Annotated in this window: 56 protein-coding genes and 1 tRNA gene (1 of these 57 cut by a window edge); 37 read left to right on the top strand and 20 right to left on the bottom strand. The window is 60.2% G+C overall.

Annotated elements, in window-relative coordinates; genetic code table 11:
- Nucleotides 1–209, bottom strand: the beginning of a protein-coding gene (locus tag HKD27_RS14365) for a GNAT family N-acetyltransferase (RefSeq protein ID WP_194689916.1). The gene continues 316 nt to the left of window position 1, outside the view; the window shows 209 of its 525 coding nt (coding positions 1–209); it begins with the start codon at nt 207–209; its stop codon lies beyond the left edge, outside the window.
- A gap of 92 nt (nt 210–301) precedes the next feature.
- Here HKD27_RS14365 and HKD27_RS14360 point away from each other — a divergent pair, with 92 nt between their 5' ends.
- Nucleotides 302–2,104, top strand: a complete 1,803-nt coding sequence (locus HKD27_RS14360) for a sodium:proton antiporter (RefSeq protein ID WP_194689915.1) — start codon at nt 302–304, stop codon at nt 2,102–2,104.
- Nucleotides 2,105–2,111: 7 nt separating this feature from the next.
- Here the strand turns inward: HKD27_RS14360 and HKD27_RS14355 are convergent, their stop codons facing one another.
- A complete protein-coding gene (locus tag HKD27_RS14355) occupies nt 2,112–2,624 on the bottom strand; it encodes a L,D-transpeptidase (protein WP_194689914.1) in 513 nt (170 codons plus the stop codon).
- Nucleotides 2,625–2,786: 162 nt separating this feature from the next.
- On the opposite strand from HKD27_RS14355, the gene HKD27_RS14350 reads away from it, so the two are divergent.
- Nucleotides 2,787–3,521, top strand: a complete 735-nt coding sequence (locus HKD27_RS14350; protein ID WP_041112431.1) for a response regulator transcription factor — start codon at nt 2,787–2,789, stop codon at nt 3,519–3,521.
- Between the two features lie 23 nt (nt 3,522–3,544).
- On the opposite strand, the gene HKD27_RS14345 is transcribed toward HKD27_RS14350, so the two are convergent.
- Nucleotides 3,545–4,342 (bottom strand): exodeoxyribonuclease III, encoded by a 798-nt coding sequence (locus HKD27_RS14345; protein ID WP_194689913.1) that lies wholly within the window; start codon nt 4,340–4,342, stop codon nt 3,545–3,547.
- Nucleotides 4,343–4,423: 81 nt separating this feature from the next.
- Here HKD27_RS14345 and HKD27_RS14340 point away from each other — a divergent pair, with 81 nt between their 5' ends.
- From HKD27_RS14340 to HKD27_RS14325, 4 genes are all read left to right on the top strand, one after another.
- Complete coding sequence (locus HKD27_RS14340; RefSeq protein WP_194689912.1) at nt 4,424–5,431, top strand: dipeptidase; 1,008 nt, start codon at nt 4,424–4,426, stop codon at nt 5,429–5,431.
- Between the two features lie 314 nt (nt 5,432–5,745).
- Nucleotides 5,746–7,683 (top strand): excinuclease ABC subunit UvrC, encoded by a 1,938-nt coding sequence (uvrC, locus tag HKD27_RS14335; protein WP_194689911.1) that lies wholly within the window; start codon nt 5,746–5,748, stop codon nt 7,681–7,683.
- A 90-nt stretch (nt 7,684–7,773) separates the two neighbouring features.
- Nucleotides 7,774–8,376, top strand: a complete 603-nt coding sequence (pgsA, locus tag HKD27_RS14330) for a CDP-diacylglycerol--glycerol-3-phosphate 3-phosphatidyltransferase (RefSeq protein ID WP_194689910.1) — start codon at nt 7,774–7,776, stop codon at nt 8,374–8,376.
- A 102-nt stretch (nt 8,377–8,478) separates the two neighbouring features.
- Complete coding sequence (locus HKD27_RS14325) at nt 8,479–9,084, top strand: hypothetical protein (RefSeq protein ID WP_041112436.1); 606 nt, start codon at nt 8,479–8,481, stop codon at nt 9,082–9,084.
- 48 nt (nt 9,085–9,132) lie between these two features.
- On the opposite strand, the gene lexA is transcribed toward HKD27_RS14325, so the two are convergent.
- Nucleotides 9,133–9,849, bottom strand: a complete 717-nt coding sequence (gene lexA, locus HKD27_RS14320; protein ID WP_024716897.1) for a transcriptional repressor LexA — start codon at nt 9,847–9,849, stop codon at nt 9,133–9,135.
- Between the two features lie 305 nt (nt 9,850–10,154).
- Here lexA and rpmG point away from each other — a divergent pair, with 305 nt between their 5' ends.
- Complete coding sequence (gene rpmG, locus HKD27_RS14315) at nt 10,155–10,322, top strand: 50S ribosomal protein L33 (RefSeq protein WP_011253780.1); 168 nt, start codon at nt 10,155–10,157, stop codon at nt 10,320–10,322.
- Between the two features lie 84 nt (nt 10,323–10,406).
- Here the strand turns inward: rpmG and HKD27_RS14310 are convergent, their stop codons facing one another.
- Nucleotides 10,407–10,736 carry a septum formation initiator family protein gene (locus HKD27_RS14310; RefSeq protein ID WP_041112437.1) on the bottom strand — a complete coding sequence of 110 codons (330 nt, stop codon included), beginning with the start codon at nt 10,734–10,736 and terminating at the stop codon, nt 10,407–10,409.
- Between the two features lie 141 nt (nt 10,737–10,877).
- Nucleotides 10,878–12,158: a phosphopyruvate hydratase gene (eno, locus tag HKD27_RS14305; protein WP_011253782.1), complete on the bottom strand. Its 1,281-nt coding sequence runs from the start codon at nt 12,156–12,158 to the stop codon at nt 10,878–10,880.
- A 102-nt stretch (nt 12,159–12,260) separates the two neighbouring features.
- Here eno and HKD27_RS14300 point away from each other — a divergent pair, with 102 nt between their 5' ends.
- Nucleotides 12,261–12,737 carry a DUF3429 domain-containing protein gene (locus HKD27_RS14300; protein ID WP_228518548.1) on the top strand — a complete coding sequence of 159 codons (477 nt, stop codon included), beginning with the start codon at nt 12,261–12,263 and terminating at the stop codon, nt 12,735–12,737.
- On the opposite strand, the gene kdsA is transcribed toward HKD27_RS14300, so the two are convergent.
- The 4 genes from kdsA to tpiA form a co-directional block, all read right to left on the bottom strand.
- On the bottom strand, nt 12,734–13,558 hold the full coding sequence (kdsA, locus tag HKD27_RS14295) for a 3-deoxy-8-phosphooctulonate synthase (protein ID WP_194689908.1): 825 nt from the start codon (nt 13,556–13,558) through the stop codon (nt 12,734–12,736). The genes HKD27_RS14300 and kdsA overlap by 4 nt on opposite strands.
- Nucleotides 13,555–15,186, bottom strand: a complete 1,632-nt coding sequence (locus HKD27_RS14290) for a CTP synthase (protein ID WP_194689907.1) — start codon at nt 15,184–15,186, stop codon at nt 13,555–13,557. The genes kdsA and HKD27_RS14290 overlap by 4 nt, the downstream gene beginning before the upstream one ends.
- A 103-nt stretch (nt 15,187–15,289) precedes the next feature.
- On the bottom strand, nt 15,290–15,631 hold the full coding sequence (secG, locus tag HKD27_RS14285) for a preprotein translocase subunit SecG (RefSeq protein ID WP_011253786.1): 342 nt from the start codon (nt 15,629–15,631) through the stop codon (nt 15,290–15,292).
- Entirely contained in the window at nt 15,628–16,428 is an 801-nt protein-coding gene (tpiA, locus tag HKD27_RS14280; RefSeq protein WP_081107392.1) for a triose-phosphate isomerase, read from the bottom strand. Before tpiA ends, secG begins: the two co-directional genes overlap by 4 nt.
- 200 nt (nt 16,429–16,628) lie before the next feature.
- Here tpiA and HKD27_RS14275 point away from each other — a divergent pair, with 200 nt between their 5' ends.
- The 12 genes from HKD27_RS14275 to HKD27_RS14220 all read left to right on the top strand — a co-directional run bounded on the left by HKD27_RS14275 (nt 16,629) and on the right by HKD27_RS14220 (nt 29,663).
- On the top strand, nt 16,629–18,566 hold the full coding sequence (locus tag HKD27_RS14275; RefSeq protein WP_194689906.1) for a peptidyl-prolyl cis-trans isomerase: 1,938 nt from the start codon (nt 16,629–16,631) through the stop codon (nt 18,564–18,566).
- Nucleotides 18,566–19,978: an anthranilate synthase component I gene (gene trpE, locus HKD27_RS14270; protein ID WP_194689905.1), complete on the top strand. Its 1,413-nt coding sequence runs from the start codon at nt 18,566–18,568 to the stop codon at nt 19,976–19,978. The genes HKD27_RS14275 and trpE overlap by 1 nt, the downstream gene beginning before the upstream one ends.
- A 58-nt stretch (nt 19,979–20,036) precedes the next feature.
- Entirely contained in the window at nt 20,037–20,633 is a 597-nt protein-coding gene (locus tag HKD27_RS14265; RefSeq protein WP_194689904.1) for an aminodeoxychorismate/anthranilate synthase component II, read from the top strand.
- On the top strand, nt 20,630–21,721 hold the full coding sequence (gene trpD, locus HKD27_RS14260) for an anthranilate phosphoribosyltransferase (protein ID WP_194689903.1): 1,092 nt from the start codon (nt 20,630–20,632) through the stop codon (nt 21,719–21,721). Before HKD27_RS14265 ends, trpD begins: the two co-directional genes overlap by 4 nt.
- Nucleotides 21,718–22,644, top strand: coding sequence for an indole-3-glycerol phosphate synthase TrpC (trpC, locus tag HKD27_RS14255; RefSeq protein ID WP_011253791.1), 927 nt, complete (start codon nt 21,718–21,720; stop codon nt 22,642–22,644). The genes trpD and trpC overlap by 4 nt, the downstream gene beginning before the upstream one ends.
- 153 nt (nt 22,645–22,797) lie before the next feature.
- Nucleotides 22,798–23,802, top strand: a complete 1,005-nt coding sequence (pdhA, locus tag HKD27_RS14250; protein ID WP_011253792.1) for a pyruvate dehydrogenase (acetyl-transferring) E1 component subunit alpha — start codon at nt 22,798–22,800, stop codon at nt 23,800–23,802.
- A 3-nt stretch (nt 23,803–23,805) separates the two neighbouring features.
- Nucleotides 23,806–25,173, top strand: coding sequence for a pyruvate dehydrogenase complex E1 component subunit beta (locus tag HKD27_RS14245; RefSeq protein ID WP_194689902.1), 1,368 nt, complete (start codon nt 23,806–23,808; stop codon nt 25,171–25,173).
- A 5-nt stretch (nt 25,174–25,178) separates the two neighbouring features.
- On the top strand, nt 25,179–26,408 hold the full coding sequence (locus HKD27_RS14240) for a pyruvate dehydrogenase complex dihydrolipoamide acetyltransferase (protein WP_194689901.1): 1,230 nt from the start codon (nt 25,179–25,181) through the stop codon (nt 26,406–26,408).
- Nucleotides 26,409–26,411: 3 nt separating this feature from the next.
- Nucleotides 26,412–27,818, top strand: coding sequence for a dihydrolipoyl dehydrogenase (gene lpdA, locus HKD27_RS14235; RefSeq protein WP_194265215.1), 1,407 nt, complete (start codon nt 26,412–26,414; stop codon nt 27,816–27,818).
- A gap of 5 nt (nt 27,819–27,823) precedes the next feature.
- Complete coding sequence (gene lipA, locus HKD27_RS14230; protein ID WP_041112447.1) at nt 27,824–28,792, top strand: lipoyl synthase; 969 nt, start codon at nt 27,824–27,826, stop codon at nt 28,790–28,792.
- Nucleotides 28,792–29,271 carry a type II toxin-antitoxin system RatA family toxin gene (locus tag HKD27_RS14225; RefSeq protein WP_062458993.1) on the top strand — a complete coding sequence of 160 codons (480 nt, stop codon included), beginning with the start codon at nt 28,792–28,794 and terminating at the stop codon, nt 29,269–29,271. The genes lipA and HKD27_RS14225 overlap by 1 nt, the downstream gene beginning before the upstream one ends.
- A gap of 86 nt (nt 29,272–29,357) precedes the next feature.
- A complete protein-coding gene (locus HKD27_RS14220; protein WP_194689900.1) occupies nt 29,358–29,663 on the top strand; it encodes a hypothetical protein in 306 nt (101 codons plus the stop codon).
- A gap of 67 nt (nt 29,664–29,730) precedes the next feature.
- On the opposite strand, the gene HKD27_RS14215 is transcribed toward HKD27_RS14220, so the two are convergent.
- Genes HKD27_RS14215 through HKD27_RS14205 form a run of 3 tightly spaced genes read right to left on the bottom strand, consistent with a single transcriptional unit; the run spans nt 29,731 to nt 32,669 of the window.
- Nucleotides 29,731–30,216, bottom strand: coding sequence for a CinA family protein (locus HKD27_RS14215; protein ID WP_194689899.1), 486 nt, complete (start codon nt 30,214–30,216; stop codon nt 29,731–29,733).
- The gene (locus HKD27_RS14210) at nt 30,206–32,083 is read right to left on the bottom strand and encodes a transglycosylase SLT domain-containing protein (RefSeq protein ID WP_194689898.1); all 1,878 of its coding nucleotides are present in this window, start codon (nt 32,081–32,083) and stop codon (nt 30,206–30,208) included. The genes HKD27_RS14215 and HKD27_RS14210 overlap by 11 nt, the downstream gene beginning before the upstream one ends.
- Nucleotides 32,067–32,669 carry a YjbE family putative metal transport protein gene (locus HKD27_RS14205; RefSeq protein WP_024716901.1) on the bottom strand — a complete coding sequence of 201 codons (603 nt, stop codon included), beginning with the start codon at nt 32,667–32,669 and terminating at the stop codon, nt 32,067–32,069. Before HKD27_RS14205 ends, HKD27_RS14210 begins: the two co-directional genes overlap by 17 nt.
- A 91-nt stretch (nt 32,670–32,760) precedes the next feature.
- On the opposite strand from HKD27_RS14205, the gene purB reads away from it, so the two are divergent.
- The 9 genes from purB (at nt 32,761) to HKD27_RS14160 (ending at nt 39,710) form a co-directional block, all read left to right on the top strand.
- Nucleotides 32,761–34,092: an adenylosuccinate lyase gene (gene purB, locus HKD27_RS14200; protein ID WP_194689897.1), complete on the top strand. Its 1,332-nt coding sequence runs from the start codon at nt 32,761–32,763 to the stop codon at nt 34,090–34,092.
- A 135-nt stretch (nt 34,093–34,227) separates the two neighbouring features.
- A complete protein-coding gene (purC, locus tag HKD27_RS14195) occupies nt 34,228–34,992 on the top strand; it encodes a phosphoribosylaminoimidazolesuccinocarboxamide synthase (RefSeq protein ID WP_011253803.1) in 765 nt (254 codons plus the stop codon).
- Nucleotides 34,989–35,231: a phosphoribosylformylglycinamidine synthase subunit PurS gene (purS, locus tag HKD27_RS14190; protein ID WP_194265222.1), complete on the top strand. Its 243-nt coding sequence runs from the start codon at nt 34,989–34,991 to the stop codon at nt 35,229–35,231. The genes purC and purS overlap by 4 nt, the downstream gene beginning before the upstream one ends.
- Nucleotides 35,228–35,632 carry a Rap1a/Tai family immunity protein gene (locus HKD27_RS14185; protein ID WP_194689896.1) on the top strand — a complete coding sequence of 135 codons (405 nt, stop codon included), beginning with the start codon at nt 35,228–35,230 and terminating at the stop codon, nt 35,630–35,632. Before purS ends, HKD27_RS14185 begins: the two co-directional genes overlap by 4 nt.
- Nucleotides 35,629–36,330 carry a phosphoribosylformylglycinamidine synthase subunit PurQ gene (gene purQ / locus HKD27_RS14180; RefSeq protein WP_062459009.1) on the top strand — a complete coding sequence of 234 codons (702 nt, stop codon included), beginning with the start codon at nt 35,629–35,631 and terminating at the stop codon, nt 36,328–36,330. Before HKD27_RS14185 ends, purQ begins: the two co-directional genes overlap by 4 nt.
- Nucleotides 36,327–38,531: a phosphoribosylformylglycinamidine synthase subunit PurL gene (gene purL, locus HKD27_RS14175; RefSeq protein WP_194689895.1), complete on the top strand. Its 2,205-nt coding sequence runs from the start codon at nt 36,327–36,329 to the stop codon at nt 38,529–38,531. The genes purQ and purL overlap by 4 nt, the downstream gene beginning before the upstream one ends.
- A 5-nt stretch (nt 38,532–38,536) precedes the next feature.
- Nucleotides 38,537–38,767 (top strand): BolA/IbaG family iron-sulfur metabolism protein, encoded by a 231-nt coding sequence (locus HKD27_RS14170; protein ID WP_011253808.1) that lies wholly within the window; start codon nt 38,537–38,539, stop codon nt 38,765–38,767.
- An 89-nt stretch (nt 38,768–38,856) separates the two neighbouring features.
- Nucleotides 38,857–39,192, top strand: a complete 336-nt coding sequence (gene grxD / locus HKD27_RS14165) for a Grx4 family monothiol glutaredoxin (protein ID WP_011253809.1) — start codon at nt 38,857–38,859, stop codon at nt 39,190–39,192.
- A gap of 176 nt (nt 39,193–39,368) precedes the next feature.
- Nucleotides 39,369–39,710: a hypothetical protein gene (locus HKD27_RS14160; protein ID WP_228518547.1), complete on the top strand. Its 342-nt coding sequence runs from the start codon at nt 39,369–39,371 to the stop codon at nt 39,708–39,710.
- 10 nt (nt 39,711–39,720) lie between these two features.
- Here the strand turns inward: HKD27_RS14160 and HKD27_RS14155 are convergent, their stop codons facing one another.
- From HKD27_RS14155 to HKD27_RS14145, 3 genes are read right to left on the bottom strand one after another with little or no spacing between them, the layout of a single operon-like run.
- On the bottom strand, nt 39,721–40,032 hold the full coding sequence (locus HKD27_RS14155; RefSeq protein ID WP_194689935.1) for a YraN family protein: 312 nt from the start codon (nt 40,030–40,032) through the stop codon (nt 39,721–39,723).
- 56 nt (nt 40,033–40,088) lie between these two features.
- Complete coding sequence (gene hemB / locus HKD27_RS14150) at nt 40,089–41,099, bottom strand: porphobilinogen synthase (protein ID WP_370544280.1); 1,011 nt, start codon at nt 41,097–41,099, stop codon at nt 40,089–40,091.
- Between the two features lie 4 nt (nt 41,100–41,103).
- A complete protein-coding gene (locus tag HKD27_RS14145; protein ID WP_194689894.1) occupies nt 41,104–42,546 on the bottom strand; it encodes an APC family permease in 1,443 nt (480 codons plus the stop codon).
- A 92-nt stretch (nt 42,547–42,638) separates the two neighbouring features.
- Here HKD27_RS14145 and glyA point away from each other — a divergent pair, with 92 nt between their 5' ends.
- Nucleotides 42,639–43,943, top strand: coding sequence for a serine hydroxymethyltransferase (glyA, locus tag HKD27_RS14140; protein WP_194689893.1), 1,305 nt, complete (start codon nt 42,639–42,641; stop codon nt 43,941–43,943).
- Here the strand turns inward: glyA and HKD27_RS14135 are convergent.
- Nucleotides 43,940–45,082 carry a succinylglutamate desuccinylase/aspartoacylase family protein gene (locus tag HKD27_RS14135; RefSeq protein WP_228518546.1) on the bottom strand — a complete coding sequence of 381 codons (1,143 nt, stop codon included), beginning with the start codon at nt 45,080–45,082 and terminating at the stop codon, nt 43,940–43,942. The two genes, glyA and HKD27_RS14135, sit on opposite strands and share 4 nt — an antisense overlap.
- 348 nt (nt 45,083–45,430) lie before the next feature.
- Here HKD27_RS14135 and HKD27_RS14130 point away from each other — a divergent pair, with 348 nt between their 5' ends.
- Together HKD27_RS14130 and HKD27_RS14125 are read left to right on the top strand one after the other, a co-directional pair.
- Entirely contained in the window at nt 45,431–46,483 is a 1,053-nt protein-coding gene (locus HKD27_RS14130; RefSeq protein ID WP_194689892.1) for a glycosyltransferase family 4 protein, read from the top strand.
- A complete protein-coding gene (locus HKD27_RS14125) occupies nt 46,480–47,556 on the top strand; it encodes a glycosyltransferase family 4 protein (protein WP_194689891.1) in 1,077 nt (358 codons plus the stop codon). Before HKD27_RS14130 ends, HKD27_RS14125 begins: the two co-directional genes overlap by 4 nt.
- Here the strand turns inward: HKD27_RS14125 and HKD27_RS14120 are convergent.
- Nucleotides 47,553–48,812, bottom strand: coding sequence for a DEAD/DEAH box helicase (locus HKD27_RS14120; RefSeq protein WP_194689890.1), 1,260 nt, complete (start codon nt 48,810–48,812; stop codon nt 47,553–47,555). The genes HKD27_RS14125 and HKD27_RS14120 overlap by 4 nt on opposite strands.
- On the opposite strand from HKD27_RS14120, the gene HKD27_RS14115 reads away from it, so the two are divergent.
- The 4 genes from HKD27_RS14115 (at nt 48,796) to HKD27_RS14100 (ending at nt 53,927) form a co-directional block, all read left to right on the top strand.
- Complete coding sequence (locus HKD27_RS14115; protein ID WP_194689889.1) at nt 48,796–49,728, top strand: mitochondrial fission ELM1 family protein; 933 nt, start codon at nt 48,796–48,798, stop codon at nt 49,726–49,728. The two genes, HKD27_RS14120 and HKD27_RS14115, sit on opposite strands and share 17 nt — an antisense overlap.
- 12 nt (nt 49,729–49,740) lie before the next feature.
- Nucleotides 49,741–51,627 carry a hypothetical protein gene (locus HKD27_RS14110; protein ID WP_194689888.1) on the top strand — a complete coding sequence of 629 codons (1,887 nt, stop codon included), beginning with the start codon at nt 49,741–49,743 and terminating at the stop codon, nt 51,625–51,627.
- Between the two features lie 96 nt (nt 51,628–51,723).
- A tRNA-Val gene (locus tag HKD27_RS14105) sits at nt 51,724–51,798 on the top strand.
- A gap of 455 nt (nt 51,799–52,253) precedes the next feature.
- Complete coding sequence (locus HKD27_RS14100) at nt 52,254–53,927, top strand: ATP-dependent endonuclease (RefSeq protein WP_194689887.1); 1,674 nt, start codon at nt 52,254–52,256, stop codon at nt 53,925–53,927.
- On the opposite strand, the gene HKD27_RS14095 is transcribed toward HKD27_RS14100, so the two are convergent.
- Entirely contained in the window at nt 53,922–55,028 is a 1,107-nt protein-coding gene (locus HKD27_RS14095) for a site-specific integrase (RefSeq protein WP_194689886.1), read from the bottom strand. The two genes, HKD27_RS14100 and HKD27_RS14095, sit on opposite strands and share 6 nt — an antisense overlap.
- 65 nt (nt 55,029–55,093) lie before the next feature.
- Here HKD27_RS14095 and HKD27_RS14090 point away from each other — a divergent pair, with 65 nt between their 5' ends.
- Nucleotides 55,094–55,471 carry a hypothetical protein gene (locus tag HKD27_RS14090; protein ID WP_194689885.1) on the top strand — a complete coding sequence of 126 codons (378 nt, stop codon included), beginning with the start codon at nt 55,094–55,096 and terminating at the stop codon, nt 55,469–55,471.
- 17 nt (nt 55,472–55,488) lie between these two features.
- Here HKD27_RS14090 and HKD27_RS14085 read toward each other — a convergent pair whose 3' ends face one another.
- Nucleotides 55,489–55,875, bottom strand: a complete 387-nt coding sequence (locus HKD27_RS14085; protein ID WP_194689884.1) for a hypothetical protein — start codon at nt 55,873–55,875, stop codon at nt 55,489–55,491.
- Between the last annotated feature and the right edge of the window lie 184 nt (nt 55,876–56,059).

The following is a 56,059-nucleotide window of genomic DNA, read 5'->3' as shown; positions in this document are numbered from 1 at the left end:
TCATGGTCACGGCTCTGCGCGACATAGACGCGATGCTCCACATCCATCCAGTACGCCAGTGCCTGCCGCCGTCCCCAGTGACGGGGCAGTGCGTAGGTTTCACCCTTGCGCAGGACAGGGGACAGAAGACGCCAGATTCCTTCACGGTCCAGCGACTGGGCGGGACGGATCAGGAGGTCCGTATCGGGCTGGGGCAGCGGGAGCGTCATAACGGAACATTATTCCATATTTTAGGTGCATTGGCTGATCCGGGATATGATACCGCTTCGTATCCATAACGCGGAGCCCGTCCCGAACATCCATGCAATATGACATTCTTATCGGCATTGCCTCGACTTTCGGAGCGGGGATGCTGGCCCAGTGGGTCGCCTGGCGATTCCGGCTTCCGGCTATTGTCCTTCTGTTTTCGCTTGGTCTGATCTTCGGGCCCGGGCTGGGTATTCTTCATCCATCGGAGACGATGGGTTGGATGTTCCGGCCTCTCGTGTCGCTGCTCGTGGCGCTCGTGGTGTTCGAAGGCGGCATGGCGCTGGATTTCCGCCAGTTGCGCGAGGCCGGGGAAGGCGTTGCACGCCTGACGATGCTTGCACTGCCGATCAACTGGGTTCTGGGCTCCCTGGCGGCACATTATGTGGCGCATCTGGAGTGGGGCACGTCCATGCTGTTCGGGGCAATCGTCGTTGTGACGGGACCGACCGTGGTTCTGCCGCTGCTGCGTAGTGCCAAGCTGCAGCCGCGCGTGGCGGCGTTCCTGCGCTGGGAAGCCATCGTCAACGATCCTCTGGGCGCGATTCTGGCGGCTGTCGTCCTTCAGCTCATGATGCTGCATGTGGACGTTCATGCAGATGTGTTCTTCACGCATACGCTGCCGGATCTGCTGGGAGCCATTGCGGTTTCGCTGTCAGCAGGAATCCTGCCGGCCTATCTGATCCGCTATCTCTTCACGCGCGATCTGATGCCGGAAATCCTCAAGACCCCGATGCTGATCTCGATGGCGCTGGTGATCTTTTCGCTGTGCAATCTGGAGATGGGTGGCGCGGGACTGATGGCGGTCACGATCTTCGGCATGGCGCTGGCAAATCTCCAGATCCCTGGTGTCACGGAACTGCGGCGCATGAAGGAATCACTCGTGGTTCTGGTCGTGTCGGTGCTGTTCATCATGCTGACGGCCGATCTGCACCGCGATGTTCTGGCGCGGCTTTCCATCCCGATCTTTGCGCTGACGGTCGTGGTCCTGTTCGTCGTGAGGCCACTGGGCATTTTTCTGTCCACACTCGGGACCAGCATGCCCTGGAAGGAAAAGCTGTTTGTCGGCTGGATCGCGCCGCGCGGTATCGTGGCGGCGGCTGTGGCCGGTGAGGCGGGGATCAGCCTCAAGGAAGCGGGGTATCAGTCCGCCGACCTCATCATGCCGGCGGTGTTCGCCGTGATTGCGGTCACGATGATCCTACACGGGTTTTCGCTGGGACCGATTGCGCGGCTATTGAAGCTCACGTTGTCTAATGACCCGGCGATTGCGATTCTGGGGGCCAGCGGTTGGTCCATCAATTTTGCATCGTGTCTGCGCAGGGCCGGGGTTCCGGTGCTGCTGGTGGACAACCGTTCCAGTGCGCTGATGCCCGCCACACGTCAGGATATTCCCGTTCTGCGGGCGGAACTCCTGTCCCAGCACGGGCAGGAATCCTTTGAGGAACGCCCCGCAGACTATCTGATCGCGACGACAGGTGACGGCATCTATAACGGGATGGTGTGTGGACATCTGGCGCCGACCATGGGGAGGCAACGCGTCTATCAGATCAGCCCTGGCGTGGCGCGGCTGGATTTCTATCACGGCCTGTCACGCGATGCGCGGGGCAAGGTTCTGGGTGAACCTGCATGGAATTATACCCTGTTCGACACGCTATTCGAGCAGGGATGGCGGTTCGTGGCAGTGGAAGCCACGGAAGAAAGCGCGCCAACCTTTGGGACGGACGAAAACAGGCTCGACATTCTTGTAGTGCGGCGTGACGGAAACATCCTGATCCGGTCGGCCGAGGACAATGACAAAGCTGTGCCCCAGCCGGGAGATTACATGGTCTCCATGGTCCCGCCAGCAGCAGAATAAGAGTGGCTCAGGAGGGCTTTTCCACGGTGATGTGGGATAGGCCGTCCCGCAGGAGCACGCGGAGTTCCTTTTCCTCTACGGCGATGCAGCCTTCCGTATAACCGCTGGCGGGCGGAAGGTGCAGGAAAATGGCCGAGCCGCGTCCCGACTCGGCTGGCGCATCGTTCCAGCCCATCACAATACAGAGATCGTAAACATGGTCCTCCCGCCAGAGAGTCTCGCAGGAGGCCGGGTGGGGAAGGGAGACGGCGCGGTTGTAATCGGGATGGACCGGATCGTCGCACCAGCCGTCATTGGGAGCGATGGGTTCGACAGGCAATTCTGCACCGCAGACCGGGCGCGTCGTCCGGTCTGCGCGGTAGAGGACACGCCGGATCGGCAGTTCCCCCACGGGAGTGCACAGATCGCCCTCGACCTTGTCAAGAGACAGACCGCGCCGACCGGTCAAAGCCGGAATGATTTTGCCCTGGAAGTGAAGAAAAGCGCGGTCTCCAGCGGTTTTCAAAATAGCTTTAGCCATAATGCTGTTTCCTTTTGCGGCTGTACTTGCCATAGTCTGCCCCGAGAGCATGCTGCTTTCTTCCCCCGTAGCGGGAATGGTAAGTCCGGATGCGCGAGTTACGAACGCCGATCTCTGCGGATGTGACTTTTCTTCCGTCGCGATAGAACGAGACAGGTTATTATGGCAGGTCCACGCCCCATTCTGGTTGTTGACGATGATGATACGCTGCGTCGTCTTCTGGCGGAGCAGCTTCAGCACGGTGGCGAACTGGAAGCCGTTGAGGCGACGTCCGTTGCCGCGGCGCGCGAACTTCTCGCCAAGCCTGGCGCCCGTTATGACGCCATGCTGCTGGATATCACTCTCCCCGATGGTGACGGGCGCGATTTTTGCGCCGAACTGCGACGTGAAGGCGTTCGCATGCCGATCATCATCCTGACCGGCTCCGATGACGAACACGATGTTGTGCGTGGCCTGGACGCAGGTGCCAACGATTACGTTGCCAAGCCTTTCCGGATTGGTGAACTTCTTGCCCGTCTGCGCGCCCAGTTGCGGATTTTCGAGAACAGTGAGGACGCCGTCTTCGAGATCGGTCCGTATGCGTTCCGTCCGTCCGCTAAGCTGCTGGTCGAAACCGCCCGCAACCGTCGGATCCGCCTGACGGAGAAGGAAGCGGCGATCCTGAAGTATCTTTACCGTGCAGGTCAGCGTCCGGTGGCCCGTCAGGTTCTCCTGAACGAGGTGTGGGGCTACAACGCCGCCGTCACCACCCACACGCTTGAGACGCATATTTACCGTCTACGCCAGAAGATAGAACCCGATCCGGCTCGCACGTCGCTGCTGATTACGGAAGGGGGCGGTTATCGTCTTGATCCGGAAGGACGCGGTGTTATCGGGTCCGATAGCCTGTCAGCCTGAAGGTTGACAGGGCGGGTGACGGGTCAGGCCGGACCGAAATCCAGCACGACCGGGACGTGATCGGAGGGGCTCGCCCAGTCCCGCACGTCCTGAAGAACCCGGACATTACGCAGGCCCGGCATCAGATCGGGCGTCATCCAGACATGATCCAGCCGCCGTCCACGGTTGGACTTCTTCCAGTCCCTGTTGCGGTATGACCACCACGTATAGAGCTTTTCCGGCTCCGGCGTGATCATCCGCATGGCATCCTGAAATCCCGTTGCCATCCACGCCTTGAGACGTTCGATCTCGGGAGGCGTATGGCTAACGATCTTCAGAAGCTGTTTGTGGCTCCAGACATCGTGTTCCAACGGCGCGATGTTGAGATCACCAACCAGAATGCTGCGGGCAGGCGGTGTGCTGGTAAACCAGCTGGTTGCCTCGTCCACAAACGCCAGCTTGTGGGCAAACTTTTCGTTTTCTTCAGGATCCGGGATGTCCCCGCCAGCCGGCACATAGAAATCGTGTAGCAGGATCGGGCCGGCCGGTGTGGCAATACTGGCAGCGACATGCCGGCAGTCGGAGCGGGTGCACCAGTCCGGTGTGCCGTCTACGCTCTGCAGTTCGTGTCGCGACAGGATCGCCACACCGTTATAGCCCTTCATGCCTTTATAGACCTGATGGGGCAGTCCCATTTCGGCCAGGGGCTGAGCAGGGAAGAGGGGATCCGGGACTTTCGTTTCCTGTAGACAGACGATGTCCGGATTTTCCTGTTCGACGATCTGCTTCAGCAGAGGCAGTCTGAGTCGAAGGGAATTGATGTTCCAGGTGATGAGACGCATGCAAACTGGATCGACCGGATCGGTCGTTTTGACAAGCGCCCTCTTGCACACAAGACGTTCCCGTCCGATCTAGGACGGACCATGACTGATCTGCACGACACGCTCCTGACGCTTGATTCCCATATCGATATTCCCTGGCCGGACCGGCAGGATGCCTGGGCGGAAGAAACGCCCCGGCAGGTGAATGTCCCCAAGACTCGCAAGGGCGGTCTGCGGGCGGTGTGCCTTGCAGCGTATATTCCGCAGGGCCCCCGTGACGATGCTGGACATGCCGAAGGCTGGGAGCGGGTTCAGGGCATGCTGGACGTGATTGCCGGACTTGAGGGACGACAGGGCGATCAGGGCGCACGTGTCTGCCGCACAGCCGCGGATGTGCGGGCCGCATACAAAGCGGGCGACCTTGCCGTCATTCCGGCGATCGAGAACGGGCATGGTCTGGGCGGTCGTCCGGAACGTATTGCGGAACTCGCCCGTCGGTATGGCGTGCGCTACATGACCCTGACCCATAACGGGCACAATGCGCTCGCGGATGCGGCCATTCCGCGCAAGGATCTTGCCGATAACGAGACGCTTCATGGCGGACTGTCGGATCTGGGACGTGAGACGATCGCGCAGATGAACCGCTCGGGTGTTCTGGTCGATGTGTCGCATGCTGCGAAGTCGACCATGATGCAGGCCACCGAAGTCTCGAGCACGCCGGTTTTCGCCAGCCACTCCTGCGCCCGCGCCCTGTGCGATCATCCGCGGAATCTGGATGACGAGCAGCTTGATCGCCTGAAAGAGACGGGCGGCCTGATTCAGGTTACAGCCATGGGATCGTTCCTGAAAAAAGGCGGCGGCGGTACGGTCGAAGATCTGGTGCGGCATGTCTCGTACATCGCGGATCGGATCGGGGTAGAGCATGTGGGCATCTCGTCCGATTTCGATGGCGGTGGCGGTATTCCGGGCTGGAAGGATGCAACCGAGACCGCGAACGTGACCCGCGCGCTCCAGGCGGCAGGATTCAGCGACGCTGATATTTCTGCCATCTGGGGCGGTAACATGCTGCGTCTTCTGGAGACGGCCGAGCGGGCTGCAGAGAAGGTCTGAGAGCGGGGTCTTCACACGCTTTCGGGACCGCCCGATAGAACAGAACATGATCATGGGCGGCGAAAAGGGAGCCAGTTCGTCCACCATGATCGGGAGAGGTGTTCTTCGAGAGCTTCCCAGTCCTTTCCGTCCCGCAGATCGAAGCTGACGGGAAAGATCGGAAAGCAAGATGCAAGTGTTTTCAATGACTTGCAAAACATGATTAAAAATTGGGCAATCTGATGACAGGTCTGGCAAACCGGGGCTTTCATGATTCTGTCACGGAGCAGCCCACAGACTTTTCCACAGGTTCAGTGGATGACTGAAGAAGCTGAATGACCGACCTTCCTCCGCACAGTTCCGACCGTCCTGCCGATCAGGGTGAACCCCTTGTTCCTGCGGAAAAAAAGCAGGGCGTAGAGGCCATCCGCGAGGCGCTGAAGACCATCCCCTACAGCCCCGGCGTGTATCGCATGCTGGGCGCGAAGGGGGAGGTCCTTTATGTCGGCAAGGCGTTGAGCCTGAAGAAGCGTGTGTCGTCCTATACCCGCATCAACCAGTTGCCGGAGCGGCTGCGGCGTATGGTGTCGATGACGGTGTCGATGGAAATCGTCATTACGCGGACGGAAGCGGACGCACTGCTTCTGGAAGCCAACTACATCAAGCGGATGAAGCCCCGCTTCAACATCCTGCTGCGCGACGACAAGAGCTATCCGTGGCTGATGCTGACCGAGAGCCATGAGTTTCCCCAGATCACCAAGCAGCGTGGCAAACCGGTCAAGGGTGCGACCTACTGGGGACCGTTCGCGAATGCCTGGGCGGTCAATCAGACGCTGAATCTGGTGCAGCGCAGCTTTCTGCTCCGGTCCTGCTCGGATGCGGTCCTCAACAGCAGGACGCGCCCCTGCCTGCTATACCAGATCAAGCGCTGCTCGGCCCCCTGTGTGGACCGGATCTCCAAGCCTGATTATGCCGAACTGGTCAGCGAGGCGCGCCAGTTCCTCTCCGGACACAGCACGGAACTGCAGCAGCGTCTGGTGGCCGAAATGGAGCAGGCCTCGCAGGAAATGAACTACGAGCGGGCCGCGTCGATCCGGGACAGGATCCGGGGTTTTGCCAGTATTCAGGGTTCGAGCACGATCAACCCGACCTCGATCAACGATGCGGATATCATGACCATCTGGCAGGAAGCCGGTCAGAGTTGCATCCAGGTCTTCTTCATTCGCGGCAGCCGGAATAATGGCAACCGGGCGTTCTACCCGGCCCACGCGGAAGAAGAGACCGCCGCAGACGTGCTGTCGGCGTTCATGATCCAGTTCTATGACAACAAGCCGCCGCCGCCTTCCATTCTCGTGAACTGCGAACTGCCGGAACTGAAGCTCGTCGAGGAAGCACTCAGCATCCGCCGGGGACAGAAGGTCGAGATCCTGAGACCTCAACGGGGCGAGAAGAAAGAAGTTGTCGAGCATGCCGCGCTGAATGCGCGTGAGGCGCTGGAGCGGAAGCTGGCGGAGAATACCGGGCAGCGCAAACTGCTCGAAGGTGTGGCGGAAGTCTTTGGCCTGCCTGAAATCCCCCAGCGGATCGAGACCTATGACAACTCGCACATCATGGGGCAGGCGCCTTATGGCGTGATGGTCGTGGGCGGCCCGGAAGGGTTCAACAAGCGCGCCTATCGCAAATACGCCATCAAGGGGCCTGTCACGCCAGGCGATGATTTCGGCATGATGAGGGAGGTCATGGAACGGCGTTTCGGACATCGCCCTGAAAACGGAGGGCGCCCGGAAGACTGGCCGGATCTGCTGCTGATTGATGGCGGCCTCGGACAGTTCAACGCGGTACGGGCCGTTCTGGCTGATCTGGGCGTGACAGGTATCCCGATCGTCGCCATCGCCAAGGGACCGGATCGTGATGCAGGGCGGGAGTGGTTCTTCACGGAAACGAAGCCGCCATTCCAGCTCCCACCGCGGGATCCGGTCCTGTATTACCTGCAGCGGCTGCGTGACGAAGCGCACAGATTCGCCATCACGACCCATCGGGCAGGGCGCTCCAAAGGACTGCGCAGTTCGGAGCTGGATCACGTTCCGGGAATCGGAGCGGCGCGGAAAAAAGCCCTGCTCAACCATTTCGGCTCGGCAAAATCCGTCAGGCAGGCGAGCCTTGAGGAACTTGAGAATGCGCCGGGGATCAGCTCGAGTACGGCAACCGCCATCTACGGGCATTTTCATCCGGAATGGGTCCAGAAGACATCGGCCGATAATCGCAGCCATTAGGCCACACGTCGGAATTTACACGAAAAATACATCTTTTACGGGCATATTGGCGCATACCGGAGAGATGGAAACTGTTCTAGACTGACTGCGATGCTGACAGATCTGCCAAACATCCTGACACTGCTGCGTATCGCGTCCATTCCTGTACTGGTCGTGCTGCTCTCCGTGCATTCGCCGACCGCGAACGTGATTGCGTGCGCGGTCTATACTGCCGCGTGCATCACGGACTATCTGGACGGGGCGCTGGCCCGCCGCTGGCACCAGCTTTCGGAGCTGGGCCGGATGATGGATCCGATTGCGGACAAACTGCTAGTGGGGTCGCTTCTGCTGGCTCTGGCGGGGCTGACACACCTCCCGGTTTTCTCGCTTTATGCGGGGATCATCATCATGGTCCGGGAAATCCTGGTCAGTGGCCTTCGGGAATACATGGCCTCGCAGCGGGAAACGCTGCCCTCCACCCGCCTGGCGAAATGGAAAACCGGAATCCAGATGGTGGCGATCGGGTTTCTGATCGGTGGGGACGGGGCGGCAGGAATGCTGGGTCTTTCCTTCCTGCCTGCCAGCCTGATCGGCGGAATTCTTCTCTGGTTCTCGGTCATTCCGACCGTCATCAGCGGCTGGGGTTATCTGACTGCCGGGCTCACCCGCATCATGGCGGGACAATCCCGCAAGTCATCCAAGATCAGCTTCTGACACCAGTCTCTGGTAGAATTATGGATGTCTTTGACTGTCTTCATCTGGCGCTCCGTTACAAGGACCGCTAAAGGTCATTTATTGACCTTGTGGGAGTAAGAAATGCGGAAGGCCGCTCTGCTGGCACTACCTCTCGCTCTGAGCGGCTGTTCAGGCATGGGCAAGTATATCCGTGACACCATGGTGTGGACGGCGCTCGACAACCCCAATGGTCCACACGGCGACAGTGAGAATATTCACCGTGCCCGTGGCGAGAAATACGCTGAAACCCCGATTTTCCCTGAAGGCGGCAATATCTGGCCTGGTGCCCCACAGCCCCTTCCGACCCTCAAGGACGTCGAAAACCCCGACAGCACGTTCAGTCATGCCCTCGGAGACCCGGCAACCTATTTCGGCGGCGCAGCTCTCGACGAGAATTTCATGGGCGGCATTGGCAGCAAGGGCGCTCTGGGCGCTTCCGGCCAGCAGCTCATGCAGGGGCAGAGCATGTCGGTCGGCGAAAGCGCCGACACCCATCAGGGTGTGAGCCGGGACCGCAGCCATGTCATTCCGACACTGCCATCCTCGGTCCCCGATAGCGCTACCCGTTTCCTGAACAAGAATCCAAGCAAGACCATCGTCATTCCGAATGGTGACGGCACGAGCACGCTGATTGCGCCGGATGGCAGCGTGAAAGTCGTACGCGGCACCCCCGCTGCGCCGCAATAACAGGGTTACTGCTGACGGCTCCTGAAGCCGTCAGCAGTAACCCTGGTTTCAGTACTGCCGGAAAAGCGCGACCAGACGGCCCTGAATATGGACGCGCTCCGCCGGGAAGATGCGGGTTTCGTAGTCCCTGTTGGCCGCTTCCAGCGCAATCATCGATCCGCGACGACGCAGCTTCTTGAGCGTCACTTCCTGCTCGTCGATCAGGGCCACGATGATCTGTCCGTTTTCCGCAGTTTCGCGTCGCCGGATGATGGCGATATCGCCATCCAGAATGCCCGCTTCGATCATCGAATCACCCGCAACCGTCAGGGCATAATGCTCGCCGGTACCCAGAAGCGAGACCGGCACGTCAATCCGGTCGCTGTCATCCTGCATGGCCTCGATCGGAAGACCGGCTGCAATACGTCCATAGAGCGGGATGCTGACAGTCTGGCGGTCATTGGCGACACTGGCTTCCGAGAACGCCCCCTCAAGGCCTGTCTGCCCCTGATTGAGAACGGCGGGGACGAACGCGGTACCCGTGCCCGTAGCGGCCGGTGCCTCGGTTCCCATGTGTGGCAGACGCAGCACTTCGAGTGCACGGGCACGATGATGGTGACGACGCAGAAAGCCGCGTTCTTCCAGAGCAGAAATCAGCCGATGGATGCCAGACTTTGAGCGAAGCTCAAGAGCATCCTTCATTTCATCGAAAGAAGGGGAATAGCCCGTCCGGCGAAGATGGTCGTCGATATATAGCAAAAGCTGGTGCTGCTTGCGGGTCAGCATACAGGCGCTCCCATGCGCCTCGGCGGAGGCAGGTCGGAAAACAAGGTGCAGAATGAAAGCCATCCCGCATTTGTTCCTTATAGGTTCCTGTCTGTTGCCTCACAAGCGAAAGAGAGGGGCTCACACGGTGGCCTGATAAGATTCCCTCGGGCTGAAAGTCCCTGAAAGCGCAGGAAAACCCCGAAATTGTACGTCAGGGCCTTGACCTGCGGACCACAAATCAGCATGGTGCGCCCAATCTAGAGATCAACATGCTGCATCGACACCTTCGAGCGGCATCAGTATGGCGAAAGCCCGAGGGTATCATGGGAAAGAGCAACGTTATTCAGATCCGGCTCGTTTCGTCCGCCGAAACCGGCTACTTCTACGTCACGAAGAAGAATGCCCGTTCCGCTACGGGAAAGATGGAAGTGCGCAAGTACGATCCGGTTGCACGCAAGCACGTCGTGTTCCGCGAAGCCAAGATCAAGTAAGACTGTTTCGACAGTCTTCATGAAAAAAGCGGCCTTCGGGCCGCTTTTTTTTGTGTCTGCAGAACCGGATTTCCTGACCGCTGCTCAGAACAGCTTGTCGTGAGGACCGTAGGGGACAACCAGATCACCGCTGCGGGTCAGGTTCATCGTGGCACGGGCACGCTCGTCCAGCATATCGGCGTCCAGCGCCTTTTCCTTGAGTGCAACGACACGCCGACGCCAGACATTCTGTTCGTCATCGGCATCCTGCCTGGCCTGAAGGGCATCCTTCTGAAGCTGCATCTGTTCCTGATAGGCATGAATACCATGAGCGCCATGAAGGGCGTTCCATCCGAAATAGGCCGTCAGGGACAGAAAGAAAGCGGGGGGAGCAACGGCGCGGACACCACGCTTGATGAGCCGGATCAGTGTCACGTCGTGAAAACTCCGTTCTGAGGGACTACTTCAGTTTATATCAGTCAATCGTGACCAGACAATGAATGATGCGGGGATCTTTCATGTCCGGACCTGAAAAAACGGCCCCATTCCCGAAGGACATGAGGCCGTTGTGCAATCTCAGGAGTTCTTGAGAATGCTGCGGCCAGCATAGCGCGCGGCACTGCCGAGCTGCTGCTCGATACGGATCAGCTGATTGTACTTCGCCGTGCGGTCAGAGCGGGAGAGGGAGCCCGTCTTGATCTGTCCACAGTTCGTGGCGACGGCGAGATCGGCAATCACGGAATCTTCCGTTTCACCGGAACGATGGCTCATGACGCAGGCATAGCCAGCCTTGTGAGCGGTTTCGACAGCTTCGAGCGTCTCGGTCAGCGTGCCGATCTGGTTAACCTTCACGAGCAGGGCATTACCCGTGCCAGCCTTGATGCCACGGCGCAGACGCTCGGGGTTGGTCACGAACAGGTCGTCGCCAACAAGCTGAAGCTTCTTGCCCAGACGGGTCGTAAGCTCTGCCCAGCCTTCCCAGTCGTCTTCCGCCAGACCGTCCTCGATGGAGACGATCGGGTAACGGTTGGCCAGATCCTCAAGGTAAGAAATCATGCCCGAGGCATCGAATTCCTTACCTTCACCCTTCAGGTTATAGCGGCCATCCGCATAGAATTCGGTGGCTGCGCAATCGAGTGCGAAGGTCACATCCTCACCCAGCTTGTAGCCCGCAGCCTCAACGGATTTTGCAATAAATCCAAGAGCTTCGTCAGCAGACTTCAGGTTCGGTGCGAAGCCGCCCTCATCGCCGACATTGGTGTTGTACCCGGCTTCGGACAGACCTTTCTTCAGGCGCGCAAAGATTTCCGAGCCCATACGAATGGCATCCGCGACCGTCGGAGCACCGACTGGCTGGATCATGAATTCCTGGATGTCGATCGGATTGTCAGCATGCTCGCCGCCATTGACGATGTTCATCATCGGCACGGGCAGGAGATGGGCATAGGCGCCACCGACATAGCGGTACAGCGGCAGTTCCAGTTCCTCGGCCGTGGCCTTGGCGACTGCAAGGGAAACGCCCAGGATGGCATTTGCACCCAGACGGGATTTGTTAGGGGTCCCGTCCAGATCGATCATCGCGTTGTCGATGGCGATCTGATCTTCCGATTCGGCGCCCTGGAGCACTTCGAGGATGTCGTTTTCAACGTGGCTGCAGGCCTTCAGGACGCCCTTGCCGCCGTAGCGGGACTTGTCACCATCGCGCAGCTCCACGGCTTCATGCGCGCCTGTGGAGGCGCCAGACGGGACAGCAGCGCGGCCGCGGGCACCGGAGGACAGTTCGACCTCGACCTCGACGGTGGGATTGCCGCGGCTGTCCAGGATTTCGCGGGAGGTGATATCAACGATGGCGCTCAATGGAAGCTCTCCTGGAGATGCGTGAACCGGGTTGGCTCGTGACCGTTCGGAATGGAACAGGTATTTCAAGTCTCAAAATCACGCCGTGAGGTCAACGACGACATGCGCCTTCCTTTTCCCGTTTTCGTGCTTGGCATTGCCGGACTGATCCCCTTCATGACGCTTGGCGGGTGGATCTTTCTGGCCGGACTGTTCGCGCCGCTGCCACATCTGAAGATCATTCTGCTGGCGTACGGGGCCTGCATCCTGTCATTTCTGGGGGCCGTGCACTGGGGACTGGCCATGGAGCGGCCGGACATCATCACGGTTGGCGGGACATCGGAGCGGGACCGTCAGCGTCTCGTGCTGGGCGTCTGCCCTGCGCTGTGGGCATGGCTGTCGCTATGCGTGGGTATGCTGGGGCATGTCCGCGCCGGTTTCGGGCTGGAAATCATCGGCTTTGTCGGGACGTTCCTCGTGGAACGGGAAGCCTGGAGGAAAGGCGCTCTTCCCCCAGGCTATCTGCCGCTTCGCACAGGGCTGACGGCTATTGCGGTGCTGAGCCTGTTTCTGGCGGCTCTGGCGCCGTCGGGCACTTAGACCAGAAAGGACTTCGCGAGCGCGTCGAAGGCTTTCAGACGCATCAGCAGGCCGCGCATTTCACTAAGCGGCACCATGGTCGGCCCATCGCTCGGTGCGTGATCCGGATCCTGATGTGTTTCAATGAAAACAGCAGCTACGCCGATGGACAGGGCAGCGCGGGCCAGAGGCTCAACGAACTCGCGCTGACCGCCTGTTGAGGCCCCAAGACCACCCGGTTGCTGCACGGAATGGGTGGCGTCGAACACGACAGGATAACCCGTCTGCGCCATGATCGGCAGTCCACGCATGTCGCTCACAAGCGTGTTGTAACCGAAGCTCGTACCGCGGTCGCAGAGCATGATACGTTCATTGCCCGTGGATGCGATCTTCGCCGCGACATTTGCCATGTCCCACGGCGCGAGGAACTGGCCCTTCTTGATGTTGATGGCGCGACCGGTTTTGCCCGCCGCCAGCAACAGGTCCGTCTGGCGGCAAAGGAAGGCCGGGATCTGAAGAACATCCACGGCCTGGGCAGCAGGCGCGCACTGCTCGGCAGTATGTACATCCGTCAGGACGGGGACGCCGAATCGCTCCCGGATGCTGGCGAGAATATCCAGACCCGCATCCATACCTACGCCACGCGCAGCGTTGACCGAACTGCGGTTCGCCTTGTCGAAGCTGCTTTTGTAGATCAGGCCGATTCCCAGCTCACGGCACAGGCTGGAAATGGAGTCGGCCATTTCCGTTGCATGCTCGCGGGATTCGATCTGGCAGGGACCAGCGATCAGCGTGAAAGGCTGATCCTGGCCGACCGTGAGGTCTCCGATCCGGAAGCTCACTTGCCGTGAGCCTCCTTGACGGCCGCGGCGATAAAGCCTGCGAACAGCGGATGCGGGTCGAAAGGCTTGGAGAGCAGTTCCGGATGGTACTGCACGGCCACGAACCAGGCGTGATCCGGATATTCAATCACTTCCGGCAGCACTCCATCAGGCGACAGGCCAGAGAACCGCAGACCGGTCTTTTCAAGGCGGTCCTTGTAGTGCGCGTTGACCTCCCAGCGGTGACGATGGCGCTCGCGGATTTCCGTGCGGCCGTAGATTTCCGCCACGCGGGAGCCAGGAAGCAGCTTGGCCGGGTAGGCACCCAGACGCATCGTCCCACCCAGATCGCCACCTTCGCGACGGCGGAGCATTTCGCTGCCCCGAGCCCATTCGGTCATCAGGCCGACCAGAGGCTCATCCGTCGGGCCGAACTCGGTCGAGGATGCCTTGGGCAGACCCGCCAGCGAACGGGCACATTCGATCACGGCCATCTGCATACCGAAGCAGATACCCAGGAACGGGATATTGTGCTCACGGGCATAGCGGACAGCCTGGATCTTGCCTTCCGCACCGCGCTCACCGAAGCCGCCTGGTACGAGGATGGCGTCCGCATCTTTCAGGCGCTCGGCAATATTGCCGTTCTTTTCGAACTCTTCCGATTCGATCCAGTCGAGCTTCACCTTCACATGGTTGGCGATGCCACCATGCAGAAGGGCTTCGGCCAGCGACTTGTAGCTATCGAGCAGAGCTGTGTACTTGCCAACGATAGCCACGCGGACTTCACCTTCGGGTTCGCGAATCGCATGGACGATCTTTTCCCAGCGCGAGAGGTCCGGCTTGCTGTCGTATGGCAGATCGAAATAGCGCAGGACTTCCTGATCCATTCCCTCATTGTGATAGGAAATGGGGCAGGCATAGATCGTGTCCACATCCAGCGCCGCGATAACGGCTTCCGGACGGACATTGCAGAAATTGGCAATCTTGCGACGCTCGTTGTCCGGGATGGGACGGTCCGAGCGGCACAGCAGCATCTGCGGCTGGATACCGACATTCTGCAATTCCTTGACGGAATGCTGCGTCGGCTTCGTCTTGAGCTCGCCAGCTGCCGGGATATAGGGCAGGAGGGTCAGGTGCACGCACATGGTCTGGGCATGGCCGAGATCATTGCGCAGCTGACGGATGGCTTCGAGGAAGGGCAGGCTCTCGATGTCGCCAACCGTGCCGCCGATTTCCACGAGGACGAAATCATAGTCGTCGGTACCCGTGACCACGACGTCCTTGATGGCATCCGTGATGTGCGGGATGACCTGCACGGTCCCGCCCAGATAGTCGCCGCGGCGTTCGCGGGCGATCACATCCGAATAGATCCGTCCCGTCGTGGTGTTGTCAGCACGTGACGCATGGACGCCCGTGAAGCGTTCATAGTGACCGAGATCGAGGTCGGTTTCGGCCCCGTCATCGGTAATGAACACCTCACCGTGCTGGTACGGGCTCATGGTGCCCGGATCCACGTTGAGATAGGGGTCCAGTTTGCGCATGCGGACCTTGTATCCGCGCGCCTGGAGGAGAGCAGCGAGGGCCGCTGAAGCGATGCCCTTGCCGAGAGAAGATACCACACCGCCGGTGATGAATACGAAACGCGTCATGGGCGGTCTTCATACACTGCCGACATGGGGCAGGGGAAGCGAAGAGACGCGTCTGTTGAAAAGATCCCCGTTAAAAAGTTTGAACGGGGATTTTCAGCCCCGGTCAGTGAGCGGGTGCGGGAGCCGGAGCGGCAGGTGCAGCCGGGGTTGTGGTGGTGGTCGTCTGGGTGGCGGCAGGCGGTTCGGCCAGAATGTCATGCGAGCCGACGCCGGAAGAGGCGCCACGGTTCATGACGGCCAGCACCAGGCACAGCAGCATGAAGATGCCGGCGAGGACGGACGTGGCACGCGTCAGCAGCGTTGCCGTTCCACGGCCGCTCATGAAGGAGCCCATGCCCTGGCCGCTGCCGATGCCGAGGCCGCCGCCTTCGCTGCGCTGGATCAGGATCACCCCGATCAGCGCCAGTGTGACCAGCAGGTTGAGAGCAAGCAGAAGAGTGGTCATGAACGATAGGGTCCGGACAATGGTTGGGACGTCAGGCGGAAAGATGCCGCTTCAGCGATGCGCAGGAAGCTCTCTGCTTCCAGACTGGCACTGCCAACCAGCACCCCGCCAAGCGACCCGATGGAAAAAATGGTCGGCGCCTGAGCCGGTGTAACGGAGCCGCCATACAGGATCGGCACGCGAATGTCATCCGTCTTGAGACGAGACTGCAACAGTCCGTGCAGGAGAGAGAGGGTTCTCTCGAGCTCGTCGATGGGCGGAATCGTGCCGCTTCCGATGGCCCAGACGGGCTCGTAAGCCAGGATACCGGTAAAGCCGTCGGTCAACGATCCCTCGACCTGCGTGGCCAGAACGGTGGTCGTCCGCCCTTCGAGACGCTCCTGCATCGTCTCGCCGATACAGACGATGGGAATGAGGCCCGCAGCTTCGGCAGCTTCGACCTTCTGGCGAATTAGGACATCGGTTTCGCCATGGGCCTGACGGCGTTCGGAATGGCCGAGAATGACGTATCGGACGCCAAGGTCAGCCAGCATTTCAGCCGAGATGTCCCCGGTGTGGGGCCCCGAAGATGTCGTGTGACAGTCCTGCGCACCAAGACGCAGCGGCGTGGCCGGCCCTTCGGCATTGATGATGCCATGCACGCTGGCGAGCTGGGTGAAGGGTGGGCACAGGACGAGCCGCACATCATCAGGGAGGGACTGCGCGCCCTCGGCGACGGCACGGGCCAGACGGCCGGACTGCTCCCGCAATCCGTGCATCTTCCAGTTTCCAACGACAAGCCTGGGTGATGGGGGCACTCTTCCTCCTTGATGATGACGCCCTGAAGAATGGCGGCGTTACCGGTGTGTGCTCAGTATCTGCGACCGGCTGAATGCCGCAAGGTCGCACTCGTTCCGGTCTGCTTCTGGTCAAGCCGTTCTCACGACATTATGGTGCGGCAAGTCTAGCGGGCCTTTTGTGTCCGCACCATCCCGTCATCCGGATCTGCCCTGACCCTATGATTACCACGCTCCGCCACCTCTTTGTTGACTCCTGGGCCGGCCGTGCCGCCGCGCTGCTGATCTTTCTGGCCTTCATCGGCTGGGGCGTGGGAGATGTGTATTCCAACATGGGCACGGCAAGCTCCAACGAAGTCGTGCGCGTCGGCGATCGGAGCATCACGCCGGATGATTTCAGCCGCGCGCTCTCGGCGCAGCTTCCCGAAGTTGCCAGACGGATCGGGCTTGCCGACCCGTCCAAGCTCCCCAAGGGTGAGGTCGAGCAGATCGCACGGCAGACGCTTCAAAACCTTGTGATCCAGAACGAGACCCAGCTTGCCGCCGCCCGCGCGGGCATGATGGTTCCCGATGATCTAGTGCGGCAGGAAGTCTTTGCCATTCCGGCATTTCACAATGCCGCCGGACAGTTCGACCGGAGCGTCTTCAATGACCGTCTGACAAGGATCGGACTGTCCGAGGGCAAGCTGCTCCAGGCCATCCGCGAAGACATTGCTTCACGCGGGCTTCTGCAGGGCATGGGGCAGTCCGTTGTCGCGCCGTCTTCCCTGACGAACCGGATGCTGTCTTTTGATGCGAGCCAGCGCGTGTTCGATCTGGTTCAGATCCCGTTTGCAAGCGGTGTCGTTGCCGCCGCGCCGACGGATGACCAGCTTCACCGTTTTTATGACAACCACCCCCAGATGTTCCGCACGACAGAATACCGTCATGCGAAAATGGTCGTCATGACGCCGGACAGCGTGGCAAAGACGATCGAGGTTCCCGACGACGTCCTGCACCGTCTCTATGATTTTCAGGCTCGCACCTTCGACATGCCCGAGACGCGGACGATTCAGGTCCTGACCTTCACGGATCAGGCAAAGGCCGATGCGGCTGCAACGGCCTGGAAGAGCGGAACGTCCTGGGACGATATCCAGAAGAAATTCCCCGAAGCTGCTGCGGTGTCCCTGCCGTCCGTACGTCAGAGCGACATTCCGAACCCCGAACTCGCCAAGGCAGCATTCGCAGCACCGTCCGACCGCATCTCCGGACCGGAAAAGACCGGCATGGGCTGGGTCGTCTTCAACATCACGGCCATCACCGCGCCGCACAAAACGACCTTCGAACAGGCTAAGGACGGTCTGAAGACGCAGGTCCAGACCCAGGAAGCCGGGGAAGCGCTTCAGGCCCGACAGAAGCAGTTCCAGGATGCCGTTGCCGGATCTTCGACGCTGGAGCAGATCCCGAGCGATCTCGGGGCCGTTCCCGCATCCGGCACGCTGGATTCAAACGGCCTGACACAGGACGGTCTGCCTGCCCCCATCCCGGGCGACGCAGCCCTGCGCCAGGCGATCATCCACCAGATCTTCACCCAGTCCAAGAATGTCCAGCCGACCGTCATCAATGGCCCGAACGGCACGGCGTTCTCCCTGCTGGTCGATGAAGTGCACCCGGGCACGCTCAAGCCGTTCGACAGCGTGCGCGATCAGGTCGTGCAGGCCTGGACGGCGGATCAGAAACGCCATGCTGCGGATATGCGGGCGACCGCGCTGTTCAATGCCGCCAAGGCGGGAACGCTGCGCAAGGCTGTCGAGGGGCAAGCCGAAGCTTCGGCCCTGCGTCAGGACGTTGCCGTGTCGCGGGTTCATCCGGATCAGAGCCTTCCGCAGAATGTCCTGCGCGGTGTCTTCGGACTCAAGCCGGGAACGAGCGGCATGTTCGAATCCCCGGATGCGTTCTGGCTGGTCAACGTGACGGCGGACAAGCCGGCCTCGGCAGAGGACATGAAGAGCCTGGGCAACCAGCTTTCGGACGAATATCTGCAGTCCATGCGTTCCGACATCCCGGTGGCACTGAATGCGGCCATGGAAAAGGCGGTTCCGCCGTCGCACATCAACATGGCGCTCTATAATCAGGTCGTGACTGCGGCCGCGCCGGCAGCAGGAAACGGGGCGCAGTAATGGGTATTGTTTACAGCATCGAGGCCGCCGATCTTCTGACGCCTGTCTCGGCCTTTCTCCGTCTCTCGAAACTGTCGGACGATCCGTACCGGCTGCTGTTCGAAAGCGTCGAAGGCGGTGCGGCCCGCGGGCGTTATTCCGTAATCGCGCTTCTGCCGGATCTGGTCTGGAAATGCCGGGACGGGAAGGTGACGCTGGACGGAAAACCCGTCGACGGCGTGCCGCTCGATACCCTGAAGACCATCGTGGATGAGAGCCAGATGGAGCTTCCCGCCGAAATGCCGCCGATGATTGGCGGCGTGTTCGGCGTGCTGGGTTACGACATGGTGCGCCAGATGGAGCGCCTGCCAAACGCCCCGGTCAACGATCTGGGACTGCCGGAAGGAATCATGATCCGTCCGCGCCTGTTCGCCGTCTTCGATTCCGTGCGGGACGAACTCACGCTGGCCGTGCCGGTACGCGGCAAGACGACGGATGCGGAGGCGCATGCGCTTCTCGATCAGGCACGGGCCGCTCTGGCCGCCCCGCTGGGGGATGCGCGCGAGACGCTGCCGGCCGGCACGGAACTGGCACCACCGACATCGAACATGACGCAGCAGCAGTTCGAGGATCACATCCGCAAGGCGCAGGACTATATCGCCGCGGGCGATGCATTCCAGATCGTGCCGAGCCAGCGCTTCACGACACCATTCCCGCTGTCGCCGCTCTCGCTCTATCGCAGCCTGCGCCGCGTCAATCCGGCGCCGTTCCTGTTCGTGATGGAGCTTGAGGACTACGCTCTGGTCGGATCGTCTCCGGAAATCCTCGTGCGTCTGCGCAACGGCGAGGTCACGGTGCGTCCGCTGGCGGGCACACGCCCGCGCGGAGCGGACCGCGAAGAAGATCTGGCTCTGGAAAAAGAGCTTCTGGCCGACCGCAAGGAATTGGCCGAGCATCTGATGCTGATCGATCTGGGGCGCAACGATGTAGGGCGCGTCTCACAGCTCGGGACCGTCGAAGTTCCGGAGAAATTCGTCGTCGAGCGCTACAGCCATGTCATGCATATTTCCTCGACCGTGACCGGCCGCATCAAGGACGGCAAAACGGCGATGGATGCACTTGTTGCAGCTTTCCCGGCCGGGACCCTGACGGGCGCCCCCAAGATCCGCGCCATGGAAATCATTGACGAACTGGAACCGACGCGGCGCGGTCCCTATTCGGGCTGCGTCGGGTATTTCGGGGCGGACGGGGAAATGGACACCTGCATCGGGCTGCGCATGGCCGTTCTCAAGGGTGGAAACATGTATGTGCAGGCCGGCTGCGGTGTCGTGGCGGACAGCGATCCGAACGCCGAGTTCCGCGAGACGCAGGCAAAGGCCCGTGCGCTGTTCCGGGCGGCGGAAATCGCCGTAGCAACTGCCGCGAAAGCCTGACGGAGCCTCGAAGCGCGATGTATTTGACGAAAACAGACACGGGGGTCATTCTGTTGCCATGATCCTTCTCATCGACAATTACGACAGCTTCACATTCAACATCGTCCACCATCTGGGTGCGCTTGGGGTTGAGTGTGACGTGCGGCGCAATGACGCGCTGAGTGTTGACGAGGCCCTGGCGCTCAATCCGTCCGCGATCGTGATCTCGCCCGGCCCTGGTGCCCCGGCCGAGGCCGGGATCTGCTGTGATCTGATCCGTGCTGCCGCGGGGAAGGTGCCGGTATTCGGTGTGTGCCTTGGCCATCAGGCCATCGGGCAGGTCTTTGGGGCAGATGTCGTGCGCGCACCTGTGCCGATGCATGGCAAGATCAGCGCGGTACATCATGACGGAACGGGCGTCTTTGCCGGGCTGCCGGAGCCGGTGGATGTGGTGCGCTATCACAGCCTGACGCTGGCACCCGACAGCATTCCCGAAACGCTTGTGGTCAATGCCCGGACGGAAGACGGCGTCATCATGGGCGTGCGCCACCGTGACTATCCCGTGCATGGCGTCCAGTTCCATCCCGAAAGCATCGCATCTGTTGCAGGACGCGAGTTGCTGGCAAATTTCCTGAAAATTGCCGGTATTCCGGTCCTCACCTCACAGGCCGCATGACTGTGAGCGCGGATTTCACGTCCCTTCTGCACAAGGCTGCCCAGGGACGGCAACTCGACAGCCATGAGGCGGAAACGGCTTTTCACGCCATCATGGCCGGCGAGGTCGATCCCGTTCAGCTTGCCGCTTTCCTGACCGCGCTGAAACTCCGTGGCGAAACCTTTGCCGAACTGACCGGAGCCGTTCAGGCGGTCCGTCATCACATGACGGTTCTGCCGGATGTTCCAGCCGGCGCCATTGATGTTTGCGGAACAGGCGGAGACGGCCTGAAGACACTGAATGTCTCCACAGCCGTAGCCTTCGTGCTGGCGGGACTGGGCGTTCCCGTGGCCAAGCATGGCAACCGCGCACTCTCATCTGCCACGGGTGCCACGGATGTTCTCGAAGTCCTGGGCATTCCGCCGACCGATAATCTGGCGCTTCAGAGCCGTCGGCTGCGCGAAGACGGGCTGGTCTTTCTGGCCGCCCCCCAGCATCATCCTGCCATGCGGCACGCGGCTCCTGTCCGCAAGGCACTGGGTTTCCGCACGTTGTTCAATCTGCTCGGGCCGCTGTGTAACCCGGCTCAGGTCCGCCATCAGCTGATCGGCGTGTTTGACGGAAACTGGTGCGAGCCAGTGGCGCGGGCGCTTGGCGCACTGGGCAGTCTATCGGTCTGGGTCGTCCATGGCTCAACCGGAGAAGGGGGCAGCGACGAGCTTACGCTAGCTGGCCCCTCCCAGGTTTCGGCCTGGCAGGACGACGCCCTTTTTTCATTCGGGATCGAACCGGACATGGCCGGACTGGCTGCCGCACCGATTTCAGCCATCCGGGGCGGGGATGCACAGACCAATGCGGCCGCATTGCTTGCCCTGCTGGATGGCGCGGGTGGCGCCTACCGGGACACGGTTCTTCTCAACGCCGCTGCGGCCCTGCATGTGGCAGGGCGCGGCGATATCGTGAAGGCCGGAGCGATTGACGTTCCGGCTTTCCGTCGCAATGTAGGCATGGCGGCAGACTCCATTGACCGGGGTCTTGCCCGTGCCGCGCTCGAGGCTGCGCGCATGTCAGCTCATTCCATTGCCCCCAAAGACGCAGGACGATCATGACATTCATGTACCATCGACCGGCGATGACATATTCGCCTGAGGGAACGGAACAGTTCCCGGACCCGGAAATTCCGGAAACGACAACCCCGCCCATCAAGGATCCCGAAGCGGAAACCGCGGCCGACCGCAGTGACGTTCTGGCCCGGATCTGTGCCCGTACCCGCGTGGACATCGAGCAGCGCTCCCAGATTATGTCCCTCAAGGAGATCACGGCACGCGCCCGGGAAGTCACGGTCCCGACACGGGGCTTCGGTCAGGCGCTCCAGCATCTCACAGCCGATCGTCAGGTCGGACTGATTGCCGAGATCAAGAAGGCGTCTCCGTCTGCCGGTATCCTGCGTCCGGACTACAATCCGGTCGAGATCGCACAGGAATACCAGGCTGCCGGCGCCACCTGTCTTTCGGTTCTGACGGAAGGCTCGTGCTTTCATGGCAGCACGGACGATATCCGGGCCGTACGCGAAGCATGCAGCCTGCCCATCCTGCGCAAGGACTTCATTCTGGACCCCTGGCAGGTGCATGAGAGCCGCCTGATCGGGGCGGACTGCATCCTGCTGATCATGGCGATCCTGACGGAAACCCAGGCTGCCGAACTGATCGCGATTGCACGCGGGCTGGACATGGATGTCCTGCTGGAAGTCCATGACGAGGCCGAACTGAACCGGGCGCTAGCCTTGGATACGTTCCTGATCGGGATCAACAACCGTAACCTGCGGACACTGAAGACCGACATCCAGACGACGATCGACCTTGCGCCGCTGGTGCCGCCGGATCGTCTGGTCGTCTCCGAAAGCGGCATCCGGACGCAGGACGACATGATGAAGGTCGGGGCGGTCGGAGCGAGCGCGGTTCTGGTGGGCGAGAGCCTGCTGCGTGAGCCCGACCCCGGCGTGGCCGCACGCCGTCTGCTCGGTTTCGTATGATCCCAGGCCGCCCTTCGGGGCGGTCTGATCCGTTTTTCCACGGCACATCCAGCAGGCCGGGACGCCCGCGAAAGCGGGGGCGTGGTCTGGCTTTTGGCGGGTTCTGCCGCTAAGAGCATGCAGGATTTTGTGCATTTCCATCAGGAGACCGTCATGGACGAGACACCGTCCGCTTCAGGCCGGAGCAACGGTCCGGCCCTTTCGCCGGAGACCATGAAGCGCGCTTACAGGGACATGCTTCTTGTCCGGCGCTTTGAGGAAAAGGCTGGCCAGCTTTACGGTATGGGTCTGATCGGCGGCTTCTGCCATCTTTATATCGGGCAGGAAGCCGTTGTGGTCGGGATCGGCCTCAACATGAAGCAGGGCGACAAGTCCATCACGTCCTATCGTGACCATGGGCAGATGCTCGTCGCGGGCATGACGCCGCGTGGTGTCATGGCGGAACTGACGGGCCGCTCCGGTGGATATTCGCACGGCAAGGGCGGTTCCATGCACATGTTCTCCCGTGAAAAGGAGTTCTATGGCGGCCATGGCATCGTCGGCGCACAGGTGGCCCTCGGTACGGGTCTGGCCTTTGCGAACAAGTATCGCGGCACGGACGAGGTCTCGATCGTGTATTTCGGCGAGGGGGCGTCGGCACAGGGGCAGGTTTATGAGAGCTTCAATCTCGCCGCCCTGCACAAGCTGCCCTGCATCTATGTGATCGAGAACAACCGCTACGGCATGGGCACGTCCATCGAGCGCGCCTCGGCCTCCAAGGATCTTTCGCGCAATGGCGAGCCCTGGGGCATTGCCAGCCGCAAGGTGGACGGCATGGATATTTTTGCCGTGCATGAAGCCGCGCAGGAAGCCATGGAATATTGCCGCTCGGGCAAGGGACCGTTCCTGCTGGAAATGGAAACCTATCGCTATCGCGGGCACTCCATGTCCGATCCGGCGAAATATCGCCAGCGCGCGGAAGTGGAGGAGATGCGTCGCACGCGCGATCCGATCGAGACGCTGAAGGCCGAAATGCTGCGAAGCGGCATTGAGGAGAGTGTCTTCAAGGACATCGAGACGGACGTGAAGGCCATCGTGGCGGACGCGACCGAATTTGCGCAGACAAGCCCGGAGCCGGACGTGTCCGAACTCTGGACCGATATTCTGGTGGAGGCCTGATCCATGGCATCTCTGATTCTGATGCCGGCTCTCTCGCCGACCATGACCGAAGGTACGCTGGCCCGCTGGGTCAAGAAGGCCGGTGATACCGTTGCGACCGGTGACGTGATTGCCGAGATCGAGACCGACAAGGCGACGATGGAAGTCGAGGCCGTGGATGAGGGCGTGATCGGCAAGACGCTGGTGGACGAGGGCACGCAAAACATCGCGGTCAACACGCCGATCGCCGTGCTTCTGGCGGAAGGCGAGGATGCCTCTGCGGCCGATAATGTCGTGCGGTCTTCCGACCCGGCCGTCGGTGCGCCTGTCGCCATCGAGACACCGTCCGACCCAGCCATCACCGAAGCGCCGGAAGTGGCGCAGGCCGAGGATGATCGCGACTGGGGCGAAACCAGCGAGATCACCGTCCGTCAGGCGCTGCGTGATGCCATGGCGGCTGAACTGCGTCGTGATGAAGACGTATTCCTGATCGGCGAGGAAGTGGCGCAGTATCAGGGCGCGTACAAGATCAGCCAGGGTTTGCTGGAAGAATTCGGCGAAAAGCGCGTCATCGACACGCCGATCACCGAGCATGGCTTCACGGGTATGGCCGTTGGTGCGGCGCTGACGGGGCTGAAGCCGATCGTCGAGTTCATGACCATGAACTTCTCGCTTCAGGCCATTGATCATATTATTAATTCCGCCGCCAAGACGCTGTATATGTCCGGTGGTCAGATGGGCTGCCCCATCGTGTTCCGCGGCCCGAACGGTGCAGCGGCCCGCGTAGGTGCCCAGCATTCGCAGTGTTTCGCGAGCTGGTATGCGCATATTCCGGGCCTGAAGGTCGTGGCTCCCTGGTCGGCCGCTGATGCGAAGGGGCTGCTGCGCGCGGCCATCCGTGATCCGAACCCGGTCATCGTGCTGGAAAACGAGATCCTGTACGGTCAGAAATTCCCGTGCCCGGTGGATGAAGATTTCATTCTGCCGATCGGTCGCGCGAAGATCGAGCGGGAAGGTACGGATGTGACGCTGGTGGCATTCTCCATCATGGTCGGCGTGGCGCTGGAAGCCGCGGCGATTCTGGCGGATGAAGGCATCTCGGCCGAAGTCATCAACCTGCGTTCGATCCGTCCGCTGGACACTGAGACGATTGTGCGCAGTGTGAAGAAGACGAACCGGATCGTCTCCGTTGAGGAAGGCTGGCCGGTAGCGGGTATTGGTGCGGAAATCTGCACTGTGGCCGTCGAGCAGGCCTTTGACTGGCTCGATGCTCCGCCGGCACGTGTCTGCGGGCTCGACCTGCCGATGCCCTATGCGGCCAATCTCGAAAAACTGGCGCTTCCGAAACCTGAATGGGTTGTGGATGCCGTTCGCAAGCAGCTGCGGGACTGACAACGATGGCTACCGATATTCTGATGCCGGCGCTGTCGCCGACCATGACCGAGGGCAAACTGGCCCGCTGGCTCAAAGCTGAGGGCGATACCGTCTCCGCTGGCGACGTGATTGCCGAGATCGAAACCGACAAGGCGACCATGGAAGTGGAAGCCGTGGACGAGGGCATTCTTGGCCGCATCCTGATCCAGGAAGGCGTCGAGGGCATTCCCGTCAACACGCCGATCGCGGTTCTTGTGGAAGAGGGGGAGGCTGTGCCGGAAGTCTCTTCCACGCAGGCCCCAGCAGCCCCGAAAGCCGAGGCCGCTCCGGCCGTATCGACGGGAACAGCGCCTGCAAAAGCTGCGGCAGAAGAGAAGGGCGAACGGATTTTCGTCTCTCCGCTGGCGCGCCGCATGGCGCGGGAGCGGGGCATTGCCCTCGATGCGCTGACGGGAAGTGGCCCGAACGGCCGTATTCTCAAGCGCGATGTGGAAAAGGGTGTGACAGCTCCGAAGACTGCGCCGAAAGCAGCTCCATCAGCGACACCCGTTGCTGCTTCGGAAGAGACGGTGCGTCGCGTTCCGAACTCCACGATGCGCAAGGTCATTGCGCGGCGTCTGACGGAGTCCAAGACGCAGGTCCCGCATTTCTATGTCTCGGTCGATATCGAGCTGGATGCGCTGCTGGAACTGCGTTCGAAGCTGAATGCCACCGCGCAGGAAAACAGCTTCAAGATTTCCGTCAACGACATGATGATCAAGGCCGTTGCACTGGCGCTGAAGAAGGTGCCGGGTGTGAACGTGCAGTTCACGGATGCCGAGACGCTGCATTTCGAAAATGTGGACATCTCGATGGCCGTGTCGGTGCCGGATGGGCTGATCACGCCGATCATCCGCAACGCCGATCGCAAGTCCCTGCGCCAGATCAGCGTCGAAGCCAAGGATCTGGCCAAGCGCGCCCGTGCCGGAAAGCTCAAGCCCGAGGAATTCCAGGGCGGGACGTTCTCCATTTCCAACATGGGCATGTTCGGCGTGCGCGAGTTCGCGGCGATCATCAATCCGCCGCAGGCCGGTATCCTGGCGATTGCCTCGGGTGAGAAGCGTGCCGTGGTGCGTGGATCGGAAATTGCGGTTGCGACCGTGATGACGGCGACGCTTTCGGTCGATCACCGTGCTGTCGATGGCGCGCTTGGTGCCGAATGGCTTAATGCACTGCGCGATATCGTGCAGAACCCTTACACTCTGGTGGTCTGAACCATGTCCGATACGTTCGATCTGATTGTTGTTGGTGGCGGCCCCGGCGGCTATGTGGCGGCGCTGCGGGCCAGCCAGCTCGGCATGAGCGTGGCGCTCGTGGAAAGCACGCATTTCGGCGGCGTATGCCTCAACTGGGGCTGCATTCCGACCAAGGCGCTTCTGCGGTCTTCGGAAATCCACCATCTGCTACATGAACTGGGGACGTTCGGTCTTTCTGCCGACAACATCTCGTTCGACCTGTCCAAGATCGTGGGCCGCTCACGCAGCATTGCGCGGCGAATGGGTGGCGGCATTGCCCATCTGCTGAAGAAGGCCAAGGTCACGACCTTTGATGGTCGTGCAAAGCTGGCCGGCCGTTCGGGCGAGGCGCATCAGGTTGCCATCACCAAGGACGGGGCTACGGTTGCCACCATCAAGGCGCCGCATGTCATCCTTGCAACGGGTGCGCGTGGTCGTCAGCTTCCTGGTCTGGAAACGGACGGCACCCTGATCTGGGGAGCGCGCGAGGCCATGACGCCGCAGGAACTGCCGAAGCGGCTCCTCGTCATCGGCTCCGGCGCCATCGGCATCGAGTTCGCATCGTTTTACCGGAACATGGGCAGTGAGGTCACGATTGCCGAGGTGGCGGACCGGATCCTGATTGCCGAAGATCCGGAAATCAGCGCCGCTGCCCGCAAGGCTTTCGAAAAGCAGGGAATGAAGATCATCACCAGCGCGAAAGTCGGCCCGCTGAACAAGAGTGAGAACGAAGTCTCCACGACGATCGAGAGCCCGACGGGCAAGGTCGATCTGACGGTGGATCGCGTTATCTGTGCGGTCGGCATTGTCGGCAATGTCGAGGATCTGGGGCTTGAGGGCACCAAGGTGCAGGTCGAGCGAACCCATATCGTCACGGACGGCTTCTGCCGCACCGGTGAGCCGGGTATCTATGCGATCGGTGATGTCGCGGGGGCTCCGTGGCTGGCCCACAAGGCGAGCCATGAAGGCATCCTCTGCGTCGAGAAGATCGCAGGCCGTTCGCCGCAGCCGCTTCATCCGCTGAATATTCCGGGCTGCACCTATTCACGTCCGCAGATCGCCTCTGTCGGGCTTAGCGAAGAGAAGGCCATCGCTGCCGGCCACAAGGTCAAGGTCGGGCGCTTCCCGTTCATTGCCAACGGCAAGGCCGTCGCGATGGGTGAGACGGACGGCATGGTCAAGACCGTGTTCGATGCCACAAGCGGCGAGCTTCTTGGCGCCCACATGATCGGCGCGGAAGTCACGGAAATGATCCAGGGCTACGTCATCACCCGCACAGGCGAACTGACGGAAGCGGAGCTGGTCGAGACGGTCTTCCCGCATCCGACCATTTCTGAGACCATGCATGAGGCAACTCTGGCGGCCTTCGACGGCCCGCTGCATATCTGAGCACCATGTCCCAGCGCATCACCATCGATCACCGTTCGGCGCCTGCCCTCCGCCATCCGGAGAAGGCGCATCGGCCTGACAACCCGATCCAGCGCAAGCCGTCCTGGATCCGGGTCAAGGCGCCGAACCATCCCGTGTATCACGAGACCCGCGCGCTCATGCGGGATGCCGGGCTGGTGACGGTCTGCGAGGAAGCGGCATGCCCCAATATCGGGGAATGCTGGTCGCAGCGTCACGCCACGATGATGATCATGGGCGAGATCTGCACCCGGGCCTGCGCATTCTGCAATGTTACGACCGGACTGCCGAAGCATCTTGATGAGGACGAGCCACGGCGGGTCGGGGAAGCAGTGGCGAAGCTTGGGCTCAAGCATGTCGTCATCACTTCGGTGGACCGTGACGATCTGGAAGACGGGGGGGCGATGCACTTCGCGCGGGTCATTCATGCGATCCGCGAGACCTCTCCACAGACCACGATCGAGATTCTGACGCCTGATTTCCTGCGCAAGGATGGCGCGCTGGAGGTCGTAGTGGCGGCTCGGCCGGACGTTTTCAATCACAATATCGAGACCGTACCCCGGCTTTACCCCACCATCAGACCGGGAGCGCGTTACTATCAGTCCGTCCGTCTCCTGGACGGAGTAAAGAAACTCGATCCTTCCATTTTTACCAAGTCCGGCCTGATGCTTGGGCTTGGCGAGGAGCGGATGGAAGTAGCCCAGGTTATGGATGATTTCCGGATTGCGGACGTCGATTTCCTGACGCTTGGACAGTATCTCCAGCCGTCCGCGAAACATGCGGCGGTGGAAAAGTTTGTTACCCCCGACGAGTTTGACGGCTATGCTGCTGCTGCCCGTTCAAAAGGATTTCTTCAGGTCAGTGCCAGTCCGCTGACCCGGTCCTCCTACCATGCGGACAGTGATTTCGCGAAGCTTCAGGCTGCGCGGAACAGCCGTCTGAAAGAAAGTCTCTGATGCCGACACATGCCGAGCAACGGTTGATCGCCTACACGCCGGACCAGCTTTTCGATCTTGTGGCAGATGTGGAGAAATATCCGCAGTTCCTTCCCTGGTGTGTGAAGGCCAGCATCCGGACCCAGACGGAACAGGAGCTTGTGGCGGATCTGACGATCGGGTTCGGCCCGTTCCGCGAGACCTTCACCAGCCGTGTGACGCTGGAGCGGCCTTCGCGTATCCGGGTGCGCTACGAGAAGGGGCCTTTCCGTTACCTGAACAATGTCTGGACGTTCACGCCGGATCCGCGTGGCTGTCTGGTCGATTTCTTCGTCGATTTCGAGTTCCGTTCGCGCCTTCTGCAAAATGCGATGGGCGTCGTGTTCAATGAGGGGGTGCGCCTGATGGTCTCCGCCTTCATCAAGCGGGCACGGGACATTTACGGCACTCAGGCGACGAAAGCGGTCCCGCCGGCACCGGGCCTTTCCCAAAGGACATAAAATTTCGTAGTATTTCCAGAACCATTCGGTACGTGGGCCGTTACAGGTTTCAAGCACCGTCATGGTGACATGAAAAGGATCACGAAATGAAAAAGATTTCCTTTGGCGCATTTGCCCTGACCGCTCTGGTCGCCGCAGCTTCGCCTGCAATGGCCGAGCATCATCATCACGGCAAGCACCACGACAAGACTGCACAAACGCAGAAGGCCGACAGCGAGTCCGCCACGGATGCCCTGAACGCCCGCTCTCTTCAGCAGGCCCAGACGCCGGTTGCACCGACGGCCCCGACCGCCGCAGTGCCGCCGGTAGCACCGACTGCCATTCCGACGGCGCCGAGCCTTCAGGCTCCGGCAGCAGCCTCCACGCTTCCGGCGCCGACGCAGGGCAACTGAGTTTCTGAACGGACCTCCGGTTTCAGGCAAAGGCGGCTTCCGTTCATTCGGGAGCCGCTTTTTTGTGTCAGGCGTTCAGAACCATCTGCAGGGCATGGTGTACGGACTGGGCGCGGATGGCAGCACGATCTCCCGTGAAATGGCACTGCACGCTTGTGGTTGATCCGGTTCGGGCGGCCAGCCCGAAGCAGACGGTTCCGACCGGCTTGAGTGTGCTGCCACCACCTGGTCCGGCGATCCCCGTCACAGAGATGGCAAGGTCCGCATCCTTGGTATTCAGAAGACCGCCTCTGGCCATGGCTTCGGCGGTCTGGGTGCTAACGGCGCCGTATTGAGCCAGAATGGCCTCGGGAACACTGACAGCACTCATTTTCAGGGCGTTGGAATACGTAACGAAGCCGCCTTCCAGCACGTCTGACGATCCGGGAATATCGCTGAGCGCGGCAGCAATCAGACCGCCCGTACAGCTTTCCACCGTGACCAGCCTCCAACCGGTCCTGCGAAGATGCTCAAGCACGTGCTCGGAAAGTGTGCGGAGTGCGTTATCCGGCATGGAGGTTCCTGACACGATAGATCATCATGCTGGCCTCAATGTTTTCGATATAGAGGCGTGTCTCGCGATAGGGCAGGCGTTCGATCCAGTCCAGCACGCCGTCTTCGGAGAGCGGGTCGGAAGGGGGATCTGCCTTCAGCCAGAGATCGACCCGGTGCGGGCCAGCATTATAGGCCGCCAGAGCATAGGGAATCACATTCCCGAAACGCTCCAGAAGCTGTGAGACATAGGCGTTGCCGATGCGGAGATTCGTCTGGGGATCGGTCAGAGCTGCGGGTGAGACATTAACGGAGCCCAGATGCCCCTTGCGCACCACGTCCTTTGCCGCGGCGGGAAGAAGCTGCAACAGGCCGATCGCATGAGCGCCACTGATGGCGTCGGGATCGAAGCCGCTCTCCTGCCGGATAATGGCGGGCAGCAGCCCGTCGGGGACAGTCGAGGCTGACGGATAGGGATCGGGGAAGCCCTGCGGGTAAAGAGCAATCCCCTTACGCGCCAGGGCATAGGACGCGAAGACTTCCGGTGCGGCCAGGCCCAGCCGGGACGCAGCGTCCGCGACGGCTTTCTGCCCCTCGGGCGAAGGATTGACCACGCCCAGCATCATGAGGAACTCCCGTGCGTGATCGGGATCACCCGCCTGCACGAGATCCATTGCGGCTTCAAGCAGGTCCGTACGGCTGAGGGTTCCGGCAGTCGGGGTGGGGAGGGTCTGGAGCGCCTGAAGCAGGGCACCGTCAAAAGCCTCTGACGATTTTCCGGATACCAGAATATTTTCGTCCCGGGTCAGGGCCGCGAGCGCGAGCTGACCCGGAAAGGTCGTGGGATAGGACGCGGCCTTGCGGAAGGCCGCTTCGGCATCCTGCTGCCGGTCTGCGACCTGTAGGGCGCGACCTGTCCAGTAATAGCCACGGGCCTGCATCTGGAGTGAAGTGGCGTCCTGAAGGGACCTGAAGAATTTTTCCGCGCGGGCAGGGGCCTGAAGCTCTCTCAGGGCGATGATACCGCTAAGCAGGGCGGCTTCCTGACAATCCGTCGTATCAGGCGCCATGGTGGTGTCGTCTGCGAGATCTGCGGCCTCTTTCGGACGACCAGCCAGCAGGAGGGCGCGGGCGAGACTGATGCGCTCGGATGACCAGTCATGCGAGGGACTGGCCTGCTGGAGCGCGGCCCCCTGCGCGTTCCATAGCGAGAGCGCCTCGTCCAGCCTGTCCCCACGGCGCAGCGCTCTGAGACGATAGCGGATCAGGGTAGGATCGGATTGCACGCCAGCAGGGAGCGAAGCGAACAGGGAATCGGCGTCAGGCGAGGCCAGACGCTCGGCCAGCCGGGCACCTGCCAAGGGTTGCTGGTCCGGAGCGAGACGCTCGATCTGGCGCGACGCGGCGGAAAACTGGCCCCGCAGTTCCAAGGCCTCGTAACGGGCCCACTGATCGGCAGGCGTGAAGCTCTGGCCGAAACGCTGGAACAGCGTCTGTTCTTCGCTGACAGTCAGGGCATTGCCTGACAGCCAGAGGCGACGTGCCGTTGAGGCCGCGTCAGGAAGATGAGGGGCGCATGCCTCGAACGCCGCCGGAAGCGTGAGGGGATAGCGCGGGCAAAGGGCGTTCAGGATCTGCGGATCGTTGGTCTGGGACAGCGCGTTCTGATAGCGCCAGAGGATCCGGACCCGCTGCGGCCACTGGGGCGTCTGTGCTAGGAAATCAGCGTAGCGCTGTGCCGAAAAAGTGGTTCCGCCCGGTCCGACGAGAATGAGCCATTCCGCCAGCCGCTCCCGAACGGGAGGAGACGGTGGCGCGGCGAGGGCCGATGACGCGGCGAATAGCGTCATAAGCCCCATAAGGAGTGTTCGGCTATTTCGGAAGAACATGCGTCCAGACCTCTCCGCCACCCCGGATGACGAGTTCGATTGCGACACCCAGCACCACCAGCAGACCGATCCATGCGATCCAGCGGTAACGGGCCAGAAGATTGGCGACGACCGATGCGGCAAGCCCCATCAGCAGGACCGAGAGCACAAGCCCCGATACAAGAATCCATGGATGCCCGACGGCGGCACCAGCCACCGCCAGAACGTTATCGAGACTCATGGACAGATCGGCCACCACAATCCTCAGGACGGCAGGGCCAAGACGGGGCGGGGCAGCTTCGACGTCCTCGTGATGTTCGCCGCCACGAAGCTCACGATACATCTTCCAGCAGACCCACAGAAGCAGAAAGCCACCCGCCAGCGTCAGGCCGACCACCGCGAGGAGCGTTGTCGCCAGCAGGGCCAGACCGACACGCAGGATGGCCGCAAAACCCGTTCCGAACAGGATGGCCAGACGGCGCTGCCGGCCTTCAAGGTTGCGAACGGCCATTCCGATCACGACGGCATTGTCACCGGCGAGGGTGATGTCGATCAGGGTGATCTGGCCGAGGGCGATGAGGGCGTGAAGCAGAGAGTCAGGGGCCAAGGTGTCATTCTTCCGAAAAGGGGTCCGTGCAATATCTTCGTATTTGGTCTAAGGAGCCTCCGTAAAGCCCCACCTCGCATCCGGAGTTCCCATGGTACCCCGTTACAGCCGTCCGCAGATGACTGCCATCTGGTCTCCCGCCAACCGTTTTCGTATCTGGTTCGAGATCGAAGCCCTTGCCTGCGAAGCCATGGCGAAACGGGGTGACATTCCCGCCGAATCAGCAAAGACCATCCGCGAGAAGGGTGACGCTGCCATGGCCGTGTTCTCCGACGCGGATCTGGCCCGCATCGACGAGATCGAGGCCGAAACGCGCCATGACGTCATCGCGTTCCTGACCTGGCTTGCGGAAAAGGTCGGCCCCGACAGCCGTTTCGTCCATTTGGGCATGACGTCTTCGGACGTGCTGGACACCTGCCTGTCCGTCCAGATGACGCAGGCCGCCGATCTGCTGCTGGAAGATCTGGACCGCGTTCTCGCCGCCCTGAAGGCCCGTGCCTACGAGCACCGCAACACGGTCACGATCGGCCGCAGTCACGCGATCCATGCCGAGCCGACCAGCTTTGGCCTGAAGATCGCCGGCCACTACGCCGAATTCGCCCGCAACCGCGCCCGCCTGATCCAGGCACGCAAGGAAATCGCAGTCTGCGCCATCTCCGGCGCTGTCGGGACCTATGCCCATATCGACCCGGAGATCGAGGAATATGTGGCCGACAAGCTGGGTCTGGCTGTCGAGAGCGTGTCTACGCAGGTTATCCCGCGTGACCGTCATGCTGCGTTCTTCTGCACGCTCGGCGTGATTGCCAGCGGCATCGAGCGTCTGGCCGTCGAGGTCCGTCATCTGCAGCGTTCGGAAGTCCGGGAAGCGGAAGAATTCTTCCACAAGGGACAGAAGGGCAGCTCGGCAATGCCGCACAAGCGCAACCCTGTCCTGTCGGAGAACCTGACGGGTCTGGCGCGCCTGATCCGCTCGCATGTCATCCCGGCGCTGGAAAACGTCGCACTGTGGCATGAGCGGGACATCAGCCACTCCGCCGTCGAGCGCAACATCTGCCCCGATGCGACGATCGGTCTGGATTTCGCGCTGATCCGTCTGGCCGGGATGATGGAAAAGCTGGTCGTCTACCCCGAGCAGATGATCGCGAACATGGAGAGCCTCGGTGGCGTCGTCCATTCCGGCGAAGTGCTGCTGACGCTGGCCCGTGCGGGCATTTCGCGCGAGGACGCCTATCGCATCGTGCAGCGTAACGCCATGGAAACATGGACGAAGCTGGGCAAGCCGGGCTTCAAAACCTTCCGCGAAAACCTTGAGGCCGATCCGGAAGTCTCCGGTCGTGTCAGCAAGGAGATTCTCGATCAGGCGTTCGATCCGGCGCAGCATCTGCGCGCCGTGGACCGTATCTTCGCCCGTATCTTTGACTGAGAGGCCTGCGGGGCGTGGATTTCCTGCGCCCCGCACACTCGCAGTTCCGGTTCCGCAATGCTATGGAACCACAATTCGTCGCTGCTCCAGCCGTCCGCATTTCCTGTCAGGACGGCGCAACGCTAAGGATTGCTCATGGCTCGCCGCCGCCAGCTCTATGAGGGCAAAGCCAAGGTTCTTTTTGAAGGCCCAGAACCCGGCACACTCGTTCAGTACTTCAAGGATGACGCCACCGCCGGAAACGGCGCGAAGAGCGGCATCATTACCGGGAAGGGCGTGCTGAACAACCGTATCAGCGAATACCTGATGCTCAAGCTGCACGAGATCAACATCCCGACCCACTTCATCCGCCGGCTGAACATGCGTGAGCAGCTCATCCGGGAAGTGGAGATCATTCCGCTTGAAGTCGTGGTGCGTAACGTGGCGGCGGGCTCCCTGTCCAAGCGGCTCGGCATCCCCGAGGGGACGCGCCTCCCGCGCACGATCATCGAGTACTATTACAAGAACGATGCGCTCGGCGATCCGATGGTCTCCGAAGAGCACATCGCCGCCTTCAACTGGGCCGCACCGCAGGACATGGACGACATGAACCAGCTGGCGCTTCGGACGAACGATTTCCTGATGGGCATGTTCACGGCCGTCGGCATCACACTTGTCGATTTCAAGCTGGAATTCGGGCGGATCTGGGAAGGCGAGGAGATGCGCATTCTTCTGGCGGACGAGATTTCGCCGGATAACTGTCGTCTGTGGGATTCCAAGACGAACGAGAAAATGGACAAGGATCGCTTCCGCCGTGACATGGGTCGCGTCGAGGAAGCATATCAGGAAGTGGCAAAGCGTCTCGGGATCCTGCCCGAGTCCGGGAATGGTGACCTCAAGGGTCCGGAGGCAGTTCAGTGAAAATCCGTGTTTTTGTTTCCCTGAAAGACGGCGTTCTCGATCCGCAGGGCAAGGCCGTGGGCCATGCTCTCGAAACCCTCGGTTTCAAGGGCCTGGGCGAAGTCCGCATCAACCGCGTCGTCGAGCTTGAAGTTCCGGCCGACAATGCTGCCGATGCTCTGGCGGAGGGCGAAGCCATGGCCCGCGCCCTGCTGGCCAATGAAGTCATTGAAGATTTCAGCGTTGAGGTGGCAGGATGACCCGTCTTTCCACGATGCTCCTGCTGGCCGGCCTCGTGGCCGCGCCTGCTCTCGTCGCAGCCCCCGCCCACGCGCAGCGCGTATCCAAGGTTTCGGGCAAGGCTCTGGGCCAGATGTGCTCCAGCAAGTCGTCCATCGGCATGTGCGACGCCTATCTGTCCGGCCTAATGGACGGCGAGGCCTGGGCCAAGAAGTACGACAGCTTTGCGCATGATGAGTCCGCCCCGGTGGCATTCTGCGTTCCGGCCCAGCAGACCGCACCGCAGGTGCGTGGTCTGGTCGTCGCCTGGCTGCATGCGCATAACGATGCGCTGACGGAGCCGGCAGGCAAGGCCGTCTATCGCGCCCTGCATGACACCTATCCGTGCCATGCATCCGCTCCCGCGGAGGGCCAGAAATGAAGGCAGGTATCGTCGTATTTCCCGGCACGAACCGGGAGCGCGACATGGTCCATGCCCTGAAGCTGGTTACGGGGCAGACGCCGCGTCTGATCTGGCACGGGGAGACTTCGCTGGGGGATCTGGACCTCGTGGTGCTGCCGGGGGGATTCAGCTTTGGGGACTATCTGCGCAGTGGTGCCATGGCCGCCCATTCGCCGATCATGCGCGACGTCAAGGCGTTCGCAGGCAAGGGCGGTCATGTGCTGGGCGTCTGCAACGGCTTCCAGATTCTGACGGAATCCCATCTGCTGCCGGGTGCGCTGCTGCGTAATGCGGGTCTGCGCTTCCTGTCGCAGGACTGCCACCTCAAGGTCGAGAACGCGTCTTCGCCCTATACGCAGGGCTGGACGCGCGGCGATGTATTCCGTGCGCCGCTCGCGCATGGTGACGGCAACTACACGGCCTCGCCCGAGACGCTGAAGCGCCTTGAAGGCGAGGGCCGCGTGGCGTTCCGCTATTGCGGTGCGGACGGCGCGGTTTCGGACGATGACCGGACGACCAACCCCAACGGGAGCACGCGCTCCATCGCCGGTATCCTGAGCGAAAACGGCCGTGTCTGTGGCCTGATGCCGCACCCGGAGAACCTGACTGACCCCGAAATCGGCGCAACCGACGGCGTGCCGCTTTTCAAAGGCCTTGTGGAGGCTCTTGTCGGATGAGTGTGACGATTGATGCCCAGCTTGCCCAGTCTTTCGGACTGACCGGCGAGGAATACGACAAGCTTGTCACGATCATGGGACGGACGCCGAGCTTCACGGAGCTCGGGATTTTCTCCGTCATGTGGTCCGAGCACTGCTCCTACAAATCATCCCGCATCCATCTCAAGACGCTGCCAACCAAGGCCCCGTGGGTCATCCATGGTCCGGGCGAAAACGCAGGTGTTGTGGATATCGGCGAGGGTCTGGCCGCCGTCTTCAAGATGGAGAGCCACAACCATCCGTCCTTTATCGAGCCCTATCAGGGTGCTGCGACAGGCGTTGGCGGCATTCTGCGTGACGTGTTCACGATGGGCGCGCGCCCGGTTGCGAACCTCAACGCTCTGCGTTTCGGCGATCCGAAACATGCGGGAACGCGTCGCATTGTCGATGGCGTCGTCCGTGGCGTTGGCGGTTATGGCAACTGCGTCGGTGTTCCGACCGTGGGTGGTGAGGTCAACTTCCACAAGGCGTATGACGGCAATCCGCTCGTGAATGCCATGACGGTGGGTGTGGCCAAGCAGGACAAGATCTTCCTGTCCGCTGCGGCTGGTGTGGGCAATCCGGTCGTGTATGTCGGCTCCAAGACGGGGCGTGACGGCATTCACGGCGCGACCATGTCTTCCGCGGAATTCGACGAGGAAGCGGCGTCCAAGCGTCCGACGGTTCAGGTTGGCGATCCGTTCATCGAGAAGCTGCTGATCGAGGCCTGCCTTGAACTGATGGCAACGGATGCGATCGTGGCCATTCAGGATATGGGCGCTGCGGGTCTGACATCCTCTGCCGTTGAAATGGCAGGCAAGGGCGGCGTGGGCATCGAGCTCAATCTCGATGCCGTACCGCAGCGCGAGCCGAACATGTCGGCGTATGAGATGATGCTGTCTGAGAGCCAGGAGCGCATGCTCATGGTCCTCAAGCCCGAGCGGACCGAAGTTGCCCGTGCGATCTTCGCAAAGTGGGAGCTGGACTTCGCCGTCATCGGTGAACTGACCGATACGGGCCGCATCACGATCCGCCACAAGGGCGAAGTCGAGGCTGACATTCCGCTAGCCCCGCTGGCAGATGAGGCTCCGGTCTACAACCGTCCGACTGTGCCTCTGACGGCACCGGCACGGATCGAGACACCGGCTGACCCGGAAGGGATCGAGAAGGCGCTTCTGACGCTGATCGGTTGCCCGGATCTGGCGTCCCGCGCCTGGGTCTGGAACCAGTATGACGGCTCGGTTGGTGGCAACACGGCGCGTCGTCCAGGTGCGGCCGATGCGGCTGTTGTGCGCGTTGAAGGCACGCGTCTGGGTCTTGCCCTGACGACGGACTGCACACCGCGCTACTGTCAGGCTGATCCGAAGACAGGCGGTGCGCAGGCTGTTGCCGAGGCATGGCGCAACATCACGGCAACGGGCGCAACTCCGCTGGCCGTGACGGACAACCTGAACTTCGGCAATCCGGAACGTCCGGAAATCATGGCGCAGTTTGCCGATGCCATCAAAGGTATGGGCGATGCCTGCCGTGCGCTCGACTTCCCGGTCGTGAGCGGCAACGTCTCGCTGTATAACGAAACGCGTTCTCCGTCCGGCGAGGCTCAGGCGATCCTGCCGACGCCGGCGATCGGTGCGCTTGGCGTGCTGGCGGATGCATCGAAGTCCATCGGGCTTTCGATGCCGGATGCCCATGATCTGGTGCTGGTTGGCACTATTCGCGGCGAACTCGGGCAGTCCCTGTGGCTGCGCGAGATCTGCCAGCGTGAAGATGGCGCACCGCCGATGGTCGATCTTGCGGTCGAGCGTCGTAATGGTGATTTCGTGCGCAGCCAGATTGCTGCGGGCGCAGTTACGGCCTGTCATGACATCGCCGATGGCGGCCTGCTGGTGACAGTCGCGGAAATGGTCATGGCGAGCGGCGTTGGCTGCACGCTTGAAGCCGCGCCGACGGATGTTGCGGCACATGCATTCTGGTTCGGTGAGGACCAAAGCTGCTACGTCATTGCAACTTCCGACGGTGCAGCCCTTGTCGCGGCGGCGGAGAAGGCCAACGCTCCGGCAATGCGCCTGGGACGTTCGGGTGGCTCCGATCTGGAGCTTCCGGGCACTGTCCGCGTCAGTGCCGAGCGTCTCCGGGAGATCAATGCAGCATTCTTCCCGCGGTTCATGGGTGAAGGGGCCTGATTTTCATGCCTATGGCAGCTTCTGAAATCGAACGCACGATCCTTGCCGCCATTCCCGATGCCCGGATCGAGATCGAAGATCTCGCCGGGGACGGGGATCACTACGCCTGCACGGTCACAAGTGAGGCCTTCCGTGGCCTTTCTCGTGTGCGGCAGCACAAACTGGTCTATGATGCCTTCGGAACCCGCATGGGCACTGAACTGCATGCGATGGCCCTCAAGACGCTCACCCCTTAAGAGCCGGGGCTGACGTCCTTTTTTCCAGACGAGCACTGAGACAGCAGGCGCGGACCCATCGTCCGCCCTGCCGAAACAAGGAAAATCCAATGTCCGAAACCGTGTTCCAGCATATCCAGAACCTGATCGACGCCAATCCGGTCATGCTGTTCATGAAGGGTGACAAGCTCTTCCCGCAGTGCGGCTTCTCCGCCCGTGTGGTGCAGATCCTCACGCATCTCGGCGTTCCGTTCGAGACCTGCAACATCCTTGAAAGCGCCGAACTGCGTCAGGGCATCAAGGATTTCTCCCAGTGGCCGACCGTGCCGCAGCTCTACATCAAGGGCGAGTTCGTCGGTGGCTGCGATATCGTGACCGACATGTACCAGAGCGGTGAGCTCGAGACTCTGCTGACCGAAAAAGGCATCACGACCGCCAACGCCTGATTCGGGCACGGTCATAACGAAAAGCGCCGAATTCAGCGTTTTTTTAAGCATTGCTCCTGCCACATTTCAGCCATGAAGCGGCGAAAAGTGGCAGGACCTTGATTTTTTCGGAAACTTTCCCAAGAGGGGTTGTCGAACCCCGAGTTCAGCGCATAGGCTGGTTCCATCAGAACGGGATGGGACGAACGTCAATGGCGCGGAACTGGGTCGGCAGAATTGCTCTGGGTATCATGGGCGTCGGTATCTGCATGGGGGCAGGCAAGGCCTATGCCCGTCCGGCAATCACCGATTACGAAGCCAGCAAGCTGACCTTCGATGCACTGACCGCCACGCCGGTCTATCACCACGTCGTTTTCCATCATGCTCTTGCACGTCGCACGACGTCGCATAATACGGCAGTTGCCTGGAACAGCTCACACGCGGTTGTCCGTAACGTGGCCTATCGTCCGCATGCAATCGCTCACGCACGTGTCGCAGTTGCCTCGGCACACCGCCACGCACGCGTTCGCCGGACCTGATCCTTATCCTTCAGAACTGGCGCAGCGCGTCTTGGATGCGTCGCGCCTGACCTGACGGGTCAACGACGATCAGATCAAACCGGGTGCTGGGCCTGTTCCACTCCGGTTTTGTCAGCAGGATATAGTTGAAGGCTTCCATCAGCCTTTGAGACTGTCTGGCTGTCAGGCACGACGCACTTTCCCGAAGGCTACGTCTCTGCTTGACCTCAACGGCGATCAGCCATTCCGAATCTGCCGCCAGTATATCGAGTTCGCCATAAGGCGTTCTCAGTCTCTGTGCGAGAATTGTCAGCCCGCGCTCCTCAAGGAGGCGGGCTGCAATGTTTTCGGCGTTCAGCCCCGTGTAATAGGACTGAACGCCGCGTGTCTGCCGGCTTTTCAGCGTTCGTCCCGCAGGAGACGTGCTGCATCCAGAGCGAAATAGGTCAGGATGCCGTTACAGCCAGCGCGTTTGAAGGCGATCAGGCTTTCCATGATCGTGCGGTCACGGTCGAGCCAGCCGTTCTGGATGGCCCCCATCAGCATCGCGTACTCGCCTGACACCTGATAGGCGAAGGTCGGCACCTCGAAGCGCTCACGGACGCGACGGATGATATCGAGATACGGCATGCCAGGCTTGACCATGATCATATCCGCACCTTCACGCAGATCCTGCTCGACTTCCCGCATGGCTTCGTCGGAATTGGCCGGATCCATCTGATATGTCTTCTTGTCCCCGTGCAGCAGGCTGCCGGAACCCAGGGCATCACGGAACGGACCGTAGAAGGCGGAGGCATACTTGGCCGTATAAGCCATGATGCGCGTCGTGTCGTAGCCGTTGCCGTCGAGCGTTTCGCGGATGGCCTTGACGCGACCGTCCATCATGTCGGACGGAGCGATGATGTCATTGCCAGCGCGGGCCTGATTGAGGGCCTGCTGACGCAGGATCTCCACAGAGGCGTCGTTGAGGATACGGCCGTTCTCGATCACGCCGTCATGGCCATGATCGGTGTACGGGTCGAGCGCCACGTCGCCGATGATACCCAGATCGGGGAAGGCTTCCTTGATGGTGCGCGAGGCACGGCACATCAGGTTGTCCGGATTGAGGGCCTCGGTACCAGTAGCATCGCGGACGCTCATGGGTGTCACGGGGAAAATGGCGATGGCCGGGACACCGAGGTCCACGGCCTGCCGGACGTGTTCGACGACATTGTCCACGCTGACGCGCTCGGCGCCCGGCATGGAGTCGACCTTCTGGCGCTGGTTTTCGCCTTCGCAGACGAAGATCGGCCAGATCAGGTTGTCGACATGCAGGCGATGTTCCTGCACCAGACGGCGGGTGAAATCATCGTGGCGATTACGCCGCGGGCGGGAGAGGGGGTATGCTGCATTGCTCATATCCCCGATCATGCTCCTAACTTTCGCTTCTGCAAAGTCGACTGTTGCGGATGCCGTATGCAAAATAGACGGCAAGTCCAATGACGAGCCAGACAACAAGTCTGATCCAGGTCAGACTGTCCAGCGATACCATTACCGCCCCACAGGACAGGATACCGAGCACTGGAACGAGCAGTCCCCCCGGAACGCGGAACTGTCGCGGGGCTTCCGGATATCTGTAGCGCAGGACCGGAACGCCGATGCAGACGATGATGAAGGCCAGCAATGTGCCGATGGACGTCATGTTGCCAAGCTGTCCTATCGGAAGCACCGCAGCAAGCACACTGGTCAGCGCTGCAAACATCAGATGTGACGTCCAAGGCGTATGGGTCCGGGCATTGAGCTTCGAGAAGACGGGCGGCAGCAGACCATCATGGGACATGATGAGGAAGACGCGTGCCTGCCCCATCAGCAGCCCGAACAGAACCGAAATATAGCCGGCCGTGATGCCGAGTTTCACAAGACTGGCCAGCCAGGGCATGCCGGCGACATCGATGGCCGTGGCAACCGGGCTCGGGTCATTGGCCATGGCACGATAATCGACCACGCCTGTCAGGACCATGGAAAATACGGCATAGACTACGGAGCAGACGAGCAGACTTCCCAGAATACCAATCGGGATGTCGCGCGCCGGGTTGCGGCTGTCCTGGGCTGTGGTGGAGACGATGTCGAAGCCCAGATAGGCGAAGAACGCCATTCCGGCGGCGCGCATGACGCCGGACATGCCGAACTGTCCGAATGTGCCGGTGTTCTGCGGGATGAACGGATGATAGTGCGCGAAGCTGATATGGGGCGCGCAGGCCGCGATCACGGCGACGATGACAGCAAGTTTGATGCAGACGACGATCGTATTGATGGTTGTGGATTCACTCACACCGCGCATCAGCAGGGCTGTGACGCCCCAAAGCGCGCAGACGGCCGGAAGGTTGAACCAGGCCGAGGCCATGCTTCCATCCGGCATCGTGACGGGCGTCATCGGCGTTGCCAGCAGGCGCGGATCGATATGCACACCCCAGCCCCCGAGAAGGGATGCGAGATAGCCTGACCAGCTTGAGGCGACGGCGGCGGCGCCCACGGTATATTCCAGCACGAGATCCCAGCCGATGATCCAGGCAATCAGCTCGCCCATCGAGGCATAGGCGTAGGAATAGGCTGAGCCGCCAGAAGGGATCATGCTGGCGAGTTCGCCGTAACACAGGCCCGCAAAGCCGCAGGCCACCGCTGCGATGACGAAAGAGAGGGTCACGGCCGGGCCGGCATTCTGGCCGGCGGCGACGCCCGTGAGGGAAAAAAGGCCAGCACCGATCGTCACGCCGACGCCCAGGGCAACAAGCTGCCACGGGCCGAGGACACGCTTGAGGCCAGTCTGGCTGTCAGCTGCGGAAGATACGGGTTTGGTCCGCCAGAGCGGAGTGGTCATGAAGGATCCTCGTTTGATAGGCGGATTGTTTTTGCCGAGGCAGACAATCTGGGCTAGTCACATGCCGAACTCACCCTGGAGAATGGACCACGATGTCGGAACACGCCAGCCAGTCCACGCTGAATCGTTTCTTTCATGCCCCCCTCAAGGAGGTTGATGCCGAAGTTGCCACCATCCTGAACGAGGAGCTGACGCGCCAGCAGGATGGCATCGAGCTCATCGCTTCGGAGAACATGGCCTCCTTTGCCGTCATGGAAGCACAGGGTTCAGTGCTGACGAACAAGTATGCGGAAGGCCTTCCGGGCAAGCGCTATTATGGCGGCTGCGTGGATGTGGACCGCGTCGAGAACCTCGCCATCGAGCGTCTGAAGAAGATGTTCGGCGCAGGGTTCGCCAATGTGCAGCCGCATTCCGGCGCCAATGCCAACCAGGCTGCTTTCATGGCACTTGCCACTCCGGGCGATACGATTCTGGGCCTGAGCCTTGCTGCGGGTGGACATCTGACGCATGGCGCGGCCCCGAACTATTCGGGCAAGTGGTTCAACTCCGTGCAGTATGGCGTGCGCGCCGAAGACGGTCTGATCGACTATGACCAGATGGAAGCACTGGCCCGCGAGCACAAGCCGAAGATCATCGTGGCGGGCAGCTCGGCTTACCCGCGCGTCATCGACTTTGCCCGCTTCCGCAAGATCGCCGATGAAGTCGGTGCGTATCTGATGGTGGACATGGCGCATTTCGCCGGTCTGGTCGCCGCAGGTCTGTATCCGAACCCGGTTCCGGTGGCCGACATCACGACGTCCACGACGCACAAGACGCTGCGTGGCCCGCGTGGTGGCATCATCCTGACGAACAACCCCGATCTGGCGAAGAAGGTGAACTCCGCCGTGTTCCCGGGGCTGCAGGGCGGTCCGCTCATGCACGTCATTGCAGGCAAGGCCGTCGCTTTTGGCGAAGCCCTGTCGGATGAGTTCAAGGCCTATCAGAAGCGCGTTCTGGCCAATGCCCGCGCGCTGGCGGACGAGCTTCAGAACCGTGGCTTCGACATCGTCACGGGTGGCACGGACAGCCATCTGATCCTCGTGGATCTGCGTCCGAAGAAGGTAACGGGCAAGCTGGCCGAAGCCATTCTGGAACGCGCTGGCATCACGGCGAACAAGAACGCCATTCCGTTCGATCCGGAAAAGCCGTTCGTAACCTCCGGCATCCGTCTGGGCAGCCCGGCGGCGACAGCACGTGGTTTCGGAGAAGCAGAGTTCCGCGAAGTCGGTCGTATGATCGACGAAGTGCTGACGGCGGCTCTTGAGGAAGACAATGCCGAGGCCGTGACGGCCCGCGTGCATGAGGAAGTGAAAGCCCTGTGCCGCCGCTTCCCGATCTATGACCGCGCTTCTGCCTAAGACCTGAACAATACTGCGGTTCGTCTGGCCAGACGAACCGCAAGCTGCCCCCGGCGGGGGCGAAGATTGGGCATGATCAGCAGACACTCGTCATAGGGTGTGTAGATCAGATCATGTCCGTCATGAGCGAGGGGCGTTCCCGCCTTGGGGATTGTAACCCCGCCCTCCCATGGCCTGATGAAACTGAAATCCGCATTCCGGGCGATGATATTGTCCGTCACCACCGCCATTTCCGGCGGGCACGACTCCTCTGTCGCCTGTCCACGAAGATGGATGGTCTCGGCCTCCACCAGCAGGCGTGCGATGGCGCTTTCCATGACCGTGACGGTGGCAGGCTCCCAGTGAGGACCAGCTTCCAGAAGACAACTGCGTCCGGTACCGCCCGCCGACATGAAATGCGCATGCTCGATCAGCCGTGATCCGCCATGATGCCCGAGATCCGTCAGGACCGTCTGCGGCAATTCCTTGCCCCCGGCCAGAGCACAGGCGAATTCGGCAGATCGCTGACGGGGTGGGGCAATAAACAGGGGTTCGGATGGCCAGAGTGTGGAATGCAGATCCAAAAGCAGGTCCGCCCGGGCGATATAGGGCTGAAGCTTACGGGCACGCTCAAGTTCGCTGGAATGCTCGCGACTGTTCAGGCGTGTGTTATGCCACAGACGGTTGAGATCCTCGTCCACATGACGGGACATGACCGGATTGGCAGCATCGAAGCGATCGAACGCCTCCAGATTGGCCAGGATCAGCGTCAGGCGTCCCGAGGACAGGACAGGACCACGCCTGCGGAGATTTTCAAGCGCCCATCCCCCGGCATATTCGTTTCCATGCACCATGGCCGTGATGACCATCTCCGGCCCGGAACGTCCCGAATCGAAAACCCAGACACCCGGCATGCCCGAAGGAGGTGCGCGCCACGATGAAAGATCGGGGGGCGGAAGGGCCACGTTGAAGACCAGGGGCGGGCGGCCGAGCCCCGGCAGCGTTTCCGACAGGCGGGGCTGACGGATCCGGAGCGGATGGTGCCGCTGTCCCGCCTTGCAACTCATGGTCCCCGGAAACCCGACGATACAGGACAGGACCCACTGCTCCCCGTCCGGTCGCCCGGCGGAGCCATACCTGCACCGGGGAGCGTAGGACATGGATCGGTCATGGGTTGTAGTGTAAGCACGTTGGGGGCGGCTCGCCAGAGAGGGAATGTTGCCTTTTTCTTCGGCCGGCCCTGAGGAGAGTCACATTTCGCCGAGGTTGGTCTGGCGCGTCCCTTTTCCGTACTCCGCCCGGTTTTTCGCGGATTACGGCCCGTGTCCATGGTCACGACCCAGGTACAGACGGCACATGAACGGACGATGAAACAGTCTCTCTCCTTTTTTCACAAATTGTGGCAGCAGCTTCCTGCCGGATCCCGAAGGCGGTTTTTCGCGTGGGTCACGGCGCTCGCAGCCCCTGCGCTCAGGCCGCACAGAATTGTTCCGGCACACGGGATGATCGTGGCGGGAGAATTCAGCCGCAGTTCGGGACTGGGCGAGGGAGCGCGCCTGATGGTCCGGGCACTGCGGGACATGAACATTCCCTGCGCAACATGGGACGTCGACAGGCGCGTTCTTGAAGGGGACGCGACGGGGCCGGGAGCGCCACTGATAATTCACGTCAATGCGCCGATGCTGCCTTATGTACAGCTTTTCATGCCACGCTGGCTGAGAACCGGACGGCGGGTCATCGGATACTGGGCCTGGGAACTGCCGGTCGTGCCGCAGACATGGCGTCATGCCCGCCGTCATATCCATGAAATCTGGGCTCCGTCGCATTTTACCGCTCAGGCTTTTCGTACGCTGGAGCGCCCTGTGCGGGTCGTCGAGCATCCGGTGGGCCTTGCGGAACAGAAACCCTCAGACCGTGACCGGGCATCTTTCGGGCTGCCGGAAGACTGCGTAATTGTTCTGGTTTCGTTCAGCCTGTCTTCCAGTATGGTGCGCAAAAGCCCGATCGAGACGATTGAGGCGTTTCGCGCTGCCTTCGGGGAGCGTTCAGACCGGCTCCTGCTCATGAAGATCGGCCATACCGAACATTATCCTGACGACCTGGCGGAGATCCGGGCAGCCACCGGCGGAGCGACCAATATCCGGATTGAGACCGGGCAGCTCAGCGGCGCCGACCGGCTTGCCCTGACGGCCTGTACAGATATCGTACTGTCCCTCCATCGTAGTGAAGGGTTCGGACTTGTCGTGGCGGAGGCCATGGCGCTGGGGCGGTGCGTGATTGCAACGGACTGGTCGGCGACGACAGAGTTTCTGGACGCGACGTGCGGCCTGCCGGTCCCGTACACGCTGGTTCCGGCACGGGATCCACGCGGGATCTGGGACATGCCGGACACGAAATGGGCGCTTCCCGACAGGGATGCCGCCGTGACGGCCCTGCGGGCTGCAGCCGCAGATCCGGACTTGCGGTCCCGCCTTGGTGCGAATGCCAGACAGAGGATCGCCACGCGCCTGAATGGTGCGACACTACGGGAAGCGGCTCTGGCGGTTGGGGTTCAGCCGTGACGAAATCTGCCGAACGCATTCTTGTGTGGCAATGGGGGCGGCGGGGAGCTGGGCCGCGGATTGCCGTGGATCTGGCCGATGGGCTGAGACGGCTCCCCGGTACGGATGTTCTGCTCTGCCTGTCAGACCGGGCGGAAATCCTTCAGAGCCGGAATGCGCCGGACGCGGTCGTGAAAGTTGCGACCTACAGCTCCATCCAGGGGCTGGTGGGGCGCCTGCTGACGGCGCCGGGATTTCTGCACCAGCTGGGACGGATTGTGAGGGACTTCCGTCCGGACGTAGCGATCTGTGCAATGCCGGGACCTCTGGATCTGCTGATGACGCATGTGCTGCGCCGGGCTGGCGTACGGATCGTAGTCATTGTCCATGATGCGCAGCCTCATCCGGGCGATGGCTATCCTTTTCAGGCAATCCTGCAACGCAGGCTGATCCGTCAGGCTGACCAGATCGTCACGTTCAGCCGTCATGTCGCCGATGGACTGACCACCGGGCCGGATGCCGTAGACTGTCCCGTCGTCGCCTTGGCTCATCCGCCGTTCATTGGGGGAGCAGCCGCGCCACCATTCGCCCATAAGGGAGCCCCGCGCATCCTGATGTTTGGCCGTCTGTTGCCCTACAAGGGGCTGGACCTGCTGGCGGAAGCTTTGCCGCGTGTCGGGCGTGATTTCGAATGTCGGGTTGTGGGACAGGGACCTGAAAGCCCGGAACTGGGGCGACTGGAGGCACTGGCTCAGGTCAGAGTCGAGAACCGCTGGGTCGCGGAAGACGAACTTCCCCGCCTCATCGCATGGGCCGACATTGTGGTGCTGCCCTATCGTGAAGCCTCCCAGAGCGGCGTCGGGGCCATGGCGATTGCCAGCGGGCGCTATGTCGTCGCAACGCGGGTCGGGGGGCTGGTGGAGCAGTTTTCGGACGATGCGCAGGCCGTTCTGTGCGCACCGGAGCCGGGGGCAATTGCGACAGCGCTGGAGAATATCCTTGAGGCGCCTCCACCCGTTCGCCCGCAGGTTGATAGCGGGCAGGAATGGGAAAATCTGGCGAGGGATATTCTCGCCAGCTGCGAGATGTCCTAGCGGTCTAGGGAGTCTTCCGTCGCGATCCGGACGCGGTAGCCGATATGCTTTTCGACATCGCGCAGGAACGTGCGCTCGTCAATATTGATCAGCGAGAACGCCACGCCCTTGCGACCGGCACGGGCAGTCCGGCCGATACGATGGACATAGGCTTCCGGCGTTTCGGGCATGTCCATGTTGATAACGAGATCCACATCCGGGATGTCGAGACCACGCGAGGCGATATCGGTCGTGACCAGAACCGGAACACGCCCCTGACGAAACAGATCCAGTGCCTTGTTGCGGGCACCCTGCGTCCGGTCGCCATGCAGGGTTTCAACCCGAAGGTTATGTCGGCGCAGGGTTTTGGCGAGCGCATCCACCGTGTTTTTCGTCCGGGCGAAAACGATGCTGCGGCCTTCGAAATGCTTCAGGAGACGGGCAACGGTCTCGGGCTTGTCGTCCTTTTCCACGAAAATCGCCCGCTGACGGATGTTCTTGGGCGTGAAGGATTCCGCCGCGATTTCCACGCGGACGGGATTGCGCGTCACACGCTTGGCCAGATCCATGACCGGGTCGGGCAATGTGGCCGAGCAGAAAACAGTCTGGGGCGGCTGGTCCGGGAAATAGGGGGTCAGCGCCGTCATGCTGGCTGAGAAATCCTCATCCAGCAGACGGTCCGCCTCATCCAGAACCAGATAGGTCAGATGTTCCAGAACGAGATCAGCCTGCATGACCAGATCCAGAAGACGGCCATGGGTCGCAACGATGATATCCACGCCATCGCTGACGGACTGGACCTGCTGCTCGCGGGAGGTACCACCACAGATAACACGCGTTTTCAGGGACAGCCGACGCCCGAGCTGACGGCAGACGGCCGCGGTCTGGGCGGCAAGCTCGCGCGTAGGTTCCAGAATGAGCGCACGGGGGCCGGGGGCCGGGCCAGCTTCTTCGAGCTTCTGGAGCATGGGCAGCACGAAAGCGGCGGTCTTGCCGCTGCCTGTCTGGGAGCCGACCAGAACGTCCTTGCCCTCCAGCAGAGGGGGAATAGCCTGTGCCTGGATCAGGCTCGGACGTTTGTGTCCGGCCTGGGCAAGAGTTGCCAGCAGGGGCGCAATCAGCCCAAGCTCCTCAAACCCGGGAGCAGGAGTGGCGGACGTTGCGGTCGGCGAGGCAGGGCGCGGCTGGGAGGTTGTCATGTGCGCTTCTTGCCAAATTTCTCGCAGTTCGGGAAATACCTTCTTTTTGCGGAGTTCCCTCATGAAGGCCATCATCATCGCGGAGGACTTCGCCGGTATGCGGGCGCAGGGGGCCGGACTGGCTGAAAAGGCCGGTCTGGAGTGGGATTTCCGGCCTGTGCGCATCCAGCCTTTCTGGTCGCGTTTTCCGGCCCGTTACTGGCCCTCTCCGCTGCGCCGGGTCGATCCCATCAGGATTCCCGAAGACACAGGCCTCATCATCTGTATCGGCGGGACAGGGGGCATCATCGGCAGGGCTGTGGCCCGGCGCGAGGGACTGCCGGTCGTGCAGATCCAGAACCCGCGCATGCCGGTCAGCAGGTTCGACCTCGTGATTGCCAACACGCATGACGGGATCAGCGGACCGAATGTTCTGATATCACGCAATGCACTTCATCCCGTCACACCACAGAAGCTCGCTCTGGCACGGGGCGGATGGGAAGGGCGACTGAAGCGCGATGGGCGCCCGCTGCTGTCCGTTCTGATCGGGGGCGCCAATGGCCGTTTCTCGCTGGGTCCGGTTGAAGCGGAACGGATGGCAGAAGGGATCATCACTTTCACGAAGCGCAACGCCATGCAGGCCGTCCTTACCCCCTCGCGCCGGACTGATCCGGCTGCCATAGCCGTTTTTCGCGAACGGTTGGAGCCTCATGGCATTGCCGTTCTGACAGGGAGTGGGGACGACAACCCTTATATGGGTATGCTGGCCTGTGCGGACATGATTGCCGTCACGACGGACAGTGTCTCGATGATTTCCGAAGCCGTGGCGACCTCTGCCCCGGTCCTGGTTTTTCCGCTTCCAGGCCGCTCCAGCCGGATTTCACGCTTTGTAAAAACGCTTGAAGACGCCGGGCGGGTTAAGTGGTTCGATCCGACACAGGTTCCGTGGGATGTCATGCCGCTTGACGATACCCCCCTCGTGGCGAGAGAAATGCGCCGACGTCTGAAGCTCTGAAAGGGCCCCTGTATGCTCGATATCCGCACCTTTGGTCCGCAGGGTGGCAATGTTCTGTACAAGGCACTGGCGCATCCGCTGGCCGCGGAAGCGCTCGTCCGGATGGAAGCCGAATTCGCAGGGCGGACGCTGGCTGTCTACGATCCGGATGACGCTGCCCGCACGCTGGCCGCGCTCTATCCGGGGCTGAAACCGGCCTGCGTCTATGTTCATGATACGGAGCGGGTGGGACAGCCGGACGGTTTTGGCGGAACGCTTCGTGCGCTCGTGGATCTTCCCGCGACCGAAGCGGATGCCATCCTTGCTCTGTCCTTTGAAGACGCCAAAATGCGGACCCGGTTGAAGGGACTTCAGAACGGTCGGGATCTTTACACGCTTGCCCCGGCGCGCCTGCCAGACGAGATGCTGGTTGCCGGTCGTCCCTATCTGGACAAGCTGAACTTCGCGACCAACTTCGCCTTCTTCCGCGAGACAGAGCAGTTTTCCTGCCGGATCGTGACGGCCAATTACTGGTCCAGCTATGCGGCGGAGAACCTGCGTTACTGGATGCGGCTCTATGACGGAGCGGGCAAGGTGCTGGCCCAGTGGGAACAGCCGGTAACTGAAGCCGGGGCAGGGATCACGATCGACAGCGCCGATATCCGCCGCCGCTTTGATCTGCCGGAATTTACGGGACAGCTTTTCATCCATGTTCTGGGCGCGCGCGGACATGACGTCGTCAAATATGCTCTCGACAGCTGGGGTAAAAACGGCGACCCGAGCCTCTCCGTCACGCATGATGCCAATGCCTGGCCTTCCGTGCGTTACGCAACCCTTCCGGCCCCTGAGCCCGACGAAACGCTGATCGTCTGGGTACAGAACAGCCACGCGACCACCATTCTGGCTGGAGGCATTACCTTCAACCGGATGGGAGAAGACACATCGTATGCGCTCGACCGTGCTGTCGGGCCGTTCGAGACGGTGGCCGTGGATGTTGGCGCGCTTTTTCCCGGATTACACTGGCCCGCACAGCTTGAACTGCGTTCGGGCCGGCATCTCGTACGTCCACGCTATGAAATCACGCAGCGCGGCCGCACCCGCATCGCCCATCTGAACGTGGAGCGGGACGATCTGCGACCCGAGCCTGCCATCCGTCAGTTTGCACCATCGCTGGGCCGTGGATTCCTGCTGCCGTTTCCGATCCTGGATCCGAAACAGTTCGAGACGTTCCTGCAGCCCAACCCCATGTCCGAAGCGCTCCAGTCTCTTCCCGTAAGGCTCGATCTGTTTGATGAGACAGGTGGGAAAGTCGGATCGCATTTCCTGGGTAACCTTCCCCGCGACCACGACACGGCCGTTGCTCTGCACACCCTGGTGGATCGGCCCGGTCATGCCGACCTGGTTTACGATTTCCGCGATGGCGGCGAAGCCGATGGCTGGCTGCACGCCCTGATGCGCTATCGGAACCGCGAGAGCGATCACGCTGCTGAAACCAGCTTTGGCGCCCATATTTTCAATACACTCATGACCTGGCGCTCGGAGCCACAGTCGTACTCAGGCCCACCGCCCGGCCTGACGACGCGACTTTTTCTGAAGCTGGGACAGAAGGCAGGGCAGGAGACGCTGCGAAGCTTCTGCTGCCTGATCCATCCGGCTTCGGTCGAAGGAACCGATATTTCGGAAACCGTTCTTCTGCTCCATGACGCAAATGGTGCCCTGATTGCCCAGACGACCATCAGGATCGCGCCCAACGGGTCATTCATGGTCCACCCGCACGAGCTGTTTGAAGGCTCGCACCTCGATCGTGCCGGGGAAGGCGGCTACGTTCTGATCCGGGACCTGACCTGCCGCCTCTTCGGCTATCATGGCCTGGAAAACGGACAAGGCGCATTCTCGCTGGACCACATGTTCGGCTTCTGAGCCGCCGAAAAAGGGAACCGCAGCGGATAATGCGGTTCCCCACGAAAAAGATCTTGTCAGGAAAACAACACCTTGCTAGAAGCCCGTCCCACGGATGGGCGCGTAGCTCAGCGGTAGAGCACTGCCTTCACACGGCAGGGGTCACAGGTTCAATCCCTGTCGCGCCCACCATCCTAAACCCATGAAAATCAAAGATTTTCTTTCCAGAAACATGTTATGGGAAGCGATGTTTGATTCGTTTTGTCTCACTCCACACCAGGGATGCTGAGATCAAAAGTGGATAATTCTTGGATAGCATTAGTTAATGCTGAACGCTCTCGCGGACGAGTCTAAAGGGCGTTTGTGTAGTGTGGCATAAACGTTATAGATGAAATTTTTTGAAAAAATGTTTGTTCGTCACAAATAGTCAATGACGATATCGGCCTCTTTGGTAGCTGTGTATCCACAACTCTATTTCAAAAAAATAGATTGGCTGACTGCTTCCCGGCAAGACCTATCTCAATATTTAAAAATAGCATGCGGACTCTATTCCTAAATAAATTGAAGTTGATTTAGATATTGATCAGAGTTGCTTTCCACAAGAATTTGTTACAAAGTTTTTCCATAATTTTTTTTGGAGAACGTTAATGAAAGTTGTCGGAATAAAAGCCACCAATTATAAGGTATTCTCAGATATAGATATAAAATTCCACAAGAATTACTGCACTATTTCTGGGCAAAACAACGCCGGAAAATCAACAATAATAAAGCTTTTAACATGGATATTAGAGAGAACTTCGTCTCCTTGGTTTAGTGAAAGAAATTCTATTTCATACAAAGAAGATAAAACGCAATGGATAAAAAATGAAGAGCCTATAAATCTAAGGTATTCATTTGTTTTCTATAGAAGCGAAGACCCAGCTTTAGTATCTTTTATTGAAAAGATTGCAGAAAGAGAAATAAAAGATGAGGTTAATAATCTATACATATCATACGAGATAAATATATCAGATGACATCGCTTTGTCTGTATTTATAAATGACCATAAGGTTGATGATAAATCAGCAAAGGAAATTGAAAGAAGAATTAAAGCGTCAAATCTTTTATTTGTTCATAACTCAACAAGACAAGAAGATGATATATACTATTCAGATGGACGAAGAAGAATATTTTTTGACTTTGTAATATCCCCAAGCGAAAGAAAAATATTAGATGAAGCAAATAAAACTATAGAAAAACAAATTCGAAAATTAGCCAAAGACCATGTAAGTGGCTTGACAGATATTTTAGGAAAATTGAAAGAAAAATATGACGTAGAATTAGCCCCGCCAGAGAAAGTCTCTGCGAGAAGAATGCATCTCGGAATAAATTTAAAAGATAAAAATGTCGATATGCCTATCGACGAATGGGGAAGTGGAACACAAAATCGTACTCATATTCTTATGGCAATTTTACGCGCCAATAAGATAAAAACCGCTGAATCTATAGATGAAAAAATTACTCCTATCGTACTTGTAGAAGAACCAGAAAGCTTTCTACATCCTTCTGCCCAAGCAGAATTTGGTAGAGTACTTAGGCATTTATCAGAAGAGTTTGGGATACAAATAATAGTTACAACTCATAGTCCTTACATGCTTAACCAAGAAGAGCCGTCGTCAAATATACTTCTTTGTAGAAAAACTCATCGTGGAAAATTGGTTGAATCACAGATAATCAATACAGATGGCGACGAATGGATGGTTCCATTTTCTGAACAACTAGGAATAAGCCCAAAAGAATTTGCTCTACTACGGCCCATATTTGGGGTAGATAAAACAAAATCACTCCTAGTAGAAGGGCCGATTGATAAGGAATACTTTGATTTTTTAACAGAAAATGATCTTAATTGCGATAAATTAAATAAAGAAATTGAAGTAACTCCTTACGGAGGGAAGGATACACTTAAAAACACTGTGCTTGTGAAATTTCTTCTTAGTAAATTTGACAAAGTTTTTGTAACTTTCGACCTTGATGCTGAGAGAGAGTGTAGTGCGGCACTAGAGCGAGCAGGTATCGACAAGAGTGATTTCTGTGCCAATGGGATTAGAGCACCAGGCAAAGATTGCATTGAGGGGTTACTACCAACAAGAATTCTTTCAGAGGTCAATGGCGCGGAAACAGACCTTATTATGAAACTTGGAAGCAATACAGATAGAAAGTCAGCAAAAAATGAGCTCAAAAAGAAGTACTTAGAATGTTTCAAGAAATATAAAGATTATTCACAAGAAGAATTGAAGCACTTAAATAATCTAATAAGAAAAATAAACTCAAGGATGTCATAATTTCATAAACGAATATCTTATTTCATCCTGATACGATGCAGACATCTGCTTCGCATACCGCGTCACCATATTGATCGTGCTCCAACCTCCTTCGTCTTTCAGGCGGAGGAGGTCTTTGTGTATGCAATAATGCCAGGTGGCCCAGGTATGGCGTAGATCGTGTGGCGTGATGTCTGGGACGAAGACGCGGCGCTCTGTAGTTTCGCCTTTCGGGATCCAGACACGGAACTTGCCTGGCAGTTTGGCTTTGCGACAGGCGGCGGCCCACCCTGATTTGATCTGGCCGCCGCTGGTGCGACCATTGTTAGGGTAACAGTCACCTATGATCCTTTCCGGATCGGCACCCTTGAAGCGTCGGCGGATCTGGACCGGCCGGAAAACGTGACCGTGTCGATGGGGCAGGGCTTCAAGCGCTTCCATTACCACGGGCACAAGATCCAGTCTGCGTTCATTTCCTTGCTTCTGCCAGACGACTGCCTGTTTGCCGCGCAGATCCACGTCCTTCCATTCTAGATCAAGAGCCTCGGACATCCGCACGCCTGTTCCGACCAGGAACGTCAGCAGCGGCTTCAGGTGAGGAGCGGCGGCATCGATCAGGCGTCTGACCTCGGCCGGCTTCAGATAAGTCGTTCGGCCGCGCGGAATCCGGGGCGTGTCGAAAGCAGGACGATCGCACCATTGGCGAATCGCGGCGAATTCCAGAACAGCCCGCAACGGTGTCAGAACACCGCGCATCTTGGTGGCGGAGCTGGCGGATATACCGTCCCGCAGGATCTTACGATAGGCATCGTCCAGCTGTGGCTGTGCGATCTCGATCAGTCGCGTAGTGCCGAAATGGTTCAGAAGGCGGCGCAGGTGGAACTTCGTCGTCTCCGACCGTTCCTCTGCCTCCAGATAGGCTGCTACGGCATGGGCGAATGTGACGGTTGCCTTCTTGCCGTAGATGCTCTCGGTCCACAGTTCGGCCTCGCGCTTGGCGCGGAATTCTTCCGGCCGTGTGGGGTCAGAAGTTCCAGTGCTTTCGCATACGCTCGTGCCCCTGATGGTGCCGCGGATGTAGAGGTTCTTCGTATTGTGGCGTTTGACGATTTTGAGGGACATTCGAGGCTCGACAGCAGGCGGGTGATATCTTCGGGATAAAAGACGATCCGATTGGACCAGCGGCGATGCGTGGGGCCGCCATCGAACTCGAGGACCTGGGAAAGGTGCTGCATCAGCTTTCCTCGGCCGAGGCGACCCTTCAGGTGATCCAGAAGGTCGTTGACGGTGTAGACCGTGGGCAGATCGTTAAGCTTCATCAGGTCAGGCTCTCCGTTTTGATGAGAGGCACCTCAAAATGCGATTTCCGGATTGTGACCTTCATCCAGGCACGCCGATCCGTTTCCAGTCGGAACTGCTTGGGCGATAATCTTTCTGCCGTTACGGATGCTGACAGCTGCGCGCTTGCAGGCGGCCCAGGAGAGGGCGGACTGCTCAGCAAAATAACGGGTCGCATAGCGTTCCACGACGCGGCCTTTCGCGTCGCAGATGCCGAATTTCGATGATTGGCTGCGGACTGGCATCAGCGCTGTCCGTATGCGGCGGCGCGGACGACATCGACCATCTTCCAGCACCAGTCATGCAGACGGACACGGTCGATTTCTTCGATCGTGGATAGAGTTACCGGGCGACAGTCGACGGTCTTGTCTGGAATGCCGGGAAAGGGGTTCCGGATTAGGTTCGCGGACAGGAGTTCGTCCAAGCGCTCGCCGATCTGGAACGCATGTTCGGACCAGGTGCGTGCGCCATCATAATCGCGGTAGCTGTCGAGTAGCCCCGCCTGATTGTGGCAGTTCTGCTGATTGATGAAGAGTTCGCGCGCCGTGGCGTGAACGCTCGGATTAATCTCTGTGAGAAGCTGCTCGAAGCCCCGACGTGTCTGAGGAGCGGGTTTCTGAAGGAAGGTCATGCGACGCCTCCCGTCAAAGCGCTGCGGGAAAATCGGTTGCCCGACTCTCCCGCACCTTCCATCATTGGAGTGTCTAGGTCACGTTGACAAAAGATCTATACGATCTGCCTGAGATCTGATTCACTTCCTGCCTGTGGGGTAAGGAGCAGAGAGAACAGGCATGGCACGAGGCGATCTGACGGAT

The organism is Gluconobacter sp. R75690 (genome assembly GCF_015244525.1).
GTDB classification, from domain to species: domain Bacteria; phylum Pseudomonadota; class Alphaproteobacteria; order Acetobacterales; family Acetobacteraceae; genus Gluconobacter; species Gluconobacter potus.
The sequence above is the reverse complement of the archived record's forward strand: the minus strand, read 5'-3'. Positions and strand labels throughout refer to the sequence as shown.

Bases quoted from the DNA above. Each gene is read 5' to 3' on its own strand.
- HKD27_RS14360 (WP_194689915.1), top strand. From the start codon at position 302: ATGCAATATGACATTCTTATCGGCATTGCCTCGACTTTCGGAGCGGGG.
- HKD27_RS14355 (WP_194689914.1), bottom strand. From the start codon at position 2,624: ATGGCTAAAGCTATTTTGAAAACCGCTGGAGACCGCGCTTTTCTTCAC.
- HKD27_RS14350 (WP_041112431.1), top strand. From the start codon at position 2,787: ATGGCAGGTCCACGCCCCATTCTGGTTGTTGACGATGATGATACGCTG.
- HKD27_RS14345 (WP_194689913.1), bottom strand. From the start codon at position 4,342: ATGCGTCTCATCACCTGGAACATCAATTCCCTTCGACTCAGACTGCCT.
- HKD27_RS14340 (WP_194689912.1), top strand. From the start codon at position 4,424: ATGACTGATCTGCACGACACGCTCCTGACGCTTGATTCCCATATCGAT.
- uvrC (WP_194689911.1), top strand. From the start codon at position 5,746: ATGACCGACCTTCCTCCGCACAGTTCCGACCGTCCTGCCGATCAGGGT.
- pgsA (WP_194689910.1), top strand. From the start codon at position 7,774: ATGCTGACAGATCTGCCAAACATCCTGACACTGCTGCGTATCGCGTCC.
- HKD27_RS14325 (WP_041112436.1), top strand. From the start codon at position 8,479: ATGCGGAAGGCCGCTCTGCTGGCACTACCTCTCGCTCTGAGCGGCTGT.
- lexA (WP_024716897.1), bottom strand. From the start codon at position 9,849: ATGCTGACCCGCAAGCAGCACCAGCTTTTGCTATATATCGACGACCAT.
- rpmG (WP_011253780.1), top strand. From the start codon at position 10,155: ATGGGAAAGAGCAACGTTATTCAGATCCGGCTCGTTTCGTCCGCCGAA.
- HKD27_RS14300 (WP_228518548.1), top strand. From the start codon at position 12,261: ATGCGCCTTCCTTTTCCCGTTTTCGTGCTTGGCATTGCCGGACTGATC.
- HKD27_RS14290 (WP_194689907.1), bottom strand. From the start codon at position 15,186: ATGACGCGTTTCGTATTCATCACCGGCGGTGTGGTATCTTCTCTCGGC.
- secG (WP_011253786.1), bottom strand. From the start codon at position 15,631: ATGACCACTCTTCTGCTTGCTCTCAACCTGCTGGTCACACTGGCGCTG.
- HKD27_RS14275 (WP_194689906.1), top strand. From the start codon at position 16,629: ATGATTACCACGCTCCGCCACCTCTTTGTTGACTCCTGGGCCGGCCGT.
- trpE (WP_194689905.1), top strand. From the start codon at position 18,566: ATGGGTATTGTTTACAGCATCGAGGCCGCCGATCTTCTGACGCCTGTC.
- HKD27_RS14265 (WP_194689904.1), top strand. From the start codon at position 20,037: ATGATCCTTCTCATCGACAATTACGACAGCTTCACATTCAACATCGTC.
- trpD (WP_194689903.1), top strand. From the start codon at position 20,630: ATGACTGTGAGCGCGGATTTCACGTCCCTTCTGCACAAGGCTGCCCAG.
- trpC (WP_011253791.1), top strand. From the start codon at position 21,718: ATGACATTCATGTACCATCGACCGGCGATGACATATTCGCCTGAGGGA.
- pdhA (WP_011253792.1), top strand. From the start codon at position 22,798: ATGGACGAGACACCGTCCGCTTCAGGCCGGAGCAACGGTCCGGCCCTT.
- HKD27_RS14245 (WP_194689902.1), top strand. From the start codon at position 23,806: ATGGCATCTCTGATTCTGATGCCGGCTCTCTCGCCGACCATGACCGAA.
- HKD27_RS14240 (WP_194689901.1), top strand. From the start codon at position 25,179: ATGGCTACCGATATTCTGATGCCGGCGCTGTCGCCGACCATGACCGAG.
- lpdA (WP_194265215.1), top strand. From the start codon at position 26,412: ATGTCCGATACGTTCGATCTGATTGTTGTTGGTGGCGGCCCCGGCGGC.
- lipA (WP_041112447.1), top strand. From the start codon at position 27,824: ATGTCCCAGCGCATCACCATCGATCACCGTTCGGCGCCTGCCCTCCGC.
- HKD27_RS14225 (WP_062458993.1), top strand. From the start codon at position 28,792: ATGCCGACACATGCCGAGCAACGGTTGATCGCCTACACGCCGGACCAG.
- HKD27_RS14220 (WP_194689900.1), top strand. From the start codon at position 29,358: ATGAAAAAGATTTCCTTTGGCGCATTTGCCCTGACCGCTCTGGTCGCC.
- HKD27_RS14215 (WP_194689899.1), bottom strand. From the start codon at position 30,216: ATGCCGGATAACGCACTCCGCACACTTTCCGAGCACGTGCTTGAGCAT.
- HKD27_RS14210 (WP_194689898.1), bottom strand. From the start codon at position 32,083: ATGTTCTTCCGAAATAGCCGAACACTCCTTATGGGGCTTATGACGCTA.
- purB (WP_194689897.1), top strand. From the start codon at position 32,761: ATGGTACCCCGTTACAGCCGTCCGCAGATGACTGCCATCTGGTCTCCC.
- purC (WP_011253803.1), top strand. From the start codon at position 34,228: ATGGCTCGCCGCCGCCAGCTCTATGAGGGCAAAGCCAAGGTTCTTTTT.
- HKD27_RS14185 (WP_194689896.1), top strand. From the start codon at position 35,228: ATGACCCGTCTTTCCACGATGCTCCTGCTGGCCGGCCTCGTGGCCGCG.
- purQ (WP_062459009.1), top strand. From the start codon at position 35,629: ATGAAGGCAGGTATCGTCGTATTTCCCGGCACGAACCGGGAGCGCGAC.
- purL (WP_194689895.1), top strand. From the start codon at position 36,327: ATGAGTGTGACGATTGATGCCCAGCTTGCCCAGTCTTTCGGACTGACC.
- HKD27_RS14170 (WP_011253808.1), top strand. From the start codon at position 38,537: ATGCCTATGGCAGCTTCTGAAATCGAACGCACGATCCTTGCCGCCATT.
- grxD (WP_011253809.1), top strand. From the start codon at position 38,857: ATGTCCGAAACCGTGTTCCAGCATATCCAGAACCTGATCGACGCCAAT.
- HKD27_RS14160 (WP_228518547.1), top strand. From the start codon at position 39,369: ATGGGACGAACGTCAATGGCGCGGAACTGGGTCGGCAGAATTGCTCTG.
- hemB (WP_370544280.1), bottom strand. From the start codon at position 41,099: ATGATCGGGGATATGAGCAATGCAGCATACCCCCTCTCCCGCCCGCGG.
- HKD27_RS14145 (WP_194689894.1), bottom strand. From the start codon at position 42,546: ATGACCACTCCGCTCTGGCGGACCAAACCCGTATCTTCCGCAGCTGAC.
- glyA (WP_194689893.1), top strand. From the start codon at position 42,639: ATGTCGGAACACGCCAGCCAGTCCACGCTGAATCGTTTCTTTCATGCC.
- HKD27_RS14135 (WP_228518546.1), bottom strand. From the start codon at position 45,082: ATGTCCTACGCTCCCCGGTGCAGGTATGGCTCCGCCGGGCGACCGGAC.
- HKD27_RS14115 (WP_194689889.1), top strand. From the start codon at position 48,796: ATGAAGGCCATCATCATCGCGGAGGACTTCGCCGGTATGCGGGCGCAG.
- HKD27_RS14120 (WP_194689890.1), bottom strand. From the start codon at position 48,812: ATGATGATGGCCTTCATGAGGGAACTCCGCAAAAAGAAGGTATTTCCC.
- HKD27_RS14110 (WP_194689888.1), top strand. From the start codon at position 49,741: ATGCTCGATATCCGCACCTTTGGTCCGCAGGGTGGCAATGTTCTGTAC.
- HKD27_RS14100 (WP_194689887.1), top strand. From the start codon at position 52,254: ATGAAAGTTGTCGGAATAAAAGCCACCAATTATAAGGTATTCTCAGAT.
- HKD27_RS14095 (WP_194689886.1), bottom strand. From the start codon at position 55,028: ATGTCCCTCAAAATCGTCAAACGCCACAATACGAAGAACCTCTACATC.
- HKD27_RS14090 (WP_194689885.1), top strand. From the start codon at position 55,094: ATGCGTGGGGCCGCCATCGAACTCGAGGACCTGGGAAAGGTGCTGCAT.
- HKD27_RS14085 (WP_194689884.1), bottom strand. From the start codon at position 55,875: ATGACCTTCCTTCAGAAACCCGCTCCTCAGACACGTCGGGGCTTCGAG.